Source organism: Nocardia sp. NPDC101769 (assembly GCF_044766925.1).
Taxonomy (GTDB): Bacteria; Actinomycetota; Actinomycetes; order Mycobacteriales; family Mycobacteriaceae; genus Nocardia.
Genome location: NZ_JBIWMX010000017.1, coordinates 113,420 through 171,090, shown reverse-complemented (window position 1 = coordinate 171,090; position 57,671 = coordinate 113,420). Strand labels below are relative to the sequence as shown.

28 protein-coding genes (2 of these 28 running past the window's edge) are annotated in these 57,671 nt (G+C 69.5%); 7 read left to right on the top strand and 21 right to left on the bottom strand.

Annotated elements, in window-relative coordinates; genetic code table 11:
- Together ACIRRA_RS25700 and ACIRRA_RS25695 are read right to left on the bottom strand one after the other, a co-directional pair.
- Nucleotides 1-1,415, bottom strand: the 5' portion of a protein-coding gene (locus ACIRRA_RS25700; RefSeq protein ID WP_402772810.1) for an acyl-CoA dehydrogenase. Its footprint begins 355 nt before the window's first position; only the first 1,415 of its 1,770 coding nucleotides appear in the window; its start codon is at nt 1,413-1,415; its stop codon lies beyond the left edge, outside the window.
- 449 nt (nt 1,416-1,864) lie between these two features.
- Entirely contained in the window at nt 1,865-3,118 is a 1,254-nt protein-coding gene (locus ACIRRA_RS25695; protein ID WP_402772807.1) for a cytochrome P450, read from the bottom strand.
- A 134-nt stretch (nt 3,119-3,252) separates the two neighbouring features.
- Between ACIRRA_RS25695 and ACIRRA_RS25690 the strand changes: the two genes are divergently transcribed.
- Nucleotides 3,253-4,128 carry an esterase/lipase family protein gene (locus ACIRRA_RS25690; RefSeq protein ID WP_402772804.1) on the top strand — a complete coding sequence of 292 codons (876 nt, stop codon included), beginning with the start codon at nt 3,253-3,255 and terminating at the stop codon, nt 4,126-4,128.
- A 26-nt stretch (nt 4,129-4,154) separates the two neighbouring features.
- Here ACIRRA_RS25690 and ACIRRA_RS25685 read toward each other — a convergent pair whose 3' ends face one another.
- A complete protein-coding gene (locus ACIRRA_RS25685) occupies nt 4,155-4,823 on the bottom strand; it encodes a TetR/AcrR family transcriptional regulator C-terminal domain-containing protein (RefSeq protein ID WP_402772801.1) in 669 nt (222 codons plus the stop codon).
- Nucleotides 4,824-4,925: 102 nt separating this feature from the next.
- Between ACIRRA_RS25685 and ACIRRA_RS25680 the strand changes: the two genes are divergently transcribed.
- Nucleotides 4,926-5,384: an ester cyclase gene (locus ACIRRA_RS25680; protein ID WP_357007247.1), complete on the top strand. Its 459-nt coding sequence runs from the start codon at nt 4,926-4,928 to the stop codon at nt 5,382-5,384.
- 324 nt (nt 5,385-5,708) lie between these two features.
- Here the strand turns inward: ACIRRA_RS25680 and ACIRRA_RS25675 are convergent, their stop codons facing one another.
- The 5 genes from ACIRRA_RS25675 to ACIRRA_RS25655 all read right to left on the bottom strand — a co-directional run bounded on the left by ACIRRA_RS25675 (nt 5,709) and on the right by ACIRRA_RS25655 (nt 38,454).
- Complete coding sequence (locus tag ACIRRA_RS25675; RefSeq protein ID WP_157184737.1) at nt 5,709-5,855, bottom strand: hypothetical protein; 147 nt, start codon at nt 5,853-5,855, stop codon at nt 5,709-5,711.
- 119 nt (nt 5,856-5,974) lie between these two features.
- A complete protein-coding gene (locus ACIRRA_RS25670) occupies nt 5,975-6,193 on the bottom strand; it encodes an MbtH family protein (protein WP_357007245.1) in 219 nt (72 codons plus the stop codon).
- Nucleotides 6,174-25,268 carry a non-ribosomal peptide synthase/polyketide synthase gene (locus ACIRRA_RS25665; RefSeq protein ID WP_402772797.1) on the bottom strand — a complete coding sequence of 6,365 codons (19,095 nt, stop codon included), beginning with the start codon at nt 25,266-25,268 and terminating at the stop codon, nt 6,174-6,176. Before ACIRRA_RS25665 ends, ACIRRA_RS25670 begins: the two co-directional genes overlap by 20 nt.
- The gene (locus tag ACIRRA_RS25660) at nt 25,268-36,646 is read right to left on the bottom strand and encodes an amino acid adenylation domain-containing protein (RefSeq protein ID WP_402772794.1); all 11,379 of its coding nucleotides are present in this window, start codon (nt 36,644-36,646) and stop codon (nt 25,268-25,270) included. The genes ACIRRA_RS25665 and ACIRRA_RS25660 overlap by 1 nt, the downstream gene beginning before the upstream one ends.
- Before the next feature lie 455 nt (nt 36,647-37,101).
- Nucleotides 37,102-38,454: a GAF domain-containing protein gene (locus tag ACIRRA_RS25655; RefSeq protein WP_402772791.1), complete on the bottom strand. Its 1,353-nt coding sequence runs from the start codon at nt 38,452-38,454 to the stop codon at nt 37,102-37,104.
- A 229-nt stretch (nt 38,455-38,683) separates the two neighbouring features.
- Here ACIRRA_RS25655 and ACIRRA_RS25650 point away from each other — a divergent pair, with 229 nt between their 5' ends.
- Nucleotides 38,684-39,925, top strand: coding sequence for a cytochrome P450 (locus ACIRRA_RS25650; RefSeq protein ID WP_402772878.1), 1,242 nt, complete (start codon nt 38,684-38,686; stop codon nt 39,923-39,925).
- 119 nt (nt 39,926-40,044) lie between these two features.
- Here ACIRRA_RS25650 and mftF read toward each other — a convergent pair whose 3' ends face one another.
- On the bottom strand, nt 40,045-41,442 hold the full coding sequence (gene mftF, locus ACIRRA_RS25645; RefSeq protein ID WP_402772788.1) for a mycofactocin biosynthesis glycosyltransferase MftF: 1,398 nt from the start codon (nt 41,440-41,442) through the stop codon (nt 40,045-40,047).
- A gap of 426 nt (nt 41,443-41,868) precedes the next feature.
- Here mftF and mftR2 point away from each other — a divergent pair, with 426 nt between their 5' ends.
- Together mftR2 and ACIRRA_RS25635 are read left to right on the top strand one after the other, a co-directional pair.
- Entirely contained in the window at nt 41,869-42,489 is a 621-nt protein-coding gene (gene mftR2, locus ACIRRA_RS25640) for a mycofactocin system transcriptional regulator MftR2 (protein ID WP_357007235.1), read from the top strand.
- A 71-nt stretch (nt 42,490-42,560) separates the two neighbouring features.
- Entirely contained in the window at nt 42,561-43,616 is a 1,056-nt protein-coding gene (locus ACIRRA_RS25635; protein ID WP_357007233.1) for a ferredoxin--NADP reductase, read from the top strand.
- A 107-nt stretch (nt 43,617-43,723) separates the two neighbouring features.
- Here the strand turns inward: ACIRRA_RS25635 and ACIRRA_RS25630 are convergent, their stop codons facing one another.
- The 6 genes from ACIRRA_RS25630 to ACIRRA_RS25605 all read right to left on the bottom strand — a co-directional run bounded on the left by ACIRRA_RS25630 (nt 43,724) and on the right by ACIRRA_RS25605 (nt 49,227).
- Nucleotides 43,724-44,311, bottom strand: coding sequence for a transglycosylase SLT domain-containing protein (locus ACIRRA_RS25630; protein WP_402772785.1), 588 nt, complete (start codon nt 44,309-44,311; stop codon nt 43,724-43,726).
- 328 nt (nt 44,312-44,639) lie between these two features.
- Nucleotides 44,640-45,398: a DNA alkylation repair protein gene (locus ACIRRA_RS25625; protein ID WP_402772782.1), complete on the bottom strand. Its 759-nt coding sequence runs from the start codon at nt 45,396-45,398 to the stop codon at nt 44,640-44,642.
- Between the two features lie 55 nt (nt 45,399-45,453).
- Nucleotides 45,454-46,560 (bottom strand): hypothetical protein, encoded by a 1,107-nt coding sequence (locus ACIRRA_RS25620; RefSeq protein ID WP_402772779.1) that lies wholly within the window; start codon nt 46,558-46,560, stop codon nt 45,454-45,456.
- A 115-nt stretch (nt 46,561-46,675) separates the two neighbouring features.
- Complete coding sequence (locus ACIRRA_RS25615) at nt 46,676-47,821, bottom strand: lipase family protein (RefSeq protein ID WP_402772876.1); 1,146 nt, start codon at nt 47,819-47,821, stop codon at nt 46,676-46,678.
- Nucleotides 47,822-48,013: 192 nt separating this feature from the next.
- Nucleotides 48,014-48,640 (bottom strand): TetR/AcrR family transcriptional regulator, encoded by a 627-nt coding sequence (locus ACIRRA_RS25610; RefSeq protein ID WP_402772874.1) that lies wholly within the window; start codon nt 48,638-48,640, stop codon nt 48,014-48,016.
- 233 nt (nt 48,641-48,873) lie between these two features.
- Complete coding sequence (locus ACIRRA_RS25605) at nt 48,874-49,227, bottom strand: SPW repeat protein (RefSeq protein WP_357007223.1); 354 nt, start codon at nt 49,225-49,227, stop codon at nt 48,874-48,876.
- Between the two features lie 157 nt (nt 49,228-49,384).
- On the opposite strand from ACIRRA_RS25605, the gene ACIRRA_RS25600 reads away from it, so the two are divergent.
- Nucleotides 49,385-50,605: an NAD(P)/FAD-dependent oxidoreductase gene (locus ACIRRA_RS25600; protein WP_402772775.1), complete on the top strand. Its 1,221-nt coding sequence runs from the start codon at nt 49,385-49,387 to the stop codon at nt 50,603-50,605.
- A 91-nt stretch (nt 50,606-50,696) separates the two neighbouring features.
- Nucleotides 50,697-51,476: a glutamate racemase gene (locus ACIRRA_RS25595; protein ID WP_402772772.1), complete on the top strand. Its 780-nt coding sequence runs from the start codon at nt 50,697-50,699 to the stop codon at nt 51,474-51,476.
- 6 nt (nt 51,477-51,482) lie between these two features.
- Here ACIRRA_RS25595 and ACIRRA_RS25590 read toward each other — a convergent pair whose 3' ends face one another.
- The 6 genes from ACIRRA_RS25590 to ACIRRA_RS25565 all read right to left on the bottom strand — a co-directional run.
- Nucleotides 51,483-52,664, bottom strand: coding sequence for a hypothetical protein (locus ACIRRA_RS25590; RefSeq protein ID WP_402772769.1), 1,182 nt, complete (start codon nt 52,662-52,664; stop codon nt 51,483-51,485).
- 190 nt (nt 52,665-52,854) lie between these two features.
- Nucleotides 52,855-54,045, bottom strand: a complete 1,191-nt coding sequence (gene tuf / locus ACIRRA_RS25585; protein WP_402772766.1) for an elongation factor Tu — start codon at nt 54,043-54,045, stop codon at nt 52,855-52,857.
- A 117-nt stretch (nt 54,046-54,162) separates the two neighbouring features.
- The gene (fusA, locus tag ACIRRA_RS25580; protein ID WP_402772763.1) at nt 54,163-56,265 is read right to left on the bottom strand and encodes an elongation factor G; all 2,103 of its coding nucleotides are present in this window, start codon (nt 56,263-56,265) and stop codon (nt 54,163-54,165) included.
- Between the two features lie 178 nt (nt 56,266-56,443).
- Nucleotides 56,444-56,914, bottom strand: coding sequence for a 30S ribosomal protein S7 (rpsG, locus tag ACIRRA_RS25575; protein ID WP_030517120.1), 471 nt, complete (start codon nt 56,912-56,914; stop codon nt 56,444-56,446).
- Nucleotides 56,914-57,288, bottom strand: coding sequence for a 30S ribosomal protein S12 (gene rpsL / locus ACIRRA_RS25570; RefSeq protein ID WP_014353064.1), 375 nt, complete (start codon nt 57,286-57,288; stop codon nt 56,914-56,916). Before rpsL ends, rpsG begins: the two co-directional genes overlap by 1 nt.
- A 277-nt stretch (nt 57,289-57,565) precedes the next feature.
- Nucleotides 57,566-57,671, bottom strand: partial view of a DUF3558 domain-containing protein gene (locus ACIRRA_RS25565; protein WP_402772758.1) — the 3' portion only. It continues 473 nt past the right edge of the window; 106 of the gene's 579 nt are visible here — the last part of the coding sequence; the start codon falls outside the window, past its right edge — the gene reads right to left on this strand; its stop codon occupies nt 57,566-57,568.

Here is a 57,671-nt window from a genome sequence, read left to right as displayed (position 1 = left end):
CGGGCTTCGAGCCCCGGCGTCGTCAGATAGTGCTGCGCCTCCTCCACGATCGTCAGGGTGCGTGCGCTGAACAGGCTCATCCGGTCGCCGGCATCCGCGCCATCGTGCACGCGGACTTCGGGGACCGGCTTCCCGGCCAGGTGCTTGGCCAGGACGCGACCGGCCACGGAACCGAGCACGTGGCAGTCACCCTCGCCGGTGATGGCCGCGTGACAGACACCGAGATAGTCGGCGACCCGGTTGGCGCTGAACATGCCCTGGGCGGCCATCTTGAGGCGGCTGTTGGTCACCGTCTGCAGGGCGTGCGGCTGGATGTAGTGCTTGGCCAGCATCACCGAGACGACGGTGTCGCGACTGGTGAGATCGCTGCCCGCGAGCGATGTCTTGATCGCGTTCCCGTAGATGGTGCGGGCGACGGTCCCGGCCAGATCGGTGAGCAGGGTGTCGCGCACGTGCGGGATATCGGCCATCAGCGGACTGTCGAACGGTGTCAGCGGCACCACTCGCTTGGAGGCGTAGCGCAGCGCGATGTAGAGCGCGGCGCGGGCGGAGGCGTTGAGGCAGGACGAGAGCGCCAAGCGTCCCACGGTGAGCTGACTGATCGCCGAGGCGAATGCCCGCTTCTGGCTGGACTCGTCGCGCCAGGTCAGCACGCCGTCGTCGTCGATGGTGGCCAGGTCGTTGCTGAGCCAGGCACTGCGCTCGACCCGGAGATTGTCGAAGCTGATCACCGAGTTGTCCATGATGACCAGCGGCTGGTGGTCGAGCTGGGTGATCGTCACGCCGGGCGCCGGTTCTCCGTCGGCGCCGCGCAGGCGCGCCGTGAACAGATGCACGCCCTGATCGACGCCCGCCGAGTCGATGTAGCGGGCGCCGACGACGCAGACCCGGGACACCGGGATACCGACGCTGGGCATGAACTTGCGCGCCCGCGGGTTCGGGGTGTTGATCACGAACCCGTCGCCGTCCCAGGTCGCGCGGGTCTGCATGAACTGGATGTTGGAGCCGCACCCGTACTCGGTCAGCAGCATGACGCCGACGGCGGAGGCGACGTCCAGGTCCTCCAGATACGGTGCGGCCGAATCGGAATCGGTCAGGGTGGCGAGGCTGCCCGAGGCCAGGTTGTAGTGGCCCGAGATCAGCGGAATCAGGTCCGTCGCCAGCACTGCCGCCCAGTCGAACACGGCGAACAGCTGCGGTAGACGGGTGGCGACATCGCTGGTGCTACCGATCTCCTGGACCAGATACCGCAACTGGTCGTAGGCGTTCTGCCGGCGCTGCGCCTGGCTCTGCTGCTCCGTGACGAAGTAGTCCGGGTTGCTGAGCACCTTCTGCAGATGCTGGTCGAATGCCAGGTCACCGTGCCGAAGCAGCTCGGCCAGCGATGTCCCTTCCTTGCGCCCGTGCGTATCCATAACCGCCTCCTACTCATTCACGATCCCAGCGGCGATTCGTCCACCGCTGGGCATGCGAGGAGATCGCTGCCGAACTTCGATGCACCGGGGGCCACCGTTGACGCACGCTCATGCGGACACCGCGGGGACCGGAAGAAAGGAGCCGGGCGATCACCTGTCAAAAGCTCGTCGCACCACACACCTTCACGTGAGGTTCCCGCGGCGACGGTCTCCCGATCTGGTCCTGTCGCCGGGGTGATAGGTGTGTTCGCATCGGTTGGACAGCAGCGCATAAACGCTGATGAGCCGACATTGCGGCCGCGTCGAACTGCGGCAACACCGTTGCCGCAGAACTACCTTCGACCGATCGTGTCATGAATTGTATTGTTACACAATTCGTGTCGCGGCTCACGGTGAACGATCACAGACCGCCGACGGCTACCGCGGGTCCGAGGGGCCGGGAGCTACACCTACACAGCAGGAAATGGCCTGGAAGGCGGGAACACCACCGGCAACTCGGTGAGCGCCCGGTGGAACGGGCCGGGCCGCCACACGAGATCGTCTGCGGCGACCGCCAATTGGATTTCGGGGAGGAAGTCCAGGAGCTGATCGATGACCTCCTGCGCGAGCAGACGCCCATACGACTGGGCGTGCGCGGGGCAGGCGTGATCGCCGGAGCTGAACGCCAGGTTCCATGAGTTGCCGAGGGATTCGCCCGGGTTCAACTCCGGATCGGTGTTGCAGGCGGCCATGCTGATGATGACCGGCTCGTCGGCCGGCAGCCAGACGTTCTCGATCAGGGTGGGCTGCCGCGGGTAGGTGATGCAGTAGTTCGCCATGGGCGGGTCGGTTGCGAGCCGCTCGCCGATGGCGGTGCTCGTCGGCAGCGGAATCCCTTGTACGGCACTGGTGAAGCGGTTGTCGGTCATCATCAGCAGCAGGGTGTTGGCGATGAGGTTCAGGGGCGGTTCGACACCGGCCGCGAACAGCAGGACCAGCTGATGCACCATCTCCTCGTCGGACAGCCCGACGGGATGCTGGACCATTCTGGTGGTGACGTCGTCGTCCGGCTGAGCCCGTTTCAGTGCCGTGAGGTCGAGCAACGCCTCGCTCATGCTCGCGTTCACGGTCGCCGTATCCACACCGTCGAACATCGCGGCACTGGCGGCCGCGACCCGCTCACCGATGTCCGGTGGACAGCCGAGTACCTGGCAGAAGACCGAGAAGACCAGTGGGAGGGCGTACTGGCTCAGCACGTCGGCCCGGCCATCCTCGCAGAAGGTATTGACCACGGGGATCGCCGTACGCTCCACCATGGATCGCACCGAGTTCAGGTCGATCCCGGCCAACGCGTCGCTCAGCGCCTTGCGGTAGCGAGTGTGCACCGGGCCGCTGGTGCGGATCGCGTTGGGCCGGTACTCGATCATCGGCATGATCGGGATATCGGCAGGCACGGACCGCTGCCAGGCACTCGGATCAGCCGGAAAATGGGTGGAGTCGTTGAGAATACGCACCGCGGTCGCGTACTTGACGACCAGGGTCGCGGGTACCCCCGGCCAGATCTCGACCGGCACCAGCGCTCCATAGTCGCTGCGCATCCGACGGTAGTACCCGTGGGGATCGGCGGCGAATTCCGGGCTGTAGATCGGGATTCGCGGACCCATGTCCTCGACCGGCGACTTCGAGCTGGCGGTAGCACCCTGATGCGTGTGCTGCGGATACACGTAGTCTCCTTGGAATCGGTTGCGGCAGAATAGTACCCAAGGCGCCGTCGGCCCCCAAGGGCCTACAGTCCCGAAACTGCCGGTTAACCAGGTTTCGGGCGGGTTAACGAATCGGACCGGAAGGCGTTGTGTCCATGAGGATTATCATGAAGGCCGTCGCTGTCGTCGCGGGAGCGGCAGTGCTGTCGATGGGAACGGCGCAGGCCGCGCCGGATACCGGATCCGGGAGCCGGGTGCTCCCGGCCGGGGACACCATCGAGCCGGCCATCGATTGCGCGCCGACGGTCGCACACCCGGAACCGGTGGTGGTGCTGCCGGGCGGGGACGGCAGTCCGGAACAGACCGCCGCGCAATGGGACACCATGGTCGGGGCGCTGCGCGGGGCCGGGTACTGCACCCTGGTGTTCCAGGGCGGGATCGTGAACGACAAGCGGTGGAACGGCGATATGCCCGGCGAGGCGCGGCAGGTCGCGGACTTCATCGCGAAGGTGCGCCGGACCACCGGGGCCGACCGGGTCGAGATCGTGGCCCACTCGGCGGGAACCATCGTGTCGAACTACTACCTGAAGCTGCTCGACGGAGCGCCGACGGTGAGCCACGCGGTCTTCATCACACCGGAGGCGCGCGGGTGCGATGGGGCGGGCGTCGTCGGCCTGAGGAATCCGCCGATCACCCCGGTGCAGCTGCTGACCTCGGTGCCGTGGCTGCAGTCGCTGCTTGCCGCGAGTTCGCCGGATATGGCCACCGCCATGCAGATGATGCCGGACTCACCGACGTACCGCGCGCTGTTCGACACCGCGGTCACCCAGCCGGGCGTCACCTACTCGGTGATCGCGACGCGCAATGATCAGCTCGCCACCCCCGCCCCCGCCTGCTCGACCCTCGACGAGCCGGGTGTGGTGAACGCGGTGTACGAGGATCTCTTCCCGGGTGCCGAGCCGGTGGACCACTCGCTGATCCGGTCCAGCACCGAAACTGCGGGCTGGGTCCTGCAGCAGCTGCAACGCTGACGCGCGGCGATTGGCGAGTATCGCTCTCACACCTGGCGATTCGCCGACAGTTCCGCGGCGGCGAAGCCATGGACGAAGGCCGCCACGGCGAACTCGAAACGGATGCGGTCGTCGGTGCCCGCGCCGGTGCGTGCCGCCTGCAGGATCAGCGGGAATTCCTCCGGATCAAGGGTTTTCAGATAGTCGACCGATCCGGGATCGCCCGCCTCGTCGACCGGGGCCGTACGGGCTTCGGAATTGGCATGGGCCACCACGAACAGGGTGAGCGCGTTCAGGGCGTCGAGGGCGTGGCCGAGGTCGAAACCTGCCTCCACCAACAGTTTCAGGCCGCGTTCGGCGGTGTGCAGGGTCTTCGGGGTCACGGCGGGCCGGGTCGCGATCAGCGGCAGCGCGCCGGGATGCGCGAGCAGCGCGGTCCGCAGGGCACGGGCGTAGTCGCCGAGGACCGACTGCCAAGGGCCGTCGGTGAATCCGGCGTCCGCCTGGGACATGACGCGCTCGACCATGCCGTCGAGCAGGGCGTCCTTGTTCGGGACGTAGTGGTACAGGGTCATGGCTTCCACGCCGAGTTCGGCCCCGAGCTTGCGCATGGACAGCGCGGCCAGGCCGTCCCGATCGGCGAAGGCGAGTGCCGCGTCGAGCACCTGCTCGCGAGAGATGCCTGCTCGTTCGGCTCGGGTGCGCTTGGCGGCCATCGGGCTTCCTTCCGGTGTTGACAACTCTTACGCCGTAAGTGAACCATAGTCCACGGCAACGAACTCTTACGACGTAAGAGTTATCGGAAAGGGAGAAACCACATGACCACCACCACCGTCGCCGACAACAAGACCGTCATCACCGCGTTCATCGACGCGCTCAACCACGGCCTCGAGGGTGGGACCGAGTGGGTCCGTTACCTGTCCCCGCAGGTGATCGACCACAACAAGGTGATCTTCGGGGAGGAGGACGCACCGGGCGCCGCCATCGAGGGTTTCCGCCGGCAGCTCGCGGCCTTCAGTGCGACCGACGAGCAGGAGAGCGGAATCCTGGTGCAGGAGTTGATCGGTGAGGACGATCGAATCGTGGCGCGGCTGCGGGTGATCGGCCGCCACACCGGCGCGCATGCCCGGATGCCGGAGCCGACCGGACGCACCTGCGACGTCGAGCAGATCTGGATCTTCACCCTGACCGACTCGCGCATCAGCGAGATCCGCGCGGTCAGCGACCGGCTGGGCATGTTTCTTCAGCTGGGCTGGGACTGGCCGGCCGTCGACTGAGCGCCGATGGCCGGACGTCGCGGGCCCGGGGCCGCCAGGACCGGAAAATCCTGGCGGCCTTCACACCTGGCCGACCGCTACGCCGTAGTCGTGGTCTGCGGCGGGAAGGTGTACGAGGAACCGGTGCCCAGCGCCTTGGCCAACAGTTCGAAGAGGTTGTTCACAGCACTGCCGCTGAACATGGCGCGCCTCCTAGCCGTGAGTGACCGAGGTCGACGAGCCCGAGGTCACCAGGTGGGCGAAGGCCAGGAGGAGGTCGGTGAAGCCGCTGCCGGTGTAGATAGGCATGGAAATCCTTTCAGAGTGTTCAGTGTTCGACGCGAATTACTTCGCGTTGCGGCGCTTGGCCTTCGGGCCCTTGGGGTTGTAGCTCGCGGTGGAACCGGCGCCGAGGAACTGCAGCACCTGGGTCATCAGGGCGCCGATGTCGACGGTGGTTCCGCCACCAGTGGGGGGAGGAGTGGTGGTCATGGTGTTTCCCTTCTTTCACGACGCGGACAGACCCCCTCGATTTGTGGTTTCTTCTCGGGACCGCCGCACGGGGCCGATGTGACCCCGGGTATTGGATGCGGAACTGGTGTGCCGCAGGTCTATTCGGGATCGGCCGCCATCGCCTGGATCAGCGACGCCGGCCGCATATCGGTCCAGTGCGCTTCGACGTAGTCCAGGCAGCTCTGCCGGCGGGCCGGACCGTGCGCGACGGTCCAGCCACCGGGGACGGCAGCGAACACCGGCCACAGCGAATGCTGGGCCTCCTCGTTGACAAGTACGTAGAACTGCGCGTTTTCGTCATCGAAGGGATTGCTCATGCGGATTGCCTTCCTGAGTCCGGGGAGTGCGGGCGTTCAGCACGCGGGCGATGTGGGGGAGCGCGTCGGGCGAGGTCATCCGCCAGTGAGTGGCCGGGACAGCGTGGTTCTCCAGCACGCCGTCGATGGCGTCGGTCCAGCTGGAGATGCCCCAGCTGCCGCTCGGATCGTCCAGGGCCGCATGGAAATACACCAGGTCGCCCTCGAAGCGGCGGGGCCGGTAGGCGCCGATCAGCGGGAAGGCCGCGAGCGCGCTGTCCACGATCCGTGCGATCCGGTCCGCGCCGACCTCCGATGCGGCGTCGACCAGTCCCGGCACCTCGCCGAGCAGTTCCGCCACCGGGACGGCGGACTCGGGATCGACGTCGCTCTCGAGCGAGCTGTCCAGCATGGCCAGGACCGCGACCTCCTGCCCCTCGTCCTGGAGCTGCACCGCCATGGCGTGGGCGAGCACACCGCCGAGCGACCAGCCGAGCAGGTGGTACGGCCCTTCGGGCTGCACGGCGCGGATCTCGCGCACGTAGCGCGCCGCCCACTCCTCGATCGAATCCGGCAGCGGCACATCGGCGGCCAGGGTCGGCGACTGCAGACCGTAGATCGGGCGGTCCTCCGCCAGGTAGGGCGCCAGACCGGCGAACGACCAGGAGATGCCGCCGACCGGGTGGACGCAGAACAGCGGTGCGCCCGTACCGGACGGCCGCAGCGGCAGCAGGACAGCGAACGCGGCCTCGGTGTCGACGCCGCCCGGAGCGCTCAGCGGCCCCGCGATCTCGGCGGGCGTCGGCGCGGCGAAGACCAGGACGACGGGAACCTGCTGGCCCAGCGCTTCACCGAGCCGCGTGGCCAGCCGGACCGCGAGCAGGGAATTGCCGCCCAGCTCGAAGAAGTTGTCGTCCAGGCCGACCCGGTCCACGCCCACGACCTCCGCGAACACCGCACACACGGCGGCCTCGACTTCGGTTGCGGGAGCCCGGTATTCGCGCGGGGCGAACTCCGGCGCCGGCAGCGCGGCACGATCGACCTTGCCATTGGCGTTGCGCGGCACGGCGTCCAGGCACAGGAGCGCCTCGGGCACCATGTAGCTGGGCAGCAGTCCGGCCAGCCGCGAACGCAGCTGCGCGGGGTCGGTGTCGGCGTCGAGGCTGAAGTATCCGACCAGCCGCGCCGCGTCGCCCGTGCCGTCGACCACGACGACCGCGTCGCTCACGCCGGGCTGCGCACGCAAGGCGTGCTCGATCTCGGCCAGCTCGATGCGGTAGCCGCGCACCTTCACCTGGAAGTCGCGGCGCTCCACGAATTCCAGGACGCCGGCATCGGCGGACCGCACCCAGCGCACCAGGTCGCCGGTGCGGTAGAGGCGCGAACCGGCCGGGCCGAACGGATCGGCCACGAACCGCTCCGCCGTCAGATCCGGACGGTCGTGGTAGCCGCGGGCCAGCTGCGCGCCGCCCAGGTACAGCTCGCCGGGGACACCGACCGGCACCGGTCGCAGCCGGTCGTCGAGCACGTACACCCGGTTGCCCGCCTCCGGGGTGCCGATCGGCACCACGGCCTGGCGCAGGTCGGCGTCGGTGCGGAATCGGGTGACCGATACCGCCGCCTCGGTCGGGCCGTACAGGTTGTCGATGCGCGCGGCGGTCGCCGACCTGGCGCGCCGGAGCGTCTCGGCGGGCAGCGCCTCGCCGATGACCAGCAGGCGGCGCAGTGACGCCGGCAGACCGTCCGCGCCGGCGACATCGGCCAGCATGGCCAGCAGCGAGGGCACCAGGGTCAGGGTGGTGACGGACTCCCGGCGGATCTGATCGAGCAGTCCTTCCGGGTCGTGTTGTGCGCCTTCGGGAGCCAGGACGATCCGTGATCCGGTGCGCAACGCCCACCAGAGTTCCCACACCGACAGGTCGAAGGCCGCGGAGGTCATCCACAGCACCGAATCTCCCTCGGCGAGCGCGTATTCCGACTGCATCCAGTCCAGCTGGTGCGCGACCGCCGCGTGCGGCACGGCCACACCCTTGGGCTTGCCGGTCGAACCCGACGTGAAGATCACGTAGGCCGGATCGGCGGGCGAGGACGGCGCGCGGCGCTCCTCGTCGCGAATCGCGGCGCCCGGCAGGGTCCGATCGCCGGCGATCGCGACGTCCAGCACGGTCGTGGCGGCCGGCAGGTCGTCCGTCAGCGTCATGGTCCGGGTGGAGCTGGTGAGCACCACGGCCGGCGCGGCCGTCTCGAGGACCATCGCGGTGCGCTCGATCGGGTGCGCGGGATCCAGCGGGACATAGGCACCGCCCGCCCGCACCACGGCGTACATGGCGATCAGCAGTTCGATACTGCGCGGAAGCGCCAGCGCCACCAGCGTTTCCGGGCCGACGCCCGCGCCGATGAGCACCCGGGCCAGCCGGTCGACCTGCTCGGCGAAGTCGCGGTAGCTCAGCGCCCGCCCGCCCTCGACGACCGCGAGGGCGAACGGAGTGCGTCGCACCTGAGCGTCGAACTCGTCGAGCAGCCCGCGCGCGGCGAAGCCGCTGTCGGCCGCGTTCCAGGACCGCAGCAGGCGTTCGCTTTCCCTGTCGCCCAGGATGTCCAGGTCGCCGATCGGACCGTGCGGATCGGCGATCACGCCCGCCAGCAACCGCTCCAGGCGCTCGGCGAATCCGGCGACGGTGACCTCGTCGAACAGTGCGGTCGCGTAGGTCATGGTCGCGGTCATCCCGGCCGGGGCGCCGTCGGCGTCGTAGCGGTCCATGACCACCAGGTGCAGGTCGAACTGCGAGACGTCGGTATCGAATTCAATGGCGCCGACCCGCAGCCCGTCCAGATCGAAGGCCGCCCGGTCCTGGTTGTGGAAGGAGAAGCCGACCTGCACCAGCGGGTGACGCGCGGTCGAACGCTCCGGATTGAGCACCTCGACCAGCCGCTCGAAGGGCACGTCCACGTGATCGAAGGCCGCGACGTCGCGGGCCCGGACCCGCCGCAGCAGGTCGGTGAAGCCCTCGGCCGGGGCGACCTCGGTGCGCAGCACCAGGGTATTGACGAACATGCCGACCAGATCGTCCAGCGCCGCGTCACCGCGCCCGGCGACCGGGGTGCCGACCGCGATATCGGTCGAGCCGGTCAGCCGGGACAGCAGGGCCGCGAAGGCCGCGTGCACGGTCATGAACAGGGTCGCACCACTGGATCGGCCCAATTCGGCCAGGGCCGTGTGGGTCTCGGCGTCGATGGCGAAATCGACGCGGCGGCCGTCGGTGTCCAGCACCACCGGCCGCGGGCGGTCGGCGGGCAGGGTGAGCAGCGGGGGCAGTCCGGCCAGGGTCTCGGTCCAGAAGCTCAGCTGCCGGGAGACCAGCGAGGCGGGATCGTCCTCGGAGCCGAGCAGCTCGCGTTGCCAGACCGCGTAATCCGCGTACTGGACCGGCAGCGGCGTCCATGCCGGAGCAACGCCCGACTTGCGCGCCGCGTAGGCCGTCATCACATCGCGAGCCAGCGGCACCAGCGAGCTGCCGTCGCCCGCGATGTGGTGCATGACGACCACGAAGACGTGGTCCTCGGGGGCCAGCTGGAACACCGCCGCCCGCAGCGGCACGGCCGCGGTGACGTCGAAGCCCTGGCCGATCACCTCGAGGACGGCCGCCATGACCGTTTCCTCGGTCACCGGAATCGGCTCCAGCGCAGGCAGATCCGTGGCCGCGGTGGCAGGCAGCACCACCTGCACCGGACCCGACTCGGTTTCCGGGTAGACGGTGCGCAGCACCTCGTGCCGGACCACCACGTCGGCGATCGCGGCCGTCAGCGCCGCCGTGTCCAGCGGTCCGGTCAGGCGGATGGGGAGCGGGATGTTGTAGGCGGTGGAGTCCGGATCCAGGCGGTTCAGGAACCACATGCGCTGCTGTGCAAGGGAAACCGGGACCGGGCCGGTCACGGTCCGGGGCAGTAGCGGCGGGCGGGCCGGGGCGTCCGAGTCGATCGCGAGCACCGCGGCGGCCAGCGCCTCCACGGTCGAATGCTCGAACACCGCCCGTACCGGCACCGGCACGGCGAACGCGGCGCTCAGGCGCGCGGCCAGCTGCGTCGCGGTGAGCGAGTTTCCGCCGAGCGCGAAGAAGTCGTCGGCGAGGCCGACCCGCTCCGCGTCCACGGTGCCGAGCACGGCGGCGACCACCCCGGCGACCGTGCGCTCGGCGTCGGTGCGCGGGGCCCGGAATTCGACGGTTCGGAAGACGGGCTCCGGCAGGGCCTTACGATCCAGCTTGCCGACGGGGGTGAGCGGGACGGCGTCGAGCACCATGATCGATGCGGGCACCATGTACGCGGCCAGCGAGCGGCCCGCGTGGGCGACCAGCTCGTCCACGTCGATGGCGTGACCGGGCGCGGCCACCACGTACGACACCAGCGCGGCCGCGCCCGCGGCGTCGGTGCGGCCGAGGGTGACCGCGAATTCGACCGCCTCGTGGGCGGTCAGGGCCGCGTCGATCTCGCCGAGCTCGATGCGCAGGCCGCGCACCTTCACCTGATGGTCGGCGCGGCCGACGTATTCGAGCCCGCGCCGGCCGTCCGCCCGGGCTGTCCAGCGCACCAGGTCACCGGTGCGATAGAGCCGCTCGCCCGGCGCGCCGTACGGGTCGGCCACGAAGCGTTCGGCCGAGAGTCCCGGCCGCGCATGGTATCCGCGCGCCACGCCCGGGCCGTTCAGGTACAGCTCACCGGTCACGCCGACCGGGACCGGCCGCAGCCGGGAGTCGAGCACGACCGCGGCCATGCCTGCGGTGAGGGCGCCCAGTTCCACCGGCTCGCCCGGCAGCATCGGCGCGCCGATATTGGAGGTGATGGTGGTCTCGGTCGGACCGTAGCCGTTGTGCACGGCACGGGTGCCGGTGGACCAGCGGGTCACCATCTCCGGGCCGAAAGCCTCACCGCCGATGGCCAATTCGCGGAAGTCCGGCAGTCGCGCCGGATCCAGCGTCTGCAGTACGGACGGCGTGATGAAGGCGTGGGTGACGCCCTCGGCGGCCATCAGGTCGGTGAGCTCCGTGCCGCCGTACACCTCGGCGGGGGCGATCACCAGGCGCGCGCCGACCGGCGTGGCCATGAGGATCTCCAGCTGGTAGGCGTCGAAACTCGGCGAGGACACCTGCAGGACGCGGGAGTCGGCGGCGATCCGGTACCGCTCCCGCTGCGAGCTCGCGACACCCGCCACACCGCCGTGGGTGGCGACGACGCCCTTGGGCAGGCCCGTGGAACCGGAGGTGTAGACCATCCAGGCCGGGTTGGAAACTCGTGCCGGCCGGCGCAGTTCGCCCGGTGCGATCGGGGTCGTGTCGCGTTCCCGTGTGGCCGTGACGAATTCGGCGTCATCGATGACCAGCCACTCGGCCGCGCCGGGCAGCCGGTCTCGGCTCGCGGCGACGGTCAACCCGAAGGTCGCGCCCGAGTCGGTCAGCATGTGCTCGATGCGGTCGGCCGGGTAGTTCGGGTCGACCGGGACGAAGGCGGCACCGGTCTTGGCGACCGCCCACACCGCCAGCAGGGTGATGTCCGAGCGCGGAATAGCGAGGGCGACATAGTCTTCCGCACCGATGCCGCGGTCGATGAGCACCCGGGCCAGGCGCGAGGACTCGGCGTCCAGCTCGCGGTAGGTGAGCTCCCGGTCCCGGTACCGCGCGGCGATGTTGTCCGGGTAGGTCGCGGCGGCCTCGGCGAGGTAGTCACCGAGCGAGCGCGGCGCGACCGGCTGGGTGACGGACCGATCCAGCAGTCCCGCGCGTTCCGACGGGGACATCAGGTCGATCTCGCCGACCGGGACGGTGGCGTCGACCGCGATCGCGCCGAGCACGCGGCCCAGGCGGCGCAGCAGACCGGCCGCGGTGGCCTCGTCGAAAAGGTCGGTGGCGTAGTTCAATTCGATGGCCAGGTGGCCGTCGACATCGGGTTCGTCGGAGACCGTGAACTGCAGATCGAACCGGGCGACCCGGTGTTCGAAGTCGACCGGCTCCAGCACCAGGCCGGGCACCGCGTAGGTCTGCGCGCCCAGGTTCATGTAGCTCAGGACCACGGTGAACAGCGGGTTGCGGGCCTGCGTGCGGGGCACGCCGAGGGCCTCGACCACCTGGTCGAACGGCACCGTCGCATGGTCGAAGGCGGCCAGATCGACCTCGCGGGTCTGGTCCAGCAGCGCGTCGAACCCGAGGCCGGGTTCCGGGCGGGTGCGCAGCGCCAGGGTGTTGACGAACATGCCGACCAGGTCGTCGAGGGCGGCATTGCCGCGGCCCTCGAGCGGGGTGCCGATGGTGATGTCGGCGGATCCCGACATCTGGGCCAGCAGCACCGCGAGCGCGGCGTGCCACACCATGAACGGGGTGACGTTGTGCTCCTCCGCGATTCGCTTGATCGCGGCGGCCAGGCCACCGTCCAGCCGCGCCTGCACCCGGGCGCCGCGCCCGGAGGCCACGGCCGGCCGCGGCCGGTCGGTCGGCAGCGGCAGTTCCTCGGGCAGATCGGCCAGCGCCTCGGTCCAGTACGCCAGCTCGCGCGGGCCGGACTGTTCCAGGGCGGCCCGCTGCCAGAGCGCGTAATCGGCGTACTGCACCGGCAGTTCCGTCCACACCGGGGCCTGGCCCGCGGCGCGGGACAGGTAGGCGGTGATGGTGTCGCGCAGCAGCGGATCCTCCGACCGGCCATCGCCGGCGATGTGGTGCAGCACCACCACCAGCACGTGGCTGTGCTCGGATTCGCGAATGAGCGCGGCGCGCACCGGCACCGTGGTCGTGACGTCGAAGCCGCGCGCCACGAAGCTCTCGATCCAGGTGAGGTCGGCCGCGTCGGCGCCGGTCCGCATCTCCAGGGTCGGGAGCGCGCTGTCGACGGGCAGGACCAACTGGTAGCCGACCCCGTCCGCGTCGGCCGGGTAGATGGTGCGCAGCGTCTCGTGGCGGCCGATCACGTCGGCGAAAGCGGCGCTCAGCACGCCGGTGTCGATCTCGCCGGTGACGCGGACGGCCGCGGGCACGTTGTAGGCCGCGGATTCCGGGTCCAGGCGGTTGAGCAGCCACATCCGGGTCTGGGCCAGCGACAGCGGGATTCGCTCCGGTCGCGGCATGCGCCGCAGCGGCAGGCGCTGCCCGCCACCGCGAATGCGGGCCCCCAGCTCGGCCACGGTCGGCGCCTCGAACAGCTGACGCACGCTCAGCTCCGCGCCCAGGGCGGCATTGGCGCGCGCCACCAGGCGCATGGCCAGCAGGGAGTTGCCGCCGCGCGCGAAGAAGTCGTCGTCGGCGCCGATGGTGACGCCGCCGAGCAGATCGCCGATCAGGGCGGCCAGTGTGGCCTCGGTGCCCGGTGCGGGCGCGCGGTAGGCGACGGTCGCGGCGGTGAATTCGACCGGGGGCAGGGCATTCCGGTCCAGCTTGCCGACACTGGTGAGCGGCATCTCCGCCAGCACCGCCAGGTGGGCGGGCAGCATGTAGGACGGCAGCTGGGTGCGAGCGTGCTCGAGCACGGTCTCGGCGTCGAGCCCGGTGCCGGACACGTAGCCGACCAGGCAGTCGGTCCCGGCGGTGTCGCGGGCCAGCAGCACGACCGCGTGCGCGACGCCGGGCGCGGACAGCAGGGCCGCCTCGATCTCGCCCAGTTCGATGCGCTGGCCGCGCAGCTTCACCTGGAAGTCGTTGCGGCCCACGTACACCAGGTCACCGGTGCGGTTCCAGCGCACCAGATCGCCGGTGCGGTACATGCGCGCGCCGGGCACCCCGAACGGGTCGGCCACGAACCGGTCGGCGGTGAGCCCGCCCCGCCCCTGGTAGCCGCGGGCCAGCTGTGCACCGGCCAGATACAGTTCACCGATGACGCCGGTGGGCACCGGGCGCAGGTGCGCGTCGAGTACGTAAGCGCGGGTGTTCCAGTTCGGGCGGCCGATGGCGACCTCGAAATCCGGGTCGGCGTCGGAGAATTCGTGGTAGATGGTCGAGATCGCGGCCTCGGTCGGACCGTAGGCGTTGTGCACCGAGCCGCTCACCAGCTCGCGCAGCCGGCCGAGCAGTTCGACGGGCAGCGCCTCGCCACCGGTGTGCAGGTGCCGGAACGAGCGCAGCGCGTCGCCGTGGCCCTCGGCGACCAGGGCCGCCAGCACCGACGGCACGTGTTCGGCGATGGTGACGCCGAACTCGCGCATCAGCCCGGCCAGGTAGTCGAGGTCCTGGTGCCCGCCGGGACGCGGAATCACCAGGGGCGCACCGACCATGGCGGGCAGGAAGCACTCCCACACCGAGACGTCGAAGGCCAGCGGGGCGCGCTGCATGATGCGGTCGGCGCGGGTGACGCCGTAGCGGTCCTCGAGCCAGCGCAGCTGGTTCATGATGGCGCGGTGGCTGGTCGCCACGCCCTTGGGCAGGCCGGTGGAGCCGGAGGTGTAGAGGACGTAGGCGAGGTTATCCGGCCGCAGCGCGCCCCGCCGGTCGGCATCGGTGATCGGCTGGTCCGAAATACCGTCCAGGGCACCGGATTCCGTCAGCCCCGCGACGTCGAGCACACGCACGCCGTCGAGTGCTGGCAGTTCCGCGCCGCCGACGGTGAGCACCAGGGTGGCGGCCGAGGTGCCGAGGACGTGCGCGATGCGGTCGGCCGGATGCGACGGATCGACCGGCACGTAGGCGGCGCCGGCGGCCACGACGGCGTACAGCGCCACCACCATGTCGATCGAGCGCTGCGCGGTGACGCCGACGATGGCGTCCGGGCCGACACCCTCCGAGATCAGCAGGCGGCCCAGGCGATTCACGCGTCGCGCCAGGTCGGCATAGGCGATCCGATCGCCCTCGAAGACGAGCGCGTCCGCGTCGGGGTCCTGCGCGGCGCGGGCGTCCAGCAGCTCGGCCAGGGTCTCGGCGGGCAGCACCCGGGTGGTGGCATTGCGATCCACCAGCAGCACACCGCGTTCGGCGCGCGCCATGATCTCCACGTCCCCGGCGGTGGTGCGCGGGTCGGCGAGCAGGGCGCGCAGCACCCGCTCGTAGGTGTCCTGGAACGCGCCGATGGTCGCGGCGTCGAACAGGTCGGTGGCGTAGGTGATGTAGACCTCGATGCCGGCGGGCGCGCCCTCGGCGTCGGTGGTCTCGGCCATGGTCCAGTCCAGGTCGAACTGGGCGGCGGTGACGTCGACGGTGAGCGCCTCGATGGCCAGGCGGTTGAGCCGGATGCTGGGCCGGATGTGGTTCTGCAGGGTCAGCGTGACCTGGCACAGCGGCGAATGCGCCTGGGAGCGCACCGGATTCACGGCGTCGACCAGCATTTCGAAGGGCACCACGGCGTGTTCGAAGGCGGCCAGGTCGGTGTCGCGGACCTGGGTGAGCAGCTCGGACAGCGACGCGTCCGGGCGCACCTCGGTGCGCAGTACCAGGGTGTTGACGAACATGCCGACCAGATCGTCGAGGGCCTCGTCACCGCGTCCGGCCACCGGGGTGCCGATGACGATGTCCCCGGTGCCGGAGAGCCGGGCCAGCGTGACCGCCAGCGCGGTGTGCAGCACCATGAACGGCGTCACCCGGCGGGTGGCCGCGAAATCCAGGACGGCCGCGTGCAATTCGGCGTCGAAGCGGCCGCCGAAGCCCGCGCCGCGGCCGCTGGCGACCGCCGGGCGGGGGCGGTCGGTGGGCAAGGCCAGCACGTCGGGTACCCCGTGCAGGCGCCGGGTCCAGTGCGAAAGCTGACGTGCCAGGACCGAGTCGGCATCGTCGGGGCTGCCCAGGGCGGCGCGCTGCCACAGCGCGAAATCGGCGTACTGCAACGGCAGCGGCGCGAGATTGGGGATCTCCCCCGCGCAGCGGGCCACGTAGGCGCTGGCGATGTCGCGGGTGAGCGGGCCGAAGGACCAGCCGTCGGCGGCGATGTGGTGCACCACCATGACCAGCAGGTAGGCGCCGGGTTCGTCGGTGAGCTCGAGCAGGCGGATGCGGAAGGGCACCTCGGCGGTCACGTCGAAGGCGGTGCGCGCCACCGCTTCCACCAGGCCGGGCAGCTCGTCGGCCGAGACCGGCTCGGGCACCAGATCGATCAGGCGGGTGCCGGCGGGCAGGACCAGCTGGCTGGCCTCGCCGTCGTGCTCGGGATAGATGGTGCGCAGGGTCTCGTGCCGGTCCACCACATCGGCCACCGCGGCCTGCAGGGCCTCGAGGTTCAGGGAGCCGGTGAGCCGCAGCGCGAACGGAATGGTGTAGCCGTCGCGGATGTCGAAGCGGTTGAGGAACCACATGCGCTGCTGCGCGATGGACAGCGGGATGCGGTCGCCACGCTGCTGCACCGAGACCGGCGGCAGCTCGACCACGGTTTCGGCGTCGGCCGCGGAGATCCGGGCCGCCAGCCCGGCGACCGTGGCGTCCTCGAAGACCGCGCGCAATGGAATCCGCACGCCCGCGGCCTTGCCCAGGCGCGCCACCAGCTGGGTGGCGATGAGCGAGTTGCCGCCCAGGGCGAAGAAGTCGTCGGCGGCGCCCGCCCGCTCGACCCCGAGCAGGGCGGCGAAGACCTCCGCGACGATCCGCTCCTCGGGGCCGGTGGGGGCGCGGAAGGCGGAGGCGGCGGCCGCGGGCGCGGGCAGGGCGGCGCGGTCGAGCTTGCCGGACGCATTGAGCGGGAGGGCGTCCAGCGGCACATAGACGGCGGGCACCATGTAGGCCGGAAGACGCTGCGCGAGAACCGATTTCAGCTCGGAGGGCGAGAACTCCGCACCGGGGGCGGGCACCAGGTAGGCGACCAGCTGCGGCTCAGCGCCGGCGCGGCCGGAACCGCGCACCACGACCGCGGCCTGGGCGATCGACGCCGATTCGACCAGGGCGGATTCGATCTCGCCGAGCTCGATGCGCAGACCGCGCAACTTCACCTGGAAGTCGGTGCGGCCCAGGTATTCCAGTTCGCCGTGGTCGAGCCACTTCACCAGGTCGCCGGTGCGGTACATGCGTTCGGAGACACCGAAGGGGTTGGCCACGAAGCGATCCGAGGTGAGGCCCGGGCGTGCCACGTAGCCGGTGGCGAGCTGATCGCCCGCGAGGTAGAGCTCACCGGCGATACCCGCCGGCACCGGCCGCAGCCGCGAATCCAGCACGTACACCTGGGTGTTGAACACCGGACGGCCGATCGGCACCGAGTCCACGTCGGCATCGGTGACCTGGTGGTAGGTGACATCGACGGCGGCCTCGGTCGGGCCGTAGAGGTTGTGCAGCTCGGCACCGGTCAGCTCACGCAGTCGATGCGCGGACTTCGGCTCCAGGGCCTCGCCGGAGGCGAACACTGTGTTTAATTTGCCTCCGCTGTTTGATTTGCCTCCGCTGCGCTCCGGCGGGTTCGCGACTGTGTTTGATTTGCCTCCGCTGCGCTCCGGCGGGTTCGCGGCGCTGGAGGTCTCGATTCTTCCTTCCTCCGCTCCTCCGCTTCGCTCCCCCGCTCCGTCAGTCCAGAATCGAGACGCGCCGCGAACCAACGGGGTTTCGCCGGCGCGAAGGGCGGTCTCCAGTTCGGCCACGAAGACGGCCAGCATGGACGGCACGAAGTGGGCGACGGTCACACCGGCGCGGGCGATGATGTCGGCCAAGTACTTCGGATCGCGGTGGCCATCGGGCGCGGCCACCACCAGCTTGGCGCCGATCAGCAGCGGCCAGAAGAACTCCCACACCGACACGTCGAAGGTGGCCGGGGTCTTCTGCAGCACCACGTCGTCGGCGGTCAGGCCGTACTCGGCCTGCATCCACACCAGGCGGTTGACGATGGCCGAGTGCGGCACCGCCACGCCCTTCGGGCGGCCGGTCGAACCGGAGGTGAAGATGACGTAGGCATTGTTCGAAGCCCGCAGCGGCGCAGCGCGATCCGCGTCGGTGATCGGCTCGTCGGAGAACCCGGTCAGATCCAGCAGATCGATCCGCACCTGGGCGACATCCATCGCCAGGTCCTCGCCCGAGGTCAGCACGGTGACCGGATCGGCGGTGTCGAGGATGTATTCGATGCGCTCGGCCGGGTGGTCCGGGTCCAGCGGCACATACGCCGCGCCGGCGGCGGCCACCGCGTACATGCCGACCAGCAGGTCGAGGGAGCGCCGCATACCCAGGGCCACGAAGGAATCCGGGCCGACGCCCTCACCGATCAGCCAGCGCGCCAGCCGCCGTACACGCACGGCGAACTCGCTGTACGTCAGGCTCGACCCCTCGAAGGCGAGAGCGGTCGCGTCGGGAGTCCGCGCCACCTGGGTCTCGAACAGCGACACCAGCGTCGCGGCGTCGCCCGCGGGCAGGTCGAGCGCGGCGGCGGTGTCGTTCCATTCGTGCAGAATCCGGGTCCGCTCGGCGGCGTCGAGCAGGTCGATGTCCCCGACCCGCACGGTCGCGTCGGCGGCCACGGCCGCCAGCACCCGGCCCAGGCGCGCGGCGAGCGCGGCAGCGGTGGCGGCGTCGAAGAGCTCGGTCGCGTAGCGCAGGTTGCCGGTCAGCCCGGCGCGCTCCCCCAGCTCGCCGACCACCAGGTGCAGGTCGAATTTGACGGTGGGGTCGTCGATCTCGACCGGGGCCACGGTCAGGCCGGGCAGGGCGAAGGTCTGCGCGCCGCCCATGCGGGCCGCGTCGGTGAAGGTCAGCATCACCTGGGCCAGCGGCGGCGCGCCGGTGGTGCGGTCCACGGCCAGGGCGTCGACGATGCGCTCGAAGGGCAGTTCGGCGTGGGCGAAGGCGGCCAGGTCGGCGGTGCGCACCCGGCCCAGCAGGTCGGTGAAGGACAGGTCGGGCTCGACCTGGGTGCGCAGCACCAGGGTGTTGACGAACATGCCGATGAGGGCGTCGAGTTCGCGTTCGCCGCGGCCGCCGATCGGCGAGGCCACGGCCACGTCGGCGTTCCCGCTGCTGCGCGCCAGCAGGGCCGCGAAGGCGGCGTGCACGACCATGAACATGGTCACGCCGTGGGCCCGGGCCAGCTCCCGCAGTCCTGCCGCGACCGTCTCGTCCACCGAGAACGACACGGACGCACCGGTATTGGCGGGCGTCGCGGGACGGGGGCGGTCGGTCGGCAGCGCCAGCTGCGGGGGCAGGCCCGCCAGGGTCGCGCGCCAGAACTCGAGCTGCTGGTGCGCCACCGAGCCCGGTTCCCGGTCGTCGCCGAGCAATTCGTGCTGCCAGAGGCTGTAGTCCGCGTACTGCACCGCCAGCGGCTCCCAGCCGGGTTCGGTGTCGGCGAGGCGGGCGGTGTAGGCGCGCATGAGATCGGTGATCAGCGGCGCCAGCGAGAGGGCGTCGGCGGCGATATGGTGCACGACGACGGCCAGGACGTATTCCGGGGACCGGTCCTCGGTCTCCTCGTCGAGCACGAAAAGCCCGATGCGCGAGGGGAGTTCGCCGGTCACGTCGAATCCGGCCGAGGCGAAGGCGGCGAGCGCGCCGGTGATCTCCGAGGCGGCGACCGGCACCGGGCTCAGGCTCAGACCGATGTCCGCCACATCCAGAATGTGCTGGTAGGGGCCGGATTCCGAGTCCGGATAGGTGGTGCGGAGGGATTCGTGGCGGGCCAGCACATCCAGCGTCGCCTGTTCCAGCGCCGCGATGTTCAGCGCACCGCGCAGGCGCAGGACGATCGGCAGGTTGTAGACGCTGTGCTCGCTGTCCTCGGCCTCGATCCGGTTGAGGAACCACAGGCGCTGCTGGGCGGGCGAGAGCGGAATGCGGTCGGGGCGCGGGCGCGCGGCCAGCACCGGCCGGGCGGCGTCGGGGTTGGTGGCGACCAGCGCGGCCGCCATGCCCTCGACGGTGGAGGCCTCGAAGAGCAGGCGCACCGGCACCCGGGCGCCGAGCTCGGCGCCGATGCGGGAGGTCACCCGGGCGGCGTCGAGCGAGCTGCCGCCGAGGGCGAAGAAGTCGTCGTCCAGGCCGACCCGCTCGACTGTCAGCACCTCGGAGAACACGTCCGCCACCAGGCGCTGGGCGGCGTCGGCGGGCGCGCGGAAGCTCTTGGCGCGCAGCTCCGGAACGGGCAGCGCCTTGCGGTCCAGCTTGCCGCTGGAGTTGAGCGGCAGTTCGGGCAGCGCCATCAGGGCGGTCGGCACCATGTATGGCGGCAGCACCCGGGTCAGCCCGTCCCGCAGGGTCTCCGGGTCCAGGTCGATGCCGGGGGCCGCGACCACGTAGCCCGCCAGGTAGTCGCCGGAGTCGGCGGTGACGAGCCGCACCGCGGCCTGCGCCACCTCGGGCGCCAGCAGCAGGGCGCTCTCGATCTCGGCCAGTTCGATACGCTGGCCGCGGAACTTGATCTGGAAATCGAGACGCTCGAGGTAGACCAGCTCGCCGTCCTCGGTCCACTTCACCAGATCGCCGGTGCGGTACATACGCTCACCCAGCCGGCCGAAGGGGTTGGCCACGAAGCGATCCGAGGTCAGGTCGACCCGGCCGTGGTAGCCGCGGGCCAGCTGCACACCGGCCAGATAGAGTTCGCCCGGCACCCCGATGGCCACCGGGTGCAGGCGCGAATCCAGCACGAACACCTGGGAATTCCACTCCGGCTCACCGATCGGCACGGTGAGGGTGTCGGAGCTGTGCGCCTCGCGGAAGGTGATGGACACCGCGGCCTCGGTGGGGCCGTAGAGGTTGTGCACCCCGGCGTCGCTGACGGCCCAGAAGGCGGCGACGGTCTCCGGCGGCAGCGCCTCGCCGATGACGAAGACCTCACGCAGCGAATCGAGTTCGCCCGCCTCGGCATGCGCGGCGAACACCGCGAGCATGGAGGGCACGAAGTCGGTAAGCGTGATCCCGTGGCGGGCAATGGTTTCGGCGATGTAGCGGGGATCGCGGTGGCCGTCGGGGGTGGCGACCACCAGGGTCGCGCCCGCGCGCAGCGGCAGGAAGTAGCCCCACAGCGAGACGTCGAAGGTGGTGGCGGTCTTCTGCAGGTACACGTCCTGGCCGCGCACGCCGTACTCGGCCTGCATCCAGGCCAGCTGGTTGGCGATGGCGCGGTGGGTGACCGCGACGCCCTTGGGCTTGCCGGTGGAGCCGGAGGTGAAAAGGACGTAGGCCGGGTGGTCCGGGTGCAGGACGGCGCGCCGCTCGCGGTCGCCGATCTTGGCCGCGGAGTACTCCGCCAGCTCCAGCTCGTCGAGGTGATGCAGTGGCACGTCGACGGTTTCGGGCAGGGTGAAGCCGTCGCGGCGGGTGGTGAGCACGGCGTGCGGGCCGGCGGTGGTGAGGATGTGGCCGATGCGTTCGGCCGGGTGGGACGGGTCCACCGGCACGTACGCGCCGCCGGCGCGCAGCACCGCGTACATGGCGACCACCAGCTCCACCGAGCGGGCCATGGCCAGCACCACCAGCGATTCCGGGCCGACCCCGGCGGCGATGAGGTAGCGAGCCAGCCGGTTCGCGCGCTCGGAGAACTCGGTGTAGGTGAGTTCGGTGTCCCCGAAGACCAGGGCGCGGGCGTGCGGAGTGCGCGCCACCTGCGCGTCGAAACCCTGGTGCAGGAACTGATCCGGGACGCGGGAGCCGGTGGCGTTCCAGCTGGAGGTGACGTAGTCGCGCTCGCCGGCGTCCAGCAGTTCGATATCGCCCACCGGCACCGCGGCGTCGGCGGTGGCGGCGCTCAGCAGCCGGGTGAACTTGGCGGCGAACTCGCGCACCGTGTGATCGTCGAAAAGGTCGGTGGCGTAGGTGTACTGGACCCGGTAGCGGTCGCCGTCGGAGACGACGGTCAGCTGCAGGTCGAACTTGGCGATGCCCGGATCGAAGTCCAGTTCCTCGGCGGTCAGTCCCGGCAGCGCGGCGGTGAGGTCGCCGAGGTTCTGCATGAACAGCGCGACCTGGAACAGCGGGTGGCGGTTGCGGGCGCGCGCCGGATTGAGCACCTCCACCAGGCGCTCGAAGGGCACGTCGCGGTGGGCGAAGGCGCGCAGATCCCGGTCGCGCACATGGGCGATCAGGCCGGCGAAGGAGTCGGCGCCGCGCACCTCGGCGCGCAGCACCAGGGTGTTGACGAACATGCCGACCAGGTCGTCGAGGGCCTGGTCGCCGCGCCCGGCGACCGGGGTGCCGATGGCGATGTCGCCGGTGCCCGAGAGCCGAGCCAGCACCGCGGCCAGTGCGGCGTGCAGCACCATGAACGGGGTGGCGCGGTGGGCGGCGGCCACCCGGTCGACCGCGGCGCGCAGGTCGGCGTCCAGCACGGTCTCGAACGAGGTGCCGCGGAAGGTGGACACGGCCGGACGCGGGCGGTCTGCGGGCAGGTCGATCTGAGCGGGCAGATCCGCGAGTTCGCTTGCCCAGAAGGCGATCTGGCGAGAAGCCACCGAGTCCGGATCGGATTCGTCGCCCATCCAGGCCCGTTGCCACAGCGCGTAGTCGGCGTACTGCACGGCCAGCGGCTCGTAGGAAGGCCGCTGACCCGCCTGCCGCGCCACGTACGCCAGCACCAGGTCGCGCACCAGCGGTCCGATGGAGGCGCCGTCGGCGGCGATGTGGTGGGCCACCACCACCAGCGTGTGGTCGCCGGGACCCGAGCGCAGCAGCCGGGCGCGCAGCGGCACCTCGGCGGTGACGTCGAATCCCTGTGCGGCCAGGGCCAATACGGTCGTGGCCAGCTGGTCCTCGGGCACCTCGCGAGGGGTCAGGTCCACCGCGGCAGCGGGCAGCACCACCTGGGCGGGCCCCTGGTCGGCCGTCGGGTAGTAGGTGCGCAGCGACTCGTGGCGCTCGATGACGTCGGCGAAGGCGGCCGCCAGCGCCGCGGTGTCGAGCTCGCCGCGCAGGCGCAGCGCGAACGGCATGTTGTCCACCGCCGACGGATCGAAATCATCGGCGGCCGGGTCGTATTCGCTGCGCGCGAAGTGGTTCAGGAACCACATGCGCTGCTGGGCGGGCGAGAGCGGAATGTGGTCCGGGCGCGGCCCGGCGGTCAGCGCCGGCCGGGGTCCCGGGCCCGCGCCGTCACCCAGCGCCGCCAGCGCGGACACGGTCGGGCGCTCGAAGAAGTCGCGCACGTCCACGGTGACGCCGAGCGACTCCCGGATCCGGGCGATGGCCCGGGTGGCGATCAGTGAGTTGCCGCCCAGGGTGAAGAAGTCGTCGTCCGCGCCGACCACCGTGAGGTCGAGCAGGTCGGCGAAGATGGCCGCGACCGCCTCCTCGGCGGGTGTGGCCGGGGCGCGGTAGGCGGTGGCCGTGTCGGCGAAGACCGGGTCGGGCAGGGCGCGCCGGTCCAGCTTGCCGTTCACGTTCATCGGCATCTCGGGCAGGACGACCAGCAGCGACGGCACCATGTACTCGGGCACGTGCGCCCGCGCGGTGGAAAGCACCGCGGCACTGTCGATTTCGACGCCGTCGGCCGCGACGACATAACCGACCAGTGCCTGCTCGCCGTTCGGGCGGGTGTGCATGAGCACCGCCGCCTGCGCGACGGCGGCGGCGCGGCGCAGCGCGGACTCCACCTCGCCGAGCTCGATGCGCAGGCCGCGCATCTTCACCTGGAAGTCGCTGCGGCCCACGTATTCCAGCTCGTCCGGGCCGCCGTCCACACCGAAGACCCAGCGCACCAGATCACCGGTGCGGTACATGCGATCGCCGGACGCGCCCTCGGGGTTGGGCACGAACCGTTCGGCGGTCAGACCCGAGCGGCCCACATAGCCGCGGGCCAGCTGCGTGCCGGCGATGTACAGCTCCCCGACCACGCCGACCGGCACCGGGCGCAGATCCGCGTCGAGGACCAGCAGTTCGACATCGTCGCCGGGGCTGCCGATCGGAATGATGTCGACATCGGCCGCGGTGACCTCGTGGGCGGTGGCCAGCACGGTGGACTCGGTGGGACCGTACACGTCGAACAGGGTCGCGCCGCTGACGCTGCGGAAGTCAGCGGCGGTGTCGACGGGGACGGTCTCGCCACCGGTGAGCAGATAGCGCAGGGAATCGGGCAGGTCCTCGCCGCTGCGCATGACCTCGCCCACCAGCGCGGCCAGCATCGACGGCACGAAAAAGGCCGTGGTGACCCGTGATTCGCGAATGACGCGCACCAGGTAGGCGGGGTCCAGGTGACCATCCGGTGCGGTGATGACCAGCCGCGCCCCGGTCTGCAGGGGCCAGAAGATCTCCCACACCGACGCGTCGAAGGTGGTGCTGGTCTTGAACAGCACCGCGTCGTCCTCGGTGATCCGGAACTGCCGCTGCTGCCACCGCAGGAGGGCGACGACCGCGCGATGCGGGATGGCCACGCCCTTGGGGCGGCCGGTGGAGCCCGAGGTGAAGATGACGTAGGCCAGGTTGTCCGGGCCCGGCTGGGGCAGCTCGGGATCGTCGGCCGGGGACAGCAGCCGATCACCGTCGATGCCGTATTCCCGTGCATTGCGCTCGAATTCGTCGATGCGCAGCACCGGGGCCTCGACGGCGAAGGCGGGCTGGTCGGCGGTGGTGGTGAGCACCACCGCGGGCTGCGCCACCTCGAGCACGTAGGAGATGCGCTCGGCCGGGTGATCCGGATCGAGGGGCACGTAGGCGCCACCGGCTTCGAGGATGGCGAACATACCGACCATCAGCTCGAAGGAGCGGCGCACCGACAGGCCCACCAGGACATCGGGGCCGACGCCCAGGCCGCGCAGATGCCGCGCGAGAACCGTGACGCGGGTGGCGAATTCGGCGTAGGTGAGCGTCGCGCCCTCGAATTCCATCGCCACCGCGTCGGGGGTGCGCCGCACCTGGGCGCGGAACTGCGTGCTGAGGGTCTCGACCGGCGCCAGCTTGGGGTCGAGGACGTCGGAGCCGGCCAGCACGGCGTCGTCGACCAGCGCCTCCAACGCCGCGGTGAGGCCGCCGGCCTCGCCGCTCATCAGTCCGGGGAGCTGCCCGGACACCACCACCTGCATGAGCGCCTCGGGCTCCAGCGCGCCGCCCATGGCCTCGCTGAGCATGGCGATCTCGGCGGCCAGGGCGCCGTAGGCGATGGTGTCGCCGGCGTCCCGCAGCGCTATTCGGTCGGCGTCCAGCTCGGCCACGACGGCGATGAGACAAGGTAGGTCGCCCACGCCGTAGGCCCGGCGCAAGGCCGTGACCCGTCCGTTCCGGCTGGTGGCGATCGACTCTGCGTAGTGCATCAGAGGCTTCCTTCCGACGTGCTCTCCGAGCGAAGAAACAGGGCCTGCGCGTCCGCGGTGAGCGTGCTCAGGGCCTGTTGGAGTCCAGCCGCGCCGAGAGCGGCCAGAATGCCGGGTACCAATCCGGCGAGTGCCACGTTCACCAGCGCCTCCGGCTTCGCGGCGGCGCCCATGGCGCGGGCGGTGACGGCGATCTTCTCGGCGAGATCCCGATAGGTGACGGTGTGCTCACCGTGGGTGAGGGCGACCGCCTCGGGGGCGGCCGCCGCCGCGGCGGCGAGCAGGGCGGGCAGGTCGGCCGGCTGCTGCTGCGGCGCCGCCGCGTTCGTGTGCGGCACCGCCGCAGTGACCTTGACCGGTCCGCCGCCGGGGCGGCGGGCGCGTTCCGCCTCGGTGCGAATGTCGATGTCGCGCACCGGCGCTTCCGGATCGGCCACCACGGTGTCCAGCACCAGCAGCAGCCGCTGCGCCAGCAGGCGCACACTGTCCGCACCGAAAATGTCGGTGGCGTACCCGAATCGCATGTCCAGGCCCACCACCCGGCCGGCGTCGTCGTGCCGCTCGATGCCGGTGAGCTGGAGGTCGAACTTGGCCTCGGTCAGCTCGGGATCGAGCGCCTCGACGGTGAGTCCGGACAGCGCCGCCGACACCGGCGGCATGTTCTGGAAGGCGAAGGCCACCTGGAACAGCGGGCTCACCGACGCCGACCGGGCCCGGCCGGTGACGGCCAGCACGGCCTCCACCACGCGCTCGAACGGCACATCGGCCTGGGCGAACGCCGCCAGGTCGCGGTCGCGCACCTGCCGCAGCAGATCGGTGAAGGCGAGCTTGCCGTCCACCTCGGCGCGCAGCACCACGGTATTGACGAACATGCCGATCAGGTCGTCCAGCGCCCGCTCGCCGCGACCGGCGAGCGGGACGCCGATCGAGATGTCGCGCTGGCCGGACAGCTTGGCGAGCAGCACCGCGAAGGCGGCGTGCACGACACCGAACAGGGTGGCGCCGTGCGCGCGGGCCAGGGCCGAGAGCCGCTCGAGGGTCTCCGCGTCGACCGCGAAATCGACCGTCTCGCCGAGCATCTCGCGCCGCGCCGGCCGGGGGCGGTCGGTGGGCAACGCCAGCTGCTCGGGCGCGGAGGACAGCTCGTCCATCCAGAAGCGCAGCTGCCGCGACAGCAGGCTGTCCGGATCGGCGTCCGAACCGAGCACGCGGCGCTGCCAGGCGGCGAAGTCGCCGTACTGGATCTCCAGCGGCGCCCAGGCGGGCGCGTCCCCGGCCAGGCGGGAGGTGTAGGCCAGCACCAGATCCCGGGTCATCGGCAGCACCGAGTAGCCGTCGGCGCTGATGTGGTGCACCACCACCAGCAGGACGTGGTCGGCCGGGCCGAGTTCGAACAGCGTCACCCGCACCGGCGGCGCGACGGTGACATCGAAACCGGCCGTGGCCGTCTCGACCAGGCGGGCCTGAATCTCGTTCTCGGACACCGGGACCGTGGTGAACTCGCCGTCGAGCTCACCCAGCTCCAGCACCACCTGCACGGGCTCGCCGTCCACCTCGGGATAGCGGGTGCGCAGAATCTCGTGGCGCTCCAGCACATCCCGCAGGGCCGCGGTGAGCGCGGCCTTGTCGAGCGCGCCGGTGAGCCGGACGGCGGCGGGCACGTTGTAGGCGCCCGACTCCGGGTGCAAGCGGTTGAGCACCCACATGCGCTGCTGGGCCAGCGACAGCGGGGCCGGGCCCGCGTCGGTGCGGCGGGTCAGCGCGGGCAGCAGCCCGGCCGGATCGGCGGTGGCGATCCAGCCCGCCAGCCCGCCCACGGTCGGGGCCTCGAAGAGGGCCGAGACCGGCACGCGCACACCGAGATCCGAGCCCAGCCGAGCGGCCAGGCGGGTCGCCATGAGCGAATTGCCGCCCAGGGCGAAGAAGTCGGTGTCGAGGCCGATCGGGTTGCCCTCGACCGCCCCGATCACCTCCGCGAAGCCCGCGGCGACGGCCTGCTCGAGCGCGGTCACCGGCTCGCGGTAGGCCGCTACGGCGAAGACCGGTTCGGGCAGCCGCGCCCGGTCCACCTTGCCATTGGCGTTCAGCGGCAGGGCATCCAGCACGACCAGCGCGGCCGGGACCATGTAGGTCGGCAGCTCCGCGGCGAGCGCGGCGCGCAGGGCGGCAGACACCTCGTCGCGGCGTTCCTCGGAGGTGCCGGGGACCGCGGCGTAGGCGACCAGCCGGGCGCCCGCGTCGGCGGTGGTGCGGGCCGCGGCGACCGCGGCGCTCACGCCGGGCTGCCGGTACAGCGCGGTCTCCACCTCACCGAGCTCGATGCGGAAACCACCGATCTTGACCTGGAAGTCGGCGCGATCGATGTACTCGAGCGCACCGTCCGCGCGCCAGCGGACGATATCGCCGGTGCGGTACATGCGGCCGCCGGCGAAGGGGTCCGCCACGAAGCGGTCGGCGGTCAGGGCCGGGCGGCCGTGGTAGCCGCGCGCCAGCTGCGTGCCGGACAGGTACAGCTCGCCGGGCACGCCGATCGGGACCGGGGACAGGCGGGCGTCGAGCACGTAGACCCGGCTGTTCCAGGCGGGCGAGCCGATCGGCACCGCCTGGCGGTACCGATCGCGCACCTCGTAGGAGGTGATCGAGACGGCCGCCTCGGTGGGGCCGTAGAGGTTGAACAGCCGTGCGCCCTCGGCATTCTCGCTGTCGGGGTGCCGGTCGAGGAACTCCGCGGCCGTCGCGGCCGGCAGCGCCTCGCCGATGGCCAGCACCGCGCGCACCGAGGCGGGCAGCGGACCGCCCGCCAGCAGCATGCCCAGCAGCGAGGGCACCGGGTGCAGGATCGTGACGGCGTGCGTCTCGATCAGGGCGCGCAGGCGGTCGGGATCGCGTTCGTCGCCCGCGGCGGACACCACCAGGCTGCCGCCGGTGGTCAGCGCGGACCAGAACTCCCACACCGACAGGTCGAAGGTGGCGGGAGTCTTCAGCAGCGCGCGGTCGCCCGCGTCCAGCTCGAAGGTGGCGCGCAGCCAGCGCAACTGGTTGACGATGGCCGCGTGCGGCACCGTCACGCCCTTGGGCAGGCCGGTCGAACCCGAGGTGAAGATGACGTAGGCCGGGTGCTGCGGGCGCAGCGGGCGCACCCGCTCACCGTCGGTGATCGGGGCCGCGGACAGGCCGGACAGCTCCAGCCGGTCCACCTCGAGCACCGGGACCGCGGCCTCGAAGGGCACGCCGTCGGCGGCGGTGGTGAGAACCACTGCCGGAGCGGCGGTTTCGACAATGTAGGCGATGCGGTCGGCCGGGTGGTCCGGGTCGATCGGCACATAGGCGCCACCGGCCTTGACCACCGCGTACATGGCGACCACCAGGTCGATGCCACGGCGCATGGCGAGCACCACGCCGGTCTCGGGGCCGACGCCCGCGGCGATGAGCCGCCGGGCCAGGCGGTTGACCCGGGCGTCGAATTCCGCGTAGGTGAGCTCGATCCCGGTGTGCGCGTCCAGCAGTGCCACCGCGCCGGGATCGCGCGCGACCTGCGCGTCGACCAGGTCCACCAGCGTGCCGGGGGCGACCTGGTGGGCGGTGGCGTTCCAGTCCACCAGCATCCGCCGCCGCAGCTCCGGACCCAGCAGATCGATATCGCCGATCACCCGATCCGGTTTCGCCGCAACGGCTTCCAGCACCCGGGTCAGTGCCGCCAGGAACTCGCGGGCGGTGGCCTCGGTGAACAGATCGGTGGCGTAGGTGAGGGCCAGGTCCAGTCCCGCGGGCGCGCCGGAGTCGAGGTAGCGGTCCCAGGCGTACAGGTGCAGGTCGAATTGCGCTATGTGGGTGTCGAATTCGACCACCGACACCGTTAGCTCGGGCAGCACCAGCTCGGCCTGCTCGAAGTTCTGGAAGGACAGGCCCACCTGGAACAGCGGGTGCCGGGCCTGCGAACGCACCGGGTTCAGCACCTCGACCAGGCGCTCGAAGGGCACGTCGGCGTGCGAGAAGGCGGCGATGTCACCGGCCCGCACCCGGCCCAGCAGCTCGGTGAACGGCGCGCCGGAATCCACCCGGGTGCGCAGCGCCAGCGTATTGACGAACATGCCGATCACGTCGTCGAGACCGCTGTCGCCGCGGCCCGCGATCGGGGTGCCCACCGCGAGGTCGGCCACGCCGGACAGGCGCGACAGCAGCGCACTGGAGGCCGCGTGCACCACCATGAACAGGGTCGCGCCCTGGGCGCGGCCCAATTCGGTGAGCCCGGCGTGCAATTCGGCGTCCAGGCTCAGCTTCAGCTGGCGGCCGCGCAGGCTCTGCCGCGCCGGACGCGGGAAGTCGGTGGGCAGGTCCAGCTGGTCGGGCAGCCCGGCCAGGGTCTCGCGCCAGTACCCGAGTTGCGCCGCCGCCACCGAGGTCTCGTCGTCATCGGAGCCGAGCAGCGCGTGCTGCCACAGCGCGTAGTCCGCGTACTGCACGCTCAGCGGAGCCCACGCCGGGGCGGCGCCCACGCGCCGGGCGTCGTAGGCCACCATCAGACCCCGGACGAACGGGACCACCGAGGAGCCGTCGGCCGAAATATGGTGCAGCACACCGGCGAGCACGTGTTCGCCGGTGAACTCGCCCGCGGCATCCACCAGGCGCAGCAACTCCACCCGGATCGGCACCTCGACGGTCACGTCGAAGACGGTGTTCAGAATTTCCGGAATCCGCACGGCCAGCTCGGATTCGGTGACCTCGATCGCCTTCAGGCCGGCATATGCCCGAGCCACCGGCAGGATCACCTGGGCCGGGCCGTCGGCGGTCTCGGGGTAGACGGTGCGCAGCGCCTCGTGCCGGTCCAGCACGTCACCCAGCGCGTCGGAGAGCGCGGACGCGTCCAGCTCGCCCGAGAGCCGCAGCGCCACCGGCAGGTTGTAGGCGGTGGACTCGCGGTCGAAGCGGTTGATGAACCACATGCGCCGCTGAGCGGGCGAGAGCGGCAGCGAGTCCGGCCGCTCCCCCGCCACCAGCGCGGGCCGCCGGGTCTCGCCGGTACCCGCGAGCACACGCGCGGCCAGCCCGGCCACCGTCGGGTCCTCGAACAGCAGGCGCACCCCGACCGTCGCGTTCAGCAGCGCACCGACGCGCGCCGCCGCCTTGGTCGCCAGCAGCGAACTGCCGCCCAGCACGAAGAAGTCGTCGTCGGCCCCGACCCGTTCCACCCCGAGCAGTTCGGCGAAGACCCCCGCCACCACCTCCTCGGCCATGGTGCTCGGCCGCCGGTAGCCGGCCGACTCGAACTCCGGTGCGGGCAGGGCGTTTCGGTCCAGCTTGCCGTTGGTGGTGACCGGGAACTCGTCGAGCACCACGAAAGCGGCGGGCACCATGTACGAGGCCAACCGGCCCGCCAGGCCCGCGCGGACCGCCGCCGGATCCAGCGGGTCGCCCTGCGACACCAGGTAGGCGACCAGCTGCTCACCGCGGGCCGGGTCGGTGCGCAGCAGCACCACCGACTGGCGCACGCCGGGCAGCGCGGTCAGCGCGGCCTCGATCTCGCCGAGCTCGATGCGGAACCCGCGCAGCTTCACCTGGAAGTCGTTGCGCCCCAGATACTGCACGTCACCGGCCGTGCCCCAGCGGACCAGATCGCCGGTGCGATACATGCGTTCACCCGGGATCCAGGGGCAGGCCACGAAGCGGTCGGCGGTGAGGCCGGGCCGCCCGCGATAGCCGCGCGCCAGCTGGTCACCACCCACGTACAGCTCGCCCGGCACGCCGATCGGGACCGGGCGCAGCCGCTCGTCGAGCACCCACTCCCGCACACCCGAAATCGGGCCGCCGACGGAGACCGGGCCCTGGGCCGGCAGCGGCGCGCTTGCGTTCACGATGATGGTGGTCTCGGTCGGGCCGTAGGCGTCGATGAAGACCCGATCGGCACCGGCCCAGCGCCGCAACAACTCCGGCGGGCAGGCCTCGCCGCCGACCACGACCACGCGCACGTCCGGCACCTCGGCCGGGTCGATGGTGCCCAGCGCGGACGGGGTGATGAGGATGTGGGTGACCCGGTGCGACCGGATCACCGCCGCCAGTTCGGGACCGACCGACGCCTCGGGCGGCGCGACCACCAGGGTCGCGCCCGAGTTCGCGGCGAGCAGCAGCTCCGCCACCGAGATGTCGAACGACGGCGAAGCGACCTGCAACACGCGCGCGTCCGGCTCGGCGAAGTAGTTGCGGGTCTGCTCGGCCGCGAGCGCACGGACACCCTTGTGCGCGAGCAGCACGCCCTTGGGCCGACCGGTCGAACCCGAGGTGTAGATGGTGTACGCGAGGTTGCCGGGGTGCACAGGACGCAGGGGCGTCACCGCGTCCACGGCCTCGCCTGACGACGTCGCGAAATCGTCGAGCAGCAACCAGGACAGCGAATCCGGCAGTCCGGCGCGGACGGACGCGGTGGTCAGACCGACCACGGCCCCCGAGTCCGCCACCATGTACTCCATGCGGTCGGCCGGGTAGGCGGGATCCAGCGGCATCCAGCCCGCGCCGGTCTTGACGACCGACCAGATCGCCAGCACCGTCTCCAGCGTGCGAGGCATCCCGATGGCTACCAGGTCCTCCGGACCCACGCCGCGCTCGATCAGCATGCGCGCCACCCGATTCGAGGCGGCGTCCAACTCTCGATAGGTCAGCTCGCGCGCACCGTCGACCACCGCGATCACATCCGGGCGGGTGGCCACCCCGGCCGCGAGCATGCCCGGCAGGGTCACGCCGGTCGGGGCCGGGCCGCCGGAACGTGTGGTCAGATCGGCGTATTCATGCTCGGAGAGGACCGAGATCGCGTCCAACCCGGCGGCCGGATCCGCGGTGACCGCGGTCAGCAAGCGCACGAAACGGTCGGAAAGGACGTCAATGGTGGCGGGGTCGAACAGATCCGCCGCGAACTCGAACTCGGCGGTCATCCCCGTCGGTGCCGGACCTTCCCCAGGACCGGCACCGACGAAGCTCTCGGTGACCACGACCGAAAGGTCGAACTTGGTCACTCCGGTCTCCAGGGTACCCGTCGTGGCAAGTAATCCAGGCAGTTCGACACCGGTCGGTCCGGGGGCGGCGAACGACAGCAACACTTGGAACAGCGGATGGCGGGCCTGCGAGCGCGGCGGATTCAGCAATTCGACCAGGGTCTCGAATGGCGCGTCCGCGTGCGCGAAGGCGGCCAGGTCGACCTCGCGCACCCGGTACAGGAAGTCCCGGAAGCTCGCCGCGCCGTCGATCTCGGTGCGCAGCGGCACGGTATTGACGAACATGCCGATCAGCTCGTCGAGTTCACGCAGACCGCGGCCACCCACCGGGGTGCCGATGACGATGTCCGATTCACCGGACATCCGCGACAGCAGCAGGGCCATGGCGGCATGCACCAGCATGAAGGTCGAAACACCCTCGGCCCGAGCGGTTTCGGTGACTCGGACGTGCAGTTCGGCGGGCCATTCGAAGACCCGCTTGCCGCCGCGGCCGCTGGCCACCGCCGGGCGCGGACGGTCACCCGCCAGCTCCAGCAGATCCGGCGCACCGGCCAGGGTCCGCCGCCAGAACTCCAGCTGACCGGCAAGCAGCGAGGCCGGGTCGTCGGCCGCGCCCAGGCGATCGCGTTGCCACACCGTGTAATCGGCGTACTGCACCGGCAACTCCGACCAGGTCGGCGCGCCGCCGGCCAGCCGCTCGGTGTAGGCCAGCATCAGGTCGCGCGCCAGCACCGGCAGCGACAGACCGTCCGCGGCGATGTGGTGCAGCACCATGACGAGGGCGTACTCGTCCTGCACACCGGCGGTGAAAACCTGTGCTCGGAAAGGGATCTCGTCAACGAGGTCGAAGCCGCGCGCGGCGATGGCCGCCAGGCGCGCGGCGAGTTCGGCCTCGTCGGCAACCGTCTCGTGGGTCACCTGGACGTCCAGCTCGGCCACCGGGATCACCCGCTGGTGGGCCGAACCGTCCTCCGTCACAGGGAAGACCGTGCGCAGCACCTCGTGCCGGGTCAGTACATCGGTCACCGCCGCGCGCAGGGTCGGCAGATCCGCGGACTCACCGCGCAGCCGCACCACGAACGGCATGTTGTAGCTCGCGGCGGTGACGTCGAAGCGATTGAGGAACCAGATGCGCTGCTGGGCCGGGGACAGCGGGACCCGGGCCGGACGGTTCGCGCCCAGCGCCACCGGCCTCGTCACCGCGGAATCGGCGTCGGCGTCGAGGAATTGGGCGTCGATGACCGCGGCCAGCTCGGCGACGCCGGTCGCGGTGAACAGCTCGCGCAGGGTCAGCCGGCACCCCAGCTCGTCATTGAGGCGCGCCGCCACCTGGGTCGCGATCAGGCTGTTGCCGCCGAGCGCGAAGAAATCATCGGTGCGGCCCACCTGTTCGATGCCGAGCGTCTCGCCCAGTACCCGCGCCACCGTCTGCTCGACCACCGAGCGCGGCGCCTCGTAGCGGTGGGCCATCCGCACCGGCTCGGGCAACGCGGCCCGATCCAGCTTGCCGGAGGTATTGACCGGCAGTTCGTCCATGAGCACGTAGGCGGTGGGCACCATATACGCGGGCAGCGCCCGCAAGGCCGCGGCCTTGAGTCGGGTCTCGTCCAGCGCGGCGCTGGGCACCACGTAGGCGACCAGCTGGTCGTCGCGCACGATCACCACGGCGCGGGCGACCTCGGACAGCTCACCCAGCACCGTCTCGATCTCGCCGAGCTCGATACGCAGACCACGCAGCTTCACCTGGAAGTCGGTGCGGCCCAGGTACTCCAGCTCGCCGCCCTCGGTCCAGCGCACCAGATCGCCGGTGCGGTACAGCCGGCCACCGACCTCCGCACTGTACGGGGCCGCGACGAAGCGTCCCGCGGTCAGACCGGGTTGCGCCAGGTAACCACGGGCGAGCTGAACCCCCGACAGATACAGCTCGCCCGGGGCGCCCGGGGGAACCGGCCGCAGTCGTGCGTCGAGCACGTACAGCCGGGTGTTGAACACCGGCGCGCCGATCGGCACGAATTCGGTGTCCGCGGCCGTCACCTCGTGGAAGGTGACCTCGACCGCAGCTTCGGTGGGGCCGTAGAGATTGTGCAGCGCCGCGCCCGAGAGCGCGCGCAGCCGATGTGCCGTCGCGGCCGACAGCGCCTCACCCGAGGTGAAGACCATCCGCAGCGAGGACAGCGCGCGATCGGCGACACCGGGCTCGGCCTCCAGCCCGGCCACGAACACCTCCAGCATGGAGGGCACGAAATGCGTGACGGTGACCCGGTTCTCGGCGATCACCGACCGCAGGTAGGCCGGATCCCGATGCCCGTCCGGCTGCGCCAGCACCAGCGTCGCACCGATCTGCAACGGCCACATGAATTCCCACACCGACACGTCGAAGGTCACGGGGGTCTTCTGCAGCACCACATCGTCCGGGGTCAGGCCGTAGGTCTCCTGACCGAAGACCATGCGGTTCACCACCGAGGCGTGGCTGACCGCCACACCCTTCGGGCGACCGGTCGACCCCGAGGTGAAGATGACGTAGGCGGCATTGGCGGGCCGCAACGGAGCCAGGCGATCGGCGTCGGTCAGCGGCGTGCCCGAGAAGCCGGACAGCTCCAGCTCGTTCAGGTTCAGCGCGTCGACGGCAGCGTCCAGATCCCGGGTCGACGCGAGCACCAGCGCGGGCTGTGCGCTGGCGAGAATGTGGCCGGTGCGCTCAACCGGATGATCCGGATCCAGCGGCACGTACGCGCCACCCGCGGCCTGCACCGCGTACATCGCGATCACCAGTTCCGGGGACCGGCGCAGATGCAGCGCGACCCGCGTCTCGGGGCCGATGCCACGCGAGATCAGATAGCGCGCGAGACGATTCACCCGATCGGCGAATTCGGCATAGGTCAGGTCCGGCGTGCCCGCGAAACGAAGCGCGGTCGCGTGCGGCGTCCGCGCCGCCTGCGCCGCGAACATCGACGCCAGGGTGCCCTCCGCCACCGGATGTGCGGTGTCGTTCCAGGTCCGCAGCACCGTCTCGCGCTCCGCGGCGGTGGCCACCTCGACACCCGCGAGCGGCGTCGCCGAATCCAGTTCGACCAGTCGCTCCAGCAGGTCCAGGAAGCGGGCGTGGTGGGCGCGAATCTCGCTGTCGCTGTAAAGGTTCGGGTTCACCTCGATGTTCAGGTGTACCCGGTCGTTGTCGCCGTAGAAGACATTGAGGTTCATGTCCTCGATGGGCGCGGACGACAGCGGATGCAGCCGCGCGGTGACGTCGCCGAACTCGATCCGGTTGTGGAACAACATGATGTTGACCGCCGGACCGAACAGGCTGCGCAGCGGCGGATTGCCCTCGCGCTCGGCATCCCGGTGGATATCCTCCTGCCGATAGCGCTGATGACGCAGCGCGCCGGAGAGCTCGACGCGGGTGGCGTGCAGCAGTTCGGCCCAGGTGGTCTCGGCTCGGACCGACATGTGCATCGGCACGATATTGGCCAGCATGCCCACCGAATTGCGCAGCATGGCGGTGGTGCGCGCGGCCACCGGCAGGCTGATGCCCACCTCGTCCTTGCCGGTCATCCGGGACAGGTACACCGCGAAGGCCGCTACCAGCACCACCGGCAGACCGGAATCGTGCTGGACGCCGACCTCGTGCATGCGCTCCTGCAGGCCCTCGGGCAGCGCCGAACCGAACAGGCGGTTGAGGGCGGCGTGCGGCGCGGGACGCGCGTTGAGCGTGGTGGTACCGCCCAGGCGACGGGTGCGCTCGATCCAGTACTCGCGGTCGGACTGGAAGCGGGTGCTGTCGCGGTAGTCCAGCTCGGACTGCACAACGTCTTGCAGCGCACCGACTTTCACCGTCGCGGGCTGCTCGCCCCGGGACAGCGCGGTGTAGCGCTTGGCCGACCACTGCATGACGTTCATGGCGGCGTAGCCGTCGCCCACGATGTGGTGCGCGCGCACGAACCAGAACCAGCGGCGGTCGGCGATGCGAATGACGGTGGGCGCGAACAGCACATCGGTCAGGACGTCCACCGGACGGACCATCTCGGCGCGCATCCATTCCCGAGCCGCCGCAATGGGATCCGGCTCGGCGCGCAGGTCCAGGAAGGTGGTCGGGTCCGCGTCCGCGTCGAGGTCGAAGTACTGGTGCGGGCGGCCGTCGATCTCGACGAATCGCAGCTGGGAGGTGCGCCAGATCACGACGCCCTCGCGGTTCACGCGGACCAGCAGGTCCAGGTCCCAGTCGCCATCGATATCGACGTACTGCGCCATATTGATCGGCACGTCCGGCTCCAGGAGTTGGGCGTACCAGACGCCCACCTGCCCGGGCCCGAGTGGGAACGGGGCCCCCCGGCCCTCCGATTCGTTCGACCTCGACACGTCGCGCGACTCGAAACCACCCAACTCCGCACCCTGCACCAGAGTCTCCCTTCCTATGGCGAATTGCTATGCCGCCGACCGCTTCCGGGCATCGCGAAATAGACCTGCGCGGCGCCAGGTGTTGCGCCGCCCAGGCCGCGAAAAATCGCACCGCCCTGGGTGATTCGACGAATGCGCGGCGAAATCCGCGCCTGATCCAACTAGTGCTCGAAGCGGCCGGGCCTACTGGCTCTCCGGCCGGGATGCGAGTGCCTCCGGGTCATCGCATCCGGGGTGTCCTGCTGCCGATCTCCTCCAACTGTCACCTGCATCACAGGGATGCCGTTCATGCATGTGGACACTAGGCGTTTACACAATAAAAAGGAACTTTTTCCCGAAAAAAAGTTGGACGAGCGTCTAGTTGGCCGACGGCCTCGCGCCGAGAACGCGATAAATGTGGGTGCAACCACATGACAGGGCGGCGGTGTGACCGACCGCACTTTCGGATGTGGAGACTATGAGTCGAAACGTTGCAACTGCGTTGCATCGGCGCCCAGGCGCCGATCCAGCACGCGAATCTTGGCCTCGATCTGCGCATACAGCGGAGACTCACGATCGACGGTGGCGCGATAGGCCGCCCATGAGGCCGCATCGTCACGACCCTCGGCACCCGATGTCCACCGACTCAAGACCGAAGCGTCTCCGGAACGTAATACAGCGGTGCGCAGACGCACTCGCAATTCATCGCGAATGTCTATAACTCCCGGTGCCGTGGAACGCGGCAGCACCGGACCCGCGTACAGCCGCACCGCAGAATCCGCATCCCCGGAATCCAGCGCGGCGCGCAGCGCTTCCACATCCGTGGCGATCGGGACGCGCAGCCGGTAGGGACGCGAGCCGAACACATTCGACCCGACCACCGAACGCAGCCGCGACATGGCCGCGCGAATGGTGGCATTGTCCAGATCGGCGTCGTCCAGCAGCAATGCCAGGTGATCCGCCGACAGTCCCTCGGCGTGCTCGGCCAGCAGCAGCAGAATCTCGGCGTGCCGTTGCGACAGGGGGACTCGCTCCCCCGCCACCGTCAGCTGCGGCTGCCCCAGCCCGAGCACCTCCAGGCCCAGCCGTTCCGGCGCCGGCGCATCGGCGTTCGAACGGCGATCCTGGCCCGAACGGACCGCGGCCAGCAGCAGATCCATCTCCGCTGCCGTTGCCGCCGCCTTCACCAACGCCAGGATCTCCGGGCGCGCCACCCGCACCCCGCCGGCAATCATCAGCACGCCCACCAGGCGGCCGTCCGGATCGTGCACCGGCGCGGCGGCTCCGGTGATCTGGTGCATGCGGTGCAGGAAATGCTCCGGGCCGTGGATCCAGGCCGCGCGGCCGGTGCGCACCACCAGGCCCACCGCATTGGTGCCCACCCGGCGCTCGCTCAGATCATTGCCCTCGCGCAGGCCCGCCTCCGCGGCCGCCTGCACCCGATCGGCATTGCCGTGCACCGAGAGCACACGGCCGAACTGGTCGGCCACCACCACGATCAACCCGGTGCTGGTCGCGTCGCGCAGTAATAGCTTGTCCACCAATGGCATGACCGAGGCGATCGGATGCGCGTCACGGTAGCGCTCGAGGTCGGCGCCGCGCAGGCCACGACCGTCTCCGTCGTCCATCGGATCGACGCCGCCGCGCAGACTGCGCAGCCATGACTCGAGCACCATCGGCCTCAGCAGGCCGGGCAACTGCCCCAGTTGATCCCCGCCCACACTGAGATATCCGTGCGCCTGGGCGGCATATGTTTCGAGCGCCCCGAGCTGACTGCCCGGTTCGACCCCGTGGTTGGGTTGCCCACCACCTGCGAGATTGCTGACCATTTGCCTTTCTTTCCGCCCCAAAGAGTACCGGCGCACCGAAGACCTCAAGGCGGAAGCCGGACGTTTGTCCGGCAGGTCACACGCCAACAGGCGCCTCACAGAATGTGAGCTGCGTCTATTTACCTCCGCTACGCTCCGGCTGTTCGCGGTTGCTTTGGCGAATCAGATTGTGGCGCTCTGCTTTTCGCGGCTGTCCACTTCCTCGAATGCGCTGCCGGACAGCCCGGCACTGTGCCAGGGTGGGTCCGTGGAGGACATCGACCTGACCGACCTCGACCGCTTCGCGCACGGCTTCCCGCACGCGGTCTTCGATCATCTCCGCGCCGAACGGCCGGTGTGGTGGCATCCACCCACCGCGCACACCCCGGCCGGAGAGGGCTTCTGGGTGATCAGCCGGTACGCGGACATCGTTGCCGTCGCGGGGGATTCGGCCACCTACTCCTCCGAGAGCGGCGGCGAGCGGGCCGGCGGGGGCACGCTCATCGAGGATCTGCCCGTGGACTGGGCGGTCGGAGTGCTGCTCAACATGATGGACGACCCCCGGCACGCGGGCGTGCGGAAGCTGCTCATGCCGAGCGTCGCGCCGCGCACCCTGAAACTGATCGAGGACGATCTCCGGGAACGGGCCGCGGCCATCGTGGACACAGCACTGGCCGAGGGCGAGTGCGACTTTCTCCTCGACCTCGCCGCCGAACTCCCGTTGCAGGCGGTCTCACAGCTGCTCGGGGTGCCGCAGGCCGATCGCCACCAGCTCTTCGGCTGGGCGAATGTGGCGCTGGACTACGACGATCGGGACCTGGGCGAGGCCACCGCGCGCACCCAGCGGGCCGTGGCCGAGACCCGGGCGTACGGGGCGAATCTCTTCGCCGCCAAGACCGCCGCACCCGCCGACGATCTGATGTCGCTGGCCGCCCACGCGACCATCGACGGGCAGCCGCTCACCGATATGGAGAAGGCCATGCTGTTCAGCCTGCTCATCACGGCGGGCAGCGAGACCACGCGCAATTCCATCGCCGTCGGCATGCTCGCGCTCATCGAGCGACCGGAACTCTGGCGGACGCTGCAGGAAGATAGTTCCCAGCTGGACTGCGCGGTCGAGGAAATGCTGCGCTGGGCCTCCTCCACCTCCTACAACCGCCGCACCGCCACCCGCGACACCACACTCGGGGATCAGCGAATCCGGGCCGGGGACAAGGTCACCCTGTGGTGGACCTCCGCCAACCGGGACGCCAGCGTCTTCCCCGAGCCACATCGCTTCGACATCACCCGGCGGCCCAACCCGCACCTCGCCTTCGGGCGCGGCGGCCACTTCTGCCTCGGATCCAACCTGGCCCGCATGGAGATGCGCGTCGTCTTCGACGCCCTCCTCGACCGGGTCGGCTCCGCCGAACTCACCGCACCCGTCGAATACACCCGCAGCAACAAGCACACCGGCGTACGGCACATGCCCGTCCGCCTGACGCCCAGATGAGCACCCGGCCATCGGCGTGTTCACCCTCGCTCCCGACGGGCGCATCACCACGCTCGAGATCCACTACCGCTGAACATCCCGGCGGCAGCATCGAATTCGGTCCGCGAGCAGCGTCGAATTCAGCTCGTCGGCAGGGTCGGCTTCAGCGCCGCCGCGCTGCGGATGCGGGCCGCACCCCACCACAGACCCGTCCCGTAGGCGACATCGTCGAGCCGCCGGCACAGCACGTACCGGATCGGATCCAGGCTGCCCGGCTCCCGGTGGGTGAACCAGTCCGCCAGGCCCTCGGCCATGGCCAGGGTGAACGCGATATGACGGACCCGCCGCGAGCACAGCATGCCCAGCAGCGTGATCGGCCAGTAGTGCCGGCACATGGCCGTCGCCAGACGCCACACACCGCCGGTGAAACCGCGCGTCATATAGATGGCCGCCACCCGGGTCGGATTGTCCAGCCCGGCGAAGACCCGGCGTAGCCGGACCAGGGTCGCGCTCAGCGTCAGCAGGCCGCCGAACACGCCCCAGCGCAACATCGTGCCCAGGAGCACCGCCGACACCGCGGTCCAGATCGGTAGCGACAGCGGTGCGGCCAGGCCCGGATGCCGCTGGGCCAGCGGCGCCACACCGGTCCCATGGGTGACCTTGTGGGCGAACCACTTTCGCAGCGACACCGGATTGCTGTGCGCGACCCGGGCGGCCGGTTCGTAGCGCAGCCGCCAGCCCGCGCGGTCGAGCCGCCAGCACAGGTCGACATCGCCGCCCGCCGCCATGGTCTCGTCGAACCCGCCCTCGCCGAGCAACGCCAGCCGGCGCACCAGTACCGCCGAACTCGGCACGTACGGCACCGGGCCGTGCGCGTGCACCGCCGACTCGCGGCGGCCGCGATGCACCGAGCCGCGGGTGTGCTCGTAGCGGGCCAGCAGGGTGGAATCCGGGTCCATGGCCAGGATGCGCGGGGCCACCAGCGCCACCTTGGGATCGCTGAAGTGCCCGAGCATGACCTCCAGCCAGCCGGTGCGGGGCACCACCTCCGGGTCCAGGAAGGCCACGAATTCGGTTGCCGCGGCGCGCAATCCGAAATTGCGGGCGGCAGCCGCCCCGTGCCGGCGATCGCGGCGCAGCACCGTGATCCGGCAGCGGCTTCTGGCGTCCGGAATCTGCACCGGCTGATCCGAGCCGTCGTCCACCACGATCACCGTGTGGCCGCGCAGCGCCGACAGTAGCCGCGACAGCTCGGGAGCATTGTTGTGCACCGGCACGATCACGGTGACGTCCTCCAGCGACGGCAGCAGCCGCGGGCGCGGATTCGCGACGCCGGAATCGAGGAGACGTCTGGCAACCCGAGCCGACGCGGGGTCGGTCACCTCGAGGTACCCGTCACCGATCAAGGCCGCAGCTTCCGGAGCGAGCCGTAGCAACCTCGTTGGCGTGCCGCCGACCAGGAGCCGTCCACCGGAATAAGTGCGCACCCTGGGATCGATTCGCACCCCGAAACCATCGGGAAGGCGATCATGGCGCATTCCCGAATGCTAAGTCAGCCAACCACTGGCAATGATGATTGGCGCGCGGTGTTAATTGCCCTCCGCTTCGCTCCGGGCGGGGTTCGCGGCCACGGCGCAGGTCTATGGAGCCGCGGTCTCGATTCTTCCCTCCTCCGCTCCTCCAAGGCGCAGGTCTATGGAGCCGTTCGCTCCCCCGCTCCAAGGCGGAGGTCTATCAAGCCGCAGTCCAGAATCGAGACGGCCGCGAACCTCTGGGTGACGGCTCCGGCAGGTTCTCGAGGAATGGGGATCTCGGGCCGGGATCGGCCTTGTTCACACATCGGACCGTAGCTCGACAGCCGGAGTCCGGCGCGCTCTACACTGCGGGAGGAAAATCGGGAGTTGAACAGGTCGGGGACGGAAATCCGTGCCCGTGGTGGTCGAGGCGGTATGGGAGTCGGGCGCATGCAGACAGGCGGGGGCGGTAACACCCTCTCGGAATCCGAGATCGTCGAGGCCGCCCTGCGGGTGGTCCGGCAGGACGGTGTGGAGAAGCTGTCCATGCGACGGCTCTCCCGCGAACTCGGAGTTTCGCCGATGGCCCCCTATTACTACGTCGCCGACAAGCGCGAGCTACTCGATCTGGTCGCCACCGCCGCCCTCACCGGCGTGCGCAAGCCGCCACCCGAATTCGGTACGTGGCAAATGCGATTGCGGGATCTGATCGACCAGATCGACGAGAAATTGCGCAAACACCCGGGTCTCGGCGACGTGTTGATCGAACAGATGCTCGGCAAACAGCTGGACCTGATCGCCGCCGTCATGGAAATCCTCTTCGACGCCGGTTTCGACGAGCGCAATGTGCTCTCCGCCTACGCCACCATCCACACTTATCTGTTCGGGCGCTCCAAGGTGAACCCGCGCGACCGGGCGGGCCTGCTGGACCGGGTGCTCCCGGAGGCGGTGGAACGTGCTACCAAACACCTGGCGGATCTGCGCGGCAAGTACTCCTACGACTTTTCGATGGACGTACTGATCGCGGGCCTGGAAGCTCAGCTTGTCCGGCAGCGGGACAGCCACGTATAGTCAAACTAGAACACGTTCTAGTTTAGGTAGACTGCACCGGCTGCCCACACCGCCGGGTTCGAGAGGACACTATGACCACCGTCGACGTACCGCACAGCTCGCGATCGGCCGTGCTGCGGGTCTCCGCGGTCATCAACGAAACGGCCGACTCCTGCTCGCTGGTATTCGACGTGCCCGAGGACCTGCGTGAGCGCTTCACCTACCAGCCGGGCCAGTTCCTGACCCTGCGCATCCCCAGCGACCTCACCGGGTCCGTCGCCCGCTGCTACTCGCTGGCGAGCTCGCCGCACACCGACGACAAGCCCAAGGTGACCATCAAGCGCACCGTCGACGGCTACGCGTCGAACTGGGTGTGCGACAACGTGAAAGCCGGCGACTCCCTCGAGGTGCTGCCGCCCTCGGGCGTCTTCACCCCCAAGAACCTCGACGAGGACCTGCTGCTGTTCGCGGCCGGCAGTGGCATCACACCCGTGATGTCCATCCTCAAGTCGGCGCTGGCCCGCGGCGACGGCCGCATCGTGGTCGTCTACGCCAACCGCGACCACGACTCGGTCATCTTCGCCCGGGAACTGCGCGAGCTGGCCGACAAGCACCCGCAGCGGCTGGTCGTCATCCACTGGCTCGAGCACCTGCAGGGCCTGCCGACCGCCGACGCCTTCGCCACCCTGGTCGCGCCCTACGCCGGCCACGAGGCGTTCATGTGCGGCCCCAAGCCGTTCATGGACCGCGTCCACGACGCCCTCGGCCAGCTCGGCATGCCCCGCAATCGCACCCACGCCGAGGTCTTCAACTCGCTCTCCGGCGACCCCTTCGCGGAGGTCGCCCCGACCGAGATCACCGCCGAGGAGGCCGCCGACGCCGCCAGCGTCGAGGTCGAACTCGACGGCGAAACCCACGAAATGACCTGGCCCCGCAGCCAGACCCTGGTCGACATCATGCTCTCCAAGGGCCTCGACGTCCCCTACTCCTGCCTCGAAGGCGAATGCGGCTCCTGCGCCTGCACCGTCCTCGAAGGCGAGGTGGAAATGGAAAACGCCGAAATCCTCGACCCCGAGGACATCGCCAACGGCTACATCCTCGGGTGCCAGGCCCGCCCGGTGACGGATCACCTGAAGATCCAGTTCTGACGAACCCGCGAAAGCGAAATGTGGCCGCCGCGTCGAAAACGCGACGGCCACATTCTTATTCGGGGGTGCGGCGCTGAACCCCGGAGAGCCACCGAAAGTGGTGCTACCTAGTACGCCGAGAAGACGTTGTCGATGGAGCCGTAGCGGTGCGACGCGTAGTTGCAGGCGGCGGTGATGTTGGCGACCGGGTCGTAGATGTCCCAGGACGTTCCGTCGACGTGGTACGCCTGGAAGGTGGGATCGATCACCTGGAGCAGGCCCTTGGACGGAATGCCCGCGGCGGCATTGGAGTCGTACAGGTTGATAGCCCGAGGGTTGCCACCCGACTCACGCTGGATGTTGCGGAAGATGCCGTCGTAGCTGCCGGGGATGCCGTGCTGGCCCATGACGAAGAGGGCGTTCTGGATCCAGCCGTTCAGGTCGTTGGCGAAGGCCGGGGGGAGGACCTGGTTGAACGGGGCCGGGAGGCCCTGGACGGCCTGACGGACCTGGTCCTGCTGCGCAGCGGGGAGGCCGTTGTCGAGCTGGACGGCCTGCTGCTGGACCTGCTGGGCGGTGGCCTGGAACTCGGGCGGGACGCCGTTGATGTCGGCGGAAGCCGGACCGGCGGCGATCACAGCCGAGACGGCCAGGGCCGCGGCGGCTGCGCCGGTGATGGTCTTGACGGGCTGGGCGAACAGGTTTCGTTTGATCATGGTGATAACAGGCGCAGAGCTCACCACGGCGGGCACCCGGAGGGACTCGCCGATGCACTGCATGGGTCGTGATGTGCAAGTGGCGGAACGAGATACGGGATATTTCCCAGCTACCATCGTTCAGTCACGCTCCCGCCGAAGGCGGCGGTCTCTGCGTGGTAGTCACCGGCTCATTTCGAGCTGGTATCGGCCTTTACCGACTGATCACAGACTGATCTCGCCAAGTAAACGTAAACTAAACACAAGATGAACACTCGGTGCGAACTGGCTGAGTGGTTCGTCACAGCAATTCCGCAGCTTCGCCCGACGCGCCTATTTCGCCCCCGGATCACCGCTGAGCGCGGTACTCCGCACGCTGGTCGGGAGCCAGATGCTCGGTCGCATAACTCAGTGCGGTACGGCCCATATCCGCCGCGTGCACCTCCAGAAATCCGATGAGAATCGCTGAATCCACCCGCTTGCCGATCTCCCGCAGCATCCAGCCCACCGCCTTCTGGATCAGATCGCGGCGATCGGAGAGCAGACGCTCACACAGCTCGAGCGTGGTCGCGGTATCGCCCTGCTTGATGAACGCGAAGGTGGTCAGCAAGGCCACCCGCCGCTCCCAGAGCGAATCCCCCGCCGCGAATTCGTCGAGCAGCTCCCGCGAACGTTCGAAAAGCCACGGGCCGAGAATGAACTCCGCCGAGGAATCCACCAGATCCCAGTTGTTCACCCGGCCGCGGCGCACGGCCGCCACATACAGATCGACGATCTCCCGCTGCCGCGCCGCATCGTTCCCGCGTTTGCGTGTAGCCCCGGCCATTTCGCCGTTCAGAATCACCAATCCGGCCAGCCGGTGCTCGTGCACCGGACTGTCGAGCAACAGATCGATCTCCGAAAGCGGCAGGCCGGCAAATTTTTTCACCGCCTTCCGGGTCCGCGGAACCCGGACGCCGATGAATACATCCCCTTCTCCGTACTCACCCGGCCCGGTCTTGAAGAACCGCTGCAAATACGCCGCGTCGGCAGGATCGGCGGATGCCGCCAATTCCGCCTGCACCGCGGCCGCCGTCAGGGCTTTCGACGGCACGACGGTTCCGCTCATCGCGCCTCCTGCGTCCGTGAGCCGGAGAGAGTGTCGATCGAATCCTAGATCTATATCAAGCGGTTTCAGCCGCGGCCTGTAACAGCACCTCGCCGAACTTCCGCATGTGATCCGCTCCGCCGTACCAGGCCGCCACCAATTCCACGGCCGCTGTGCGGGTGCGCCGCGCCACGTCGGCCAATTCGGAGACGGTGATCTCGCCGGATTCGACCGCCGCCGCGGCCACATCCAGATCGTGGCTGGCCACCAGCAGCCGCATGATGTGGTGCAGATCGATGGTGGCGTCGCCGGTCCGGAACTCGGCGCCGGCCTTGGCCTCGGTGGTGGTCGAATCCGGCTGCGCCACAGCGGGTTCCGGGGCCGCACGCCGCCGGGACTTGACGTTCGCCGGACGCTCGGGCTCGGGCAGAGGATCGGGCACGCTCTCCCGCAGCGAGGCCGCGACGGCCTCCAGGCTTTCCATGCGGGCGGGGCTCTCCATGTGGGCCGGGCTCTCCAAGCGGGCGGGGCTCTCCAGCCGGGCCGGCGGCTCGGGGTCCGGCGCGTGCCGACGACCGGTGGGGGCCTCCGGGTCGGCGGGCCGGCTCGCCGCGAAAACATCCTCGTGCATGCCGGAATGGGCCGCGAACGGCGAGCCATTGGCCGCGGGGCGCACCGCGATCGTCTCGTCGGCCACCACGGACGCGGCCGCGTAGAGCTCGCTGTCGAGGGCGGCACTGGTGAACGATCCGCTATCGGACGTGGATCGGGCATAGGGCGACCCGTTGGTGGCGGGTCGCGCGGCGAAGGGCTCGCCATTGGTGGCGGGCATCGCGAACGGTTCGCTGTCGGTGGTGATCCGAGCCGAGAACGGCTCGCCGTCGGCGGCGAGCCGGGCGGCCACCGCCTCCGGGTCCGCGGTGCGCTGCGGCAGATCGGGGGCGATCCGGCGCGGCAGCGCATCGGGTTCCGGTGTGGCGCGCAGGGTTACGGGCGCGGTCGACCACTGCACCGCCTGCTCCTGACCGTTTCGGACCGGGCCGGCGTGGCCGCCGGTGTCGATGCCGGTCAGCACCTGGTTCGGCGACGTGCCCGGTGACGGGGTATCGGGATGGGTGAGTCGGTAGCCCGGCTGGCGCGCGGGGCGCGAATCCCCCGGGCCGGTGATGAAATCGGCATCCATGGCCGACATTCTTACCGGCCCGCGGGAACGGGTGCGACTCGGGCCGGGGCCGGGGCGTCGACGCGGTCACGGCGAAACCGGCTCACGACCAACGGTATTGGGGTATTGATACCGCTCAGCAATTGCTCGGAGCGGGTTCGCCGCGCAGCCGCGCGTCGATCCACTCCAGCACGGCGGGCAGTTCCAGCACCGCCGCCGACAGATGCTCGGGGGACGGATTCAGATCCATCTCCAGCCGCACCCCGGCCGCGCAATAGCGATGATCGGTATTCACGACGGAGTCCACCGGGATCAGCGGATCACTCGGCGAATGCCATTCGAAGATGGGCGTATTCGGCACCCCGTCGTACAGTTCCAGGCTGTTCTCCCGCAGCACCGACATCACCGCCGGATCGTCGATCAGCGAGGTGCTGGCCGCGAATTCGCCCGCACTGTGCCCGGCGCCGATCGCCATGATTTCATTGGCGCAGCCATTCGCCATGGCATTGCGCGCGGCCAGCCCGGCCGCGTTCATCTGGGTGCTGATCGGCAACCGGTCCGGATACTCCCGCTCCAATCCGATGGCGGCCGCCATCGCCAGCCCGAACACCGGATGCGGTTGCAGGCCCAGGGCGTTCACCATCTTCACCAGATTCATCGGCACGCCACCCGTGGCCGCGCCCGCGATCTCCAACTCCGGCGCATAGCGGGGCGCGAGCGCCGCCGCCCACGCGGTCGCCATGCCGCCGCCGGAATATCCGGCCATCGCCACCCGGCTGTTCGCCACCGCCAATTCCGGCAGCCGCTTCGCCGCGCGAATACCGTCCAGGGTGATCATCCCGCCCAATCTGGCTGCACCGTAGGCGGAATTCGGGCCCAGATGATCCGGCAGCGCCACCGACCAGCCGCGCCGGAGCGCCACATTCAGCGCGACGGCCTCGCGCACCTGCAGATTCGGGTCGTCGGTGTACAGCACCCGCGACACCGCGCATTCCGAGCCCAGGCTGTTGATGATGTGCTGATACGACAGCAGCGGCCCGTCCGGCTGATGCTCGCGCGGGGTGAGCACCGTGGTGACCGCCGCGATCGGACCGCCCTCGGAATTCGTGGAACGGAATTTCACCATTGTGACCGTGGTCTCGGGAAACATCGGCAGCGGCGGCATGGGCCGCTCCGCAAGCACGTCGCCCGGGTTGTGGTCGGCGATATCGGCGGGTTGCGCGTAGAACGGATCCGGATCGGGCGCGGGGTAGATCGGATCCGCGTGCACCGCGGGCGTCATGCCCGCGAGCGCGAGACCCGCCGCCAGGATTCCGAAACCACGCAGCAATAACTTGGTATACACCAGTTCCTCCACGAATTTCGCAGTGAGAATCGCATGATTACCCCACAACGAGTGTGATTCGGGAGTTCATCAGAGGAAACAGCGACACGCCAGCAAACATTCTGGCGGTCGCTCAGGATCCACGCAAGCTCAACCCAGATGGGTCATGCCCGCCGCCACCACCTGCGCCACATTCAGAATTTCGTCGGCCGTCGGCAGCGGCACCCCGTCCAGGGCGTGCAACCGATCCGTGCTCGCGATGGCCAGCATCGCCGACACCCACGCCGCCGCACACGCCCGCAATGTCCCCGGCTGCACCGGGGCCGGCGCGCTCGCCGCCAGCACCCGCGCCGTGGCGTCCAGCAGCTGATCCCGCATGCGGCGCAATTGTTTCCGCACATCCGGGTGGGTATCGGCCTCGCGCCACATGATCACCCGCAGCACCGAGGAATTGTTCTCGCGCAGATTCAGCGCGGCATCCATATTGACCAGGCTCTTGGCCGGATCACCCGGCACCACCACCGACTCGATATCGTCCAGCGGCTGCGAGGGGACCCGCTCGGCCATGAGCGCCGACAGAATCGCGCCCTTGGTCGGGAAGTAGTAGAAGATCAGGCCCTTGGGCACCCCGGCCTCCTCGGCGATGGACGCCGTGGGAGTCGCGTCGAATCCATTGGCCGCGAAAAGCCGTTCGGCGGCATCCAGGATGAGCTGGCGAGCGTCACCATCGACCTTTTTGCTGCGACGACGCCCCACCCGGCGGGGCGCAGGTCCCACATTGCGCAGCAGTTCAGACTCTGCTGTGCGCGACGAATCCGATTCCGCCTTGCGTGATGTGGGCACTGCTCGACTTCCTCCTCACGCTTCGACGCGGAGGCGGCCGCCACCGGTCGGCGGACGTAGACGACAAGCATAACGCGCGGACGCGCCGACCTCGCTGCGTCTCCCGCGGTCACGAGGACTGTGCACCCGTGATCACGGAGGGCCGAGGCCGGCACGCCGCGAATCGGTCAGTGATGCGCCGCTGCGCCGAAGCGGCCCGACACCTCGGGCATCTCCGCCAGCGCGACCACGACCGTCAACACACCCACGATCCACGCGACCCAGGAAGCGCCGCTGTAGGAGTGGAAGTTCATCACCCACGGGGAGATGAACATCAGGACGCCCAGCACGCCGAGCGCGTAGCCGACCGTGCCGGTCGCCATTTCCGCGATCTGCGCCAGGCCCGCGAGTGCGACCAGCACGCCGAGCACCACAAGGGTCCACAGTGCACGGTTGCTGTGCGCCACCCAGATCGGGGACAGCGCGGCGATTGCGCCGAGCACGACCGTCATGGCCTGCTCCGCGCGACTCACGGTGAACATGGAATGCCTCCTTTTAAAGGCCAGGGAATATGCTCTGATCCCGTTGTATTCCTGATTGACCGCCCGATCAATAAATGCCTGGACACGATTGGGCCGCATCTCGGGTGTGACGGTCGACACGTCGGCGCGTGACCTCGGGAACAGCTATGGTTGGCGCATGTCGCACTCGGTAGAACACGTTCTAATTGTCGGCGCGGGCCTCGCGGGACTGCGTACGGCCGAAGAGCTGCGACGTGCGGGTTACACCGGCGAACTCACCCTGCTGGGCGACGAGAACCGCGCGCCCTACGACCGGCCGCCGCTCTCCAAACAGTACGTGCGCGGCGAAACCGACGACACCGTCCTGCGGCCCGCGGAATTCTTCACCGAGCAGCACATCCGGCTCCGGCTGGGAGTCGCCGCCACCGGCGTCGACACCGCCGCCCGGCGGGTCCGGCTCTCCGACGGCAGTGAAGCCGGATACGACGCCCTCGTGATCGCCACGGGTTTGCGGCCGCGGCGAATCCCGGGTCTGCCCGAGGTCTCGGGCGTCCACATGCTCCGCTCACACGCCGACGCCCACGCCCTGCGCGAACACCTCGGCAGCGCACGCAAGGCCGTCATCGTCGGCGCGGGCTTCATCGGCTGCGAACTGGCCGCCAGCTTCCGGTCCCGCGGACTGGCGGTGACCATCGTCGAGCCCCAGCCCACTCCCCTGTTCGCCGCGCTCGGCGAACAGGTCGGCGCGCTGGTGGCACGGCTCCACGAAACCGAGGGCGTCGAACTGCGGTGCGGGATCGGCGTGGAATCGCTTGTCACCGAGGACAACTCGGTGCTTGCCGCCGAAGACGACACGGTCCGCGGCGTGCGGCTGACCGACGGCAGCGTGATCGAGGCCGACCTGGTGGTCATCGGCATCGGATCGGTGCCCGTCACCGGCTGGCTCGACGACTCCGGAATCCCGCTGGCCGCGCCCGCCGAGGGCGGCGGCGTCCTCACCGACGACACCGGGCGCACCAGCGTCCCCGGCGTCTGGGCGCTCGGCGACGTGGCCGCCTGGCCGCATGCGAGCGGCCGCAACAAGCGCGTCGAACATTGGACCAACGCCGGTGAGCAGGCCCAGCTGCTGGCCGCCGCGCTCTTGGGCGCCGACCGGCCCACCGAGGTGCAGGTGCCCTACGTGTGGAGCGACCAGTACGACGTGAAGATCCAGGTGCTCGGCATCCCGGCGCTCGCCGACGAGGTGCAGATCGTCGAGGACAAGGGGCGCAAGTTCCTCGCCCACTACCTGCGCGGCGGCGAACTCGTCGCCGTCGCCGGCGCGAGCATGGCCGGGAAGGTCATGAAGGCCCGTGCCCAGCTCGCCGCGACCCTGCGCCCCTCGGCGACGGTCGGCTGACCCGCTCGGCCGCAGTCGGCTGAGCCACGCCCACGCGGTTTTTCGACCCGCAGTTCGCGACGGAGGCGGTTCCTTCACTACCGTGCAGGGTGTGATCGTCGCGCTCATCGACTCCGGACTGGGGTTGCTCCCCACGGCCGCCTGGTTGCGGAAGCTGCGGCCCGATCTCGACCTGCTGCTGCTCAACGACCCCGACGGTGCGCCGTGGGGACCCAAACCCGAGCAGTGGGTCATCGACCGGGTACTGGACACCGTGCGCCTCGCCCTGAGTGAGGGCGCGGAAGTCATTGTGCTGCCCTGCAATACCGCCAGCGTGCAGGCCCTCGAGCACGTCCGCACCATGGTCGGCCCCGGTGTGCCGGTCATCGGCACCGTGCCCGCCATCAAACCCGCCGCCGCGGCCTGCCGGAAGGTGGCGGTCTGGGCGACCGCGGCCACCACCGCCAGCGCCTACCAGGCCGACCTCATCGCCCGCTTCGGCGGCGACGCCGACATCACCGGCGTGGCCTGCCACGGTCTGGCCGACGCCATCGACCGCGGCGACCTCCCCGTCATCGCCGAGGCCATCGCCGACGCCGCCGCCCGCACCCCCGCCGACACCGAGGGCATCGTCCTCGGCTGCACCCACTACCCCCTCGTCCTCGACGACATCCTCACCACCCTCCCCCCGGGCGTCCGCGTCTTCGACAGCGCCGAAGCCGTCGCCGGCCAAACCCTGCGCCGCATGGACGCGCTGAGCCGCCCCACCGCGGGCACCGGCGCCGTCCGCGTCCTGGCCTCCGGCCGCGCCGCTCAGCTCCCCACCGCCGCAGCTACTTTCGAGTCCGGCCGCCTCCTCGGCGCGACAGCCTCGCAGGCGCAGGTCTGCTGACGGAAGTCAGAAACTGTTGGCCAGCAGTGCATATTGCGCGGCGACGCATTGCCTGGCTTCGGCCCGATCCTTGTCGTTGACGACCGCGAGATAGCGCCCGTAGGCGAGATAGCACTTGCCGGCCTGCACATCCGCGGACGGGACATCGGGTTTGGGGACCAGGCAGTGCACATCGGGCACGTGCGCGGGCGGGTCGGCGTCGACGTATTCGTCGTGACGTTTGGCCACGAGCGTATCCATCAGTGCGCGAGCCGATTTCGCGTCGCGCGCACGAATCAGGGTGTCGCGGTCCAGGTATGCGAGCAGATCGGCACCGGCGTCCCCATAGGTCCGGGACCAGAATCCGGCGTCCGCGCTACCCATCACGATCGCGTTCCGGCTCAGCACGGCAAAGCTCTCCACATTGGGGGCACGCTGGTCGCGATCGCGAGTCATGATCCGCGCCAGCATGCTTTCGGCATCGACCCGGAGATTCGGCAGGTCCCGTTCCGGCGTGAGCCGGAACCTGTCCAGGGCCGGGATCTGCACATCGAACACCTTGTGCAACCAGGCCAGCAGGTCGCTCTCGTCGGCACTCGGGCGATGCACGAAGACCCACAGCACGAAATCACCGTGCGCCAGAAAAGCCCCCGCCGTTGGCACGCCGGGTTGCCAATGAATATGCGCCGCACCGTAATCCGCGAGCAGCAGCCGGCGGTTCAGCGCCGGGGCCACATCGAAATCGGCGGCCTCCAGCTCGGTCGCGGCCCGGCTGGCGGTATCGGCATCCGGGAAGCGCAACAGGGCCGTGGTGATCACCGTTGCGGTCGGGCCGGTGGTGGCATCGGATTTCGGCCGAGGCTGGTCGGCGGCGGTCGCCGTGTAGCCCGCCAGCATGCGATCTCGTTCCAGCACGGGGCGCGTGGCATCGGCCAAGCCGCCCAGACGAACCGCATCATGGACATCGGCCAGCACATAGCCACCCCGGCCCGCGGTGAGCATGGGATCGAGCTGCGGCCCCGTGGCCATGGCCGCCGACATCCGCATGCCCTCGACCAGGCCGCAATAGGTGCCCGCGGGGCGGTCGTAGGTCACCCGATTCAGCGGGTACGTGCCGACATCCAATGCCCTGACATCGATTCGGGCCGGGGTCGGCGCGCCCCGCACACCCGCGCAACCGGCCAGCAGTGCGGCCACCACGAAACACACTGCTGCCCAGGATATTCGAGCTCGACCGGCCATTGGTCACCCCCGGATCCGCCAGGCCCGTCGTTCGAGGCTACTACTGGATCGCGTGGTGCACCGGGTGAACCGGAGCGCGGAAACGCGAACGGCGCCGCTCCTTTCGGAGCGACGCCGTTCGTCAGCGATTCAGAGAATCACCAGTGATTTCGGAAAATCACTTGATGATCTTGGTGACACGACCGGCACCGACGGTGCGGCCACCCTCACGGATCGCGAAACGCAGGCCCTCGTCCATGGCGACCGGCTGGATGAGCTTGACGGTCATCTCGGTGTTGTCGCCCGGCATGACCATCTCGGTGCCCTCGGGGAGGGTCACGACGCCGGTCACGTCGGTGGTACGGAAGTAGAACTGCGGGCGGTAGTTGTTGAAGAACGGGGTGTGGCGGCCACCCTCGTCCTTCGACAGGATGTACGCCTGGCCCTCGAACTCGGTGTGCGGGGTGGTGGTGCCCGGCTTCACGACGACCTGACCACGCTCGACGTCGTCACGCTTCAGACCACGAACCAGCAGACCGACGTTGTCGCCCGCCTGGCCCTGGTCCAGCAGCTTGCGGAACATCTCGACACCGGTGATGGTGGTCTTCTGCGACTTCTCGCGGATGCCGACGATCTCGACTTCCTCGTTCACGTTGATCACACCGCGCTCGATACGACCGGTGACGACGGTGCCACGACCGGTGATCGTGAAGACGTCCTCGATCGGCATCAGGAACGGCTTGTCGGTCTCACGGACCGGGTCCGGGATCGACTCGTCGACGGCGTTCATGAGCTCCAGCACGGACTGGGTCCACTTCGGGTCGCCCTCGAGCGCCTTCAGGCCGGAGACGCGCACGACGGGGGCATCCTCGTCGAACTCCTGCGAAGCCAGCAGCTCGCGGACCTCCATCTCGACGAGCTCGAGGATTTCCTCGTCGTCGACCATGTCGGACTTGTTCAGCGCGACCAGGATGTAGGGCACGCCGACCTGGCGGGCGAGCAGCACGTGCTCACGGGTCTGCGGCATCGGGCCGTCGGTGGCGGCCACGACCAGGATCGCGCCGTCCATCTGGGCGGCACCGGTGATCATGTTCTTGATGTAGTCGGCGTGACCGGGGGCGTCGACGTGCGCGTAGTGGCGCTTCTCGGTCTGGTACTCAACGTGGGAGATGTTGATCGTGATACCACGAGCCTTCTCCTCCGGCGCCTTGTCGATCTGGTCGAACGCGAACGCGGCGTTCACGTCCGGGTAGGTGTCAGCCAGCACCTTGGTGATCGCGGCAGTCAGCGTGGTCTTGCCGTGGTCGACGTGACCAATGGTGCCGATGTTGACGTGGGGCTTCGTCCGCTCGAACTTCGCCTTCGCCACTGTTGTCCTCCTGGACTAGTTAGTGCGTTGCTTTTGCAGCAGTGCGGTTTTTTCTTACAGGGGGTCGTTCAGACGACCGACGCGGGACGGATTCTCGCAAACCCGTCCCGCAGCGAATTACTCGCCGGTCGCCTTGGCGATGATCTCCTTCGACACGTTGGCCGGAACCTCCGCGTACGAATCGAACACCATCGAGAAGTTCGCTCGGCCCTGGGTCTTCGACCGCAGGTCACCGATGTAACCGAACATCTCCGAGAGCGGAACCAGCGCCTTGACGACACGGGCACCACTGCGTTCCTCCATGGCCTGGATCTGGCCACGGCGGGAGTTCAGGTCGCCGATCACTTCGCCCATGTAATCCTCGGGCGTGGTGACCTCGACAGCCATGAGCGGCTCGAGGATCACGGGACCGGCCTTGCGGGCCGCTTCCTTGAGGGCCATCGCGCCGGCGATCTTGAACGCCATTTCCGAGGAGTCGACCTCGTGGTAGGCGCCGTCGAGCAGCGAGACCTTCATGTTGACCAGCGGGAATCCGGCGAGAACACCGTACTGCATGGCATCCTGCGCACCGGCGTCGACCGACGGGATGTACTCACGCGGAACGCGGCCACCGGTGACCTTGTTCTCGAACTCGTACGTCGCGCCGTCTTCGCCAACGAAGGGCTCCAGGGCGATGATCACGCGAGCGAACTGACCCGAGCCGCCGGTCTGCTTCTTGTGGGTGTACTCGAGCTTCTCGACCTTCTTGGTGATGGTCTCGCGGTACGCCACCTGCGGCTTGCCGATGTTGGCCTCGACCTTGAACTCGCGCTTCATGCGGTCCACGTAGATGTCGAGCTGCAGCTCGCCCATACCGCCGATGACGGTCTGGCCGGTCTCCTGGTCCAGCTTCACATTGAAGGTGGGGTCCTCCTCCGCGAACTTCTGGATCGCGACGCCCAGCTTCTCCTGGTCGGCCTTGGTCTTCGGCTCGATGGCCACCTCGATGACCGGGTCCGGGAAGGTCATGGACTCGAGCACGATCTGGTTCTGCGGATCGCACAGGGTGTCACCCGTGGTGGTGTCCTTCAGGCCGATGACCGCGTAGATGTGGCCGGCGATACCCTCGGCAACCGGGTTCTCCTTGTTGGAGTGCATCTGGAACAGCTTGCCCAGACGCTCCTTCTTGCCCTTGGTCGCGTTGATGACCTGGGCGCCGGAGTCGACCTTGCCCGAGTACACCCGGACGTAGGTCAGCTTGCCGAAGAACGGGTGGGTGGCGATCTTGAACGCCAGCGCCGCGAACGGCTCGTCCGAGCTCGGCTTGCGGGTGAGGACCTCGTCCTCCTTGCCCGGCACGTGACCGTGCACGGACTCGACATCCAGCGGGGACGGCAGGTAGTCGATGACGGCGTCGAGCATGGGCTGCACGCCCTTGTTCTTGAACGCCGAACCGCAGAGCACCGGGTAGAGCTCCGAGTTCACGGTCATCTTGCGGATCGCGCCCTTGATCTCCTCGACCGAGAGCTCCTCGCCGCCGAAGAACTTCTCCAGCAGGGCCTCATCGGACTCGGCGACGGTCTCGAGCAGCTCCTGGCGGTACTGCTCGGCGCGGTCCTTCAGATCGGCCGGGATCTCGACGACCTCGTACTGCTCACCGAGCTTGGTCTCGCCCCGCCAGACCTTGGCGTTGTTCTCGACCAGGTCGACGATGCCCTCGAAGGTGTCCTCGGCGCCGATCGGCAGCTGGATGACCAGCGGCTTCGCACCCAGGCGGTCCTTGATGGTCTGGACGGTGAAGTAGAAGTCGGCGCCCAGCTTGTCCATCTTGTTGACGAAGCAGATGCGCGGGACGTCGTACTTGTCGGCCTGGCGCCACACCTGCTCGGACTGCGGCTCGACGCCTTCCTTGCCATCGAACACCGCGACGGCACCGTCGAGGACGCGCAGCGAGCGCTCGACCTCGACCGTGAAGTCCACGTGGCCGGGCGTGTCGATGATGTTGATCTGGTTGTCTTTCCAGAAACAGGTCGTCGCGGCCGACGTGATGGTGATGCCGCGCTCCTGCTCCTGCGCCATCCAGTCCATGGTGGCGGCGCCGTCGTGCACCTCACCGATCTTGTAGGTGATACCGGTGTAGAAGAGGATGCGTTCGGTAGTCGTCGTCTTACCAGCATCGATGTGGGCCATGATGCCGATGTTGCGGACCTTGTGCAGGTCGGTGAGCACGTCCTGTGCCACGGAAATCTTCCCCGCTCGTAGCTAGTTGGGATTCAACGGGATAGGCCTCGAGTTCTCCGAAGCCCTCGGTGTCAACGTCGGGCGCGACGCATAGGTGCCTCGCTTGAAACAGCTCAGCTGTCGCGCCCGACATGTGACTCGTCTCCCGGCACTTCCGAACGGAGGGCCGGGCCACAGGTCACCAGCGGTAGTGCGCGAAGGCCCGGTTGGACTCGGCCATCTTGTGGGTGTCCTCGCGACGCTTCACCGAAGCGCCCAGGCCGTTGCTGGCGTCCAGCAGCTCGTTGGCCAGACGCTCGATCATGGTCTTCTCGCGACGGGCGCGGGAGTAGTTGACCAGCCAGCGCAGCGCCAGGGTGTTGGCACGGCCGGGACGAACCTCGACCGGCACCTGGTAGGTGGCGCCACCGACGCGGCGGGGCTTGACCTCGAGGGCGGGCTTGACGTTGTCGAGCGCGCGCTTGAGGGTGACGACCGGGTCGGTGCCGGTCTTCTCACGAGCCTGCTCGAGGGCGCCGTAGACGATGCGCTCGGCGGTGGACTTCTTGCCGTCCAGCAGGATCTTGTTGACCAGCTGCGTCACCAGGGGCGAGCCGTAGACCGGGTCGTTGATCAGGGGACGCTTGGGAGCGGGACCCTTACGCGGCATTAGCTCTTCTCCTTCTTGGCGCCGTAGCGGCTGCGGGCCTGCTTGCGGTTCTTGACACCCTGGGTGTCGAGCGAGCCGCGGATGATCTTGTAGCGCACACCCGGGAGGTCCTTCACACGACCGCCGCGGACGAGCACCATCGAGTGCTCCTGCAGGTTGTGGCCCTCACCGGGGATGTACGCCGTGACCTCGACCGCGCTGGTCAGGCGAACACGCGCGACCTTACGCAGCGCGGAGTTCGGCTTCTTCGGGGTCGTGGTGTACACGCGGGTGCACACGCCACGACGCTGCGGGCTCCCCTTGAGGGCCGCAGTCTTGGTCTTGGCGACCTTGTCGCGGCGACCCTTGCGGACCAGCTGGTTGATGGTTGGCATAGACCGGCTTTCCTTTTAGTAACCAGGTGTCTGGAACTTCATGTCTTTGTCATTCGAGCTTTCCGCCCTGCTCTCGTAGCATTTCGCCACCACGAGGTCGGGCGTGTCGTGCACAGCTCAGAGGCCTTTTTCAAGGCATGCTGAAACGGTCAGCCGCTCTCGCTGGCCTACGTACTGCACATCAACTTGCCCGCATGCTCCGGGCACAGCGGTCCACGATACTCGTCGGCTCTTTCGGGGGCAAAAGAGGGTCCCCCCACCGGGGCTGGTAGAGCCCTTATCGGGCCAGGTTCAACGTCAACTCGACCAGCTTGCGCGCCGCATCGCAGGGGTCCGCGTGCTGAGATCCGCTGCGGTAGTTGACCCACCAGCCGACGATGCCG

What these genes read in the sequence shown, in the direction of transcription:
- ACIRRA_RS25620 (WP_402772779.1), bottom strand. Translation starts at nt 46,560, where the DNA reads ATGGATGCCGATTTCATCACCGGCCCGGGGGATTCGCGCCCCGCGCGC.
- ACIRRA_RS25635 (WP_357007233.1), top strand. Translation starts at nt 42,561, where the DNA reads ATGACCACCGTCGACGTACCGCACAGCTCGCGATCGGCCGTGCTGCGG.
- ACIRRA_RS25680 (WP_357007247.1), top strand. Translation starts at nt 4,926, where the DNA reads ATGACCACCACCACCGTCGCCGACAACAAGACCGTCATCACCGCGTTC.
- ACIRRA_RS25605 (WP_357007223.1), bottom strand. Translation starts at nt 49,227, where the DNA reads ATGTTCACCGTGAGTCGCGCGGAGCAGGCCATGACGGTCGTGCTCGGC.
- ACIRRA_RS25665 (WP_402772797.1), bottom strand. Translation starts at nt 25,268, where the DNA reads ATGCACTACGCAGAGTCGATCGCCACCAGCCGGAACGGACGGGTCACG.
- ACIRRA_RS25690 (WP_402772804.1), top strand. Translation starts at nt 3,253, where the DNA reads ATGAGGATTATCATGAAGGCCGTCGCTGTCGTCGCGGGAGCGGCAGTG.
- ACIRRA_RS25675 (WP_157184737.1), bottom strand. Translation starts at nt 5,855, where the DNA reads ATGACCACCACTCCTCCCCCCACTGGTGGCGGAACCACCGTCGACATC.
- ACIRRA_RS25600 (WP_402772775.1), top strand. Translation starts at nt 49,385, where the DNA reads ATGTCGCACTCGGTAGAACACGTTCTAATTGTCGGCGCGGGCCTCGCG.
- rpsL (WP_014353064.1), bottom strand. Translation starts at nt 57,288, where the DNA reads ATGCCAACCATCAACCAGCTGGTCCGCAAGGGTCGCCGCGACAAGGTC.
- ACIRRA_RS25670 (WP_357007245.1), bottom strand. Translation starts at nt 6,193, where the DNA reads ATGAGCAATCCCTTCGATGACGAAAACGCGCAGTTCTACGTACTTGTC.
- ACIRRA_RS25685 (WP_402772801.1), bottom strand. Translation starts at nt 4,823, where the DNA reads ATGGCCGCCAAGCGCACCCGAGCCGAACGAGCAGGCATCTCTCGCGAG.
- ACIRRA_RS25630 (WP_402772785.1), bottom strand. Translation starts at nt 44,311, where the DNA reads ATGATCAAACGAAACCTGTTCGCCCAGCCCGTCAAGACCATCACCGGC.
- rpsG (WP_030517120.1), bottom strand. Translation starts at nt 56,914, where the DNA reads ATGCCGCGTAAGGGTCCCGCTCCCAAGCGTCCCCTGATCAACGACCCG.
- ACIRRA_RS25655 (WP_402772791.1), bottom strand. Translation starts at nt 38,454, where the DNA reads ATGGTCAGCAATCTCGCAGGTGGTGGGCAACCCAACCACGGGGTCGAA.
- mftF (WP_402772788.1), bottom strand. Translation starts at nt 41,442, where the DNA reads ATGCGCCATGATCGCCTTCCCGATGGTTTCGGGGTGCGAATCGATCCC.
- ACIRRA_RS25615 (WP_402772876.1), bottom strand. Translation starts at nt 47,821, where the DNA reads ATGACGCCCGCGGTGCACGCGGATCCGATCTACCCCGCGCCCGATCCG.
- ACIRRA_RS25625 (WP_402772782.1), bottom strand. Translation starts at nt 45,398, where the DNA reads ATGAGCGGAACCGTCGTGCCGTCGAAAGCCCTGACGGCGGCCGCGGTG.
- mftR2 (WP_357007235.1), top strand. Translation starts at nt 41,869, where the DNA reads ATGCAGACAGGCGGGGGCGGTAACACCCTCTCGGAATCCGAGATCGTC.